The organism is Sphingomonas sp. (assembly GCF_041661825.1).
In the GTDB taxonomy this organism is placed as follows: domain Bacteria; phylum Pseudomonadota; class Alphaproteobacteria; order Sphingomonadales; family Sphingomonadaceae; genus Sphingomonas.
In genome coordinates, this window is sequence record NZ_JBAZTU010000005.1 from 508,932 (window position 1) to 563,741 (window position 54,810).

Here is a 54,810-nt window from a genome sequence, read left to right on the forward strand (position 1 = left end):
CAGGGTGATCGATCCGAAGATCAACCCGATGACGATCGCCGTCATGAACGCGCGCAGGATGATGCGGCGCTTGGCGGCGGTGAAGGTGGCGTTGACGGCGGCGGCGAAGCGGGCGGCCTCGCGGTCTTCCTGGCCGAACGCCTGGACGACCTTCATCGCGCCCAGTGTCTCGGACGCGATCGATCCGACATCGGCGACACGGTCCTGGCTGGTGCGCGAGAAATTGCGCACGCGGCGCCCCAGCAGCGCGATCGGCAGGATGATGACCGGGATGCCCAGCATCAGCATGCCGGCGAGCTTGGGCGAGAGGGCGAAGAGATAGATCATGCCGCCGACGCCGGTGAAGCTGTTGCGGAGCGCGACCGAGACGGTAGTGCCGACGACCTGCTCGATCAGCGTCGTGTCCGAGGTCAGCCGCGAGGAGATTTCCGACGGGCGATTCTCTTCGAAGAAGCGCGGCGCGAGGGTGAGCAGATGCCGCTGCACCGCGACGCGGATATCGGCGACGACTCGCTCGCCGAGCCAGGAGACGTAGTAGAAGCGCACCGCCGTCGCGAGCGCGAGCACCACCACGATCATCAGCAGATAGTGGAAGGAAGTGGCGACCGATCCGTCCGCCCCGGGGCCGAAGCCGCGATCGATCACCTTCTTGAAGCCGTAAGGGATTGCGATCGTCGCGGCCGAGGTGACGAGCAGGGCCAGCAACGCGGTGGCGATCTGGCGCGGATAACGCGAGGCGTGCTGCCACACCATCCTGAGATTGCCGAGCTGACGCCGCGACTGGGCGGGTTTCGCCTCGGAAACGACGGGTGAAGCGGGGACGGGCTCAGCCATGCCGGGGGACTAGGGCTTGTCCTGACTTCCCGCAATGCCCGTGAAATGGGAGCGTGCAACCCGGCTTGGGGCACGTCCCCGGATAGAACGTCCGTTTCGATTGCGTATGCTGCGCTGCACACCTATGTCCTGACCTACGACCGTGTTTTCCGATATTGGGTACGCAATGCTCTATAACGCTTATGAAATGCAGAAATCGATGCTGGCGGGTGCCAGCGCGATGGCCAATTTCGGTGCAGGAATGCTGTCGAATCCGGCCAATCCCTTCGCCTATTTCGGCGGCGGGTCGATCATCAGCTCGGCGCTGGAAGTGTTCGCCCATGCGGCGGCGCCGCGCGGCAAGCCGGATTTCGGGCTCGATCGTACCGAGATCGACGGCAAGGATGTCAGCGTCGTCGAGGAGATCGTGCTGCGCAAGCCGTTCGGCCAGCTCAAGCATTTCAAGCGCGAAGGCGTGAAGGGTGGCCCGAAGCTGCTGATCGTCGCGCCGATGTCGGGCCATTACGCCACGCTGCTGCGCGGTACGGTCGAGCGGATGCTCCCGGTGGCGGACGTCTACATCACTGACTGGCGCGACGCGAAGCTGGTGCCGCTGAGCGACGGCAGCTTCGATCTCGACGATTATATCGATTACCTGATCGAGTTCATGGAGCATGTCGGGCCCAATGAAAAAGAGGGGGGCTCGCACATGCTCGCGGTCTGCCAGCCTTCGGTACCCTGCTACGCCGCCGTCTGCCTGATGAGCGCGGACAAGAATCCGTCGCGGCCGAAGACGCTGACCATGATGGGCGGCCCGATCGACACGCGCGAGGCGCCGACCGCGGTCAACACGCTGGCGACCGAACGGCCGCACAGCTGGTTCGAGAACAATGTCATCGCGACCATCCCGGCGACCTATCCGGGCGCGGGACGGCGGGTCTATCCCGGCTTCCTGCAGCTCAGCGGGTTCATGACGATGAACCTCGGCAACCACATGATGTCGCATTACGAGATGTTCAAACACCTGGTGCAGGGCGACGACGACAGCGCGAACCAGACCAAGGATTTCTACGAGGAATATCGCTCGGTCTGCGACATGACCGCCGAATTCTACCTCCAGACGATCGACGTGGTGTTCCAGGACCATTCCTTGCCCAAGGGCACGATGACTCATCGTGGCCGGCTGGTCGATCCGGCGGCGATCACCGATATCGGCATCCTCGCGATCGAGGGGCAGCGCGACGACATCTCCGGCCTGGGGCAGACCAAGGCGGCGCTGAAGCTGGCGACCAAGCTTCCCGAAGCGAAGAAGAAGTACGTCGTGGCAGATGCCGGCCATTACGGCATCTTCAACGGCAGCAAATGGCGCAACCAGATCGCGCCGGAGCTCGAAGAGTGGATGAAGACCAACGCCTGATCAGGCCGCGGTCCTGAATAGGACCGTCCCGGGCCGGCTGGAACAGCCGCCCACCACCATCCGTTGACGCGCATCACTCAGGAGAGAATCGATGCGTAGCAACAAGATGGCGCTTGCCGCGGCTCTGGCACTGGCCGGGCTGACCGTCTCCGGATGCCGTTACGGCCATCCCGGCAATGCGAGCGACCGGCATCACGGCCGCCACGGTGGTGATCATGGCGGCGATGGCGACCACGACCATCATCGCTGATCGCTGCTAGTCGTTATGTAGCGCTGCAGCGGCGCCCATCAGTTCCAGGTCGGACCGGTTGACGATCGCGACCGGCACTTCGCCCAATTGCCGGCGAAAGGCGTCCTTTGCCTCGAGGCGACTGCGGAAGCGGGCATCGTTCAAATGCGCCTGCAACGCACGCGGGATCGGGCCGGTCAGGTACACGCCCTCCCAGGCGCCAAAGGTGAGGACCAGATCGCCGATGAACGAGCCCAGATAGCCGGCGACCATCCTTGCTACCGCGGTCGACACCGGATCGCGGCCGGCGGAACGAGTCACTTCCTCGGGGCTGCCGATCGTCTTGCCGTCGGCCAGTGCGGCATAGGCCGAGACCAGCCCACCGGCGCTGAGCAGGGCCTCGGCGCTGGTCGCGCCCCGCGTGCGGATATAGTCGGCGAACTTTGCCTCGTCCGGGCTGCCCGGAGAGAAGGTCATGTGACCCGCCTCGCTCGCGATTGGCTGAAGCTTGCCGTTCGATCCGGTGACCAGCGCCGCGACACCCAAGCCGGTACCGATACTGACCACGATATAATTGCCGCCGGGCTGGACCAGCCGGGTAGACTGGGCGCCGACGGGCGTGAAAGCGCTCTGGTTGAGCGTGGTCAGCGCCAGCGCGGTGGCGGCGCATTCGTTGAGCGCGCGGGGGCGCGACCGCAGCACGGCCTCGACACCCGAGAGCGAGATATACCAGCGGCTGCCGGTGAGGTTGATCAGGTCGCCGCGCGCCGCGCCTGCCACGGCGAGCACGCTGGGCAGCACCGCGTCGCGTTGGCCGACCTCGGAAAGATAGGCGAGCAAAGCGCTGGTGAAGGTGGCATGTTCGGCGGTGTGATAGCTGCGGACGTCGCGCGGCACGATGCCCGCGGCTCCGCCGGTCAGCGCAAATCTTACTGACTGGCGGCCGATATCGGCCACCAACCCAATTTCGTCGCCTGTCATCGTCCACCCTCTGAAGTCGCCCGCCTATGCAGGAGGGTCGAACATGTGAGCGGTACCATAGGGATGGGTGCTTACCTAGATGCTAATTCGCCGCCAAAATGGCGGTTTTCATTGGCCGGCGCCACGCGCGGATCCGGTCCGTAGCGGTTCTCGCCCGGGGTTTCGGGGAGGAAGTACAGGACGAATATCGCCAATATGGCGATCACCGATCCGACCAGCAGGGGCGTCGTCACAGGGGTCCAGGCGAGCCATCGATGAAAGCTGAGAAAGGATATCGATGGGCCGTGACCATCGCTGCTTTCGGGCAACAGGAGCAGGATCACGGATGAAAAGATGGGCACGCCCCATAGTAGCGCCCAGCGCCATGGGCGACCCTGATCATGCAGGCGTCGCACCAGCAACGGGATGAAGGGCCAAAACAGAAGGGTCGACCAGAGCAGATCGAGCACGCCAATCGCACTCAGCGGCGATGTCTCGCGCAATGTCGGGGCCAGCCAATTGACCACGAAATTGGCAAGCATTCCGAAGAACCAGAAGGAGACGACTTCGGATCGGGTCGAGCGCCCGTGGAACCGGAAGGAATGCGCCACCGCGCGAAACGCGAGCCGCGGCGACACCCGATTGTCGATGTACCGATCGTCCATGAAGCAGGAGGGTGCCGCCCGGCACCCTCCCGGTCAAGTCACAGGACCTCGAACAGCCCGGCCGCGCCCATGCCGCCGCCGATGCACATCGTTACGACGACATATTTGGCGCCGCGGCGCTTGCCCTCGATCAGGGCGTGGCCGGTCGCGCGCGCGCCGGTCATGCCGTACGGATGGCCGATCGAGATCGCGCCGCCCGAAACGTTGAGCAGCTCGTTGGGAATGCCGAGCTTGTCGCGGCAATAGAGCACCTGCACCGCGAAGGCCTCGTTCAACTCCCACAGGCCGATATCGTCCATCTTGAGATTGAAGCGCTGGAGCAGCTTGGGGATGGCGACGACCGGGCCGATGCCCATTTCGTCGGGCTCGGTGCCGCCGACGGCGATGCCGACATAGCGACCGAGCGGTTGGAGCCCGCGCTTCTCGGCGAGCTTCTCTTCCATCAGCACCGAGGACGACGACCCGTCCGAGAGCTGGCTGGCGTTGCCGGCGGTGATCGTCATGCCCGGACCCATCACCGGCTGGAGCGCGCGCAGGCCCTCGATCGTGGTGTCGGCGCGGTTGCCCTCGTCCTTGGCGAGCGTCACTTCCTTGTAGGTGACCTCCTTGGTCTCCTTGTTGACCACCGCCATGGTCGCGGTGACCGGCACGATCTCCTTGTCGTAATAGCCGGCGGCCTGGGCGGCGGCGGTGCGCTGCTGCGACTGGAGCGCATAGTCGTCCATCACCTCGCGGCTGATGCCGTAGCGCTTGGCGACGACCTCGGCGGTGCCGAGCATCGGCATGTAGATGTCCTTGTGCATCGCGACGAGCTCAGGATCGGGCGCGACGTTCATCTTGGGCGTCTGGACCAGGCTGATGCTCTCCACGCCGCCGCCGATGGTGATGTCCATCTGGTCGATGATGATCTGCTTCGCGGCCGTCGCGATCGCCATCAGGCCCGACGAGCATTGGCGGTCGATCGACTGACCCGCGACGCTGACCGGCAGGCCGGCGCGCAGCAGCGAGGTGCGGGCGATGTTGCCCGCCTGATGGCCTTGCTGCAGTGCGCAGCCGAACACCACGTCGTCGACCTCCGCCGGATCGATCCCGGCGCGCTCGACCGCTGCCCTGATCGAATGGCTGGCGAGAGTGGGCGAGGGGGTGTTGTTGAACGCGCCGCGATAAGCGCGGCCGATCGGGGTGCGGGCGGTCGAGATGATGACGGCGGAACGCATGGTTGGGATCCTTCTTGTCTTAAGCCCCTTCCCTTCAGGGGAGGGGTTTGGGGTGGGGGAGTCGGATGGGGCCGCCGTCGCGTCTAATCATGCAGGTCAGGCCCCACCCCAACCCCTCCCCTGAAGGGGAGGGGCTTTTGGGTTCACACGAAAATCTGGGCGATCCATTCGGCGATCATCGCGGGCTTTTCCTCGCCTTCGATCTCGACGGTGAATTCGTTGGTCTGCTGCCACTGGCCGGGGCGTTTTTCGATGAACTCGAGCAGCTTGAAACGGCCGCGCACGCGCTTGCCGGAGCGGACCGGCTGGAGGAAACGGACTTTGTTGCCGCCATAATTGACCCCCATCTTCACGCCCTCGATCTGCGGCGCATCGGGTACCTTCGAGGCAAGCAGCGGCATCAACGAGAGAGTGAGGAAGCCGTGCGCAATGGTGCCGCCGAACGGCGTCATTGCCGCCATTTGCGGGTTCACATGGATGAACTGGTGATCGCCCGTCGCCTCGGCGAACTTGTCGATCATCTCCTGGCTTACCTCGACCCAGTCGGAGACGGTCTCGGTACCGATGCGGCCCGCCATTTCCTGCGCGGTGATGGTCGCCATGATGTCCTCGGCTATCAGTTGGGTTGAAGCGTCCTCTAGGCACGCTGGCCCGGCCGGCGCAAGCCTTGCCCGACCGGAAACTTTAACCGGGCCGGTGACGTAGCGTCCAACCGGGGTAAATCGGTCGCTGCGCCAGGCGCGCGCGCCGGACCGGACATTCTAAAGTCGATTTGCAGGATGTAATGGCGGGGTCGATTCGCGGTAGCCGGTAGCGGTCTCCCTTGACGGCCTTGGCGATCAAGAGCCTGTTCCGGTTGAGCGATTCGCTCGCGCAAACCAGGGGGCTGGCAGAATGCAGGTGAGGATTTCGGCGAGCGCGATTGCGCTCGCGATGGCGTTGGCCTTGGCTTCTCCGGGCGGCAGCGCCCCGACGGCACCGAAGATCCCGCCCGAGATGGTCCAGTTCGAGAAGAGCCTGCACAAGCGGACGGGGGACATCGCCATTCCGGAGGCGCATGCGACGCTGCATCTTGGCGACCGCTATTATTTCCTGCCGGCCGACGAGGCGAAGACGGTCCTGACCAAGGTCTGGGGCAATCCGCCCCAGGCGGAGACCGGCGTGCTCGGGCTGGTCTTCGAGAAGCAGGCGTCGATCTTCGACCAGGTGTGGAGCGCCGTGGTGACCTATGAGGATACCGGCTATGTCCCCGACAAGGATGCGAAGACCGAGGATTACGACAAGGTCGTCGAGCAGATCCGCAGCGCCGAGGAAGATATCAATGCGGAACGCCAGAAGGGCGGATATCCGACGATCCATCTCAAGGGCTGGGCGCAGCAGCCTTCCTACGACCCCGTATCCCATTCGCTGATCTGGGCGCGCGACCTGAAATTCTCGGATACCAAGGTCGATGTGCTCAACTACGACGTCCGCCTGCTCGGCCGCCACGGCGTGCTGAGCCTCAACATGCTGTCCGATATGGATCATCTGGCCGATGTGCGCAGCGCGGCCGGGGATTTCGGCCGGGCGGCGTCGTTCGACACCGGCGCGCGCTATGCGGATTACGATGCCTCGGTCGACAAGACGGCCGAATATGGGCTTGCCGGGCTGGTCGCGGCGGGCGCAGGCGTCGTGGTGGCGAAGAAGCTCGGGCTGCTCGCCATCATGCTGGGGTTCGGCAAATGGATCCTGGCCGGGCTGGCGATCGTCGGGGCGACGATGCGGCGCTGGATCGGCGGGCTGTTCGGCCGGCGCGAGCGCGACGTGCTAGAAGGGGAGGAATGATCCGCCGCACGCCGGCTCGTCGCAATCTGGTCGATCCGGCGTGCCGCCGTCTCACATCGGCGGATGTGGACGCGGCGGTTCGGTAACAGGCTCCGACACGGCCCCTTCTGGCGGCCGAAGATTTTTGGAGCTTATAGATGATCTTCCACGTTTCGATCGATGCCGACAATCCGCAGCATGTCGCCAAGGTGATTGCCGAGCTGTGGGACGGCCAGGCGACGCCGTTCCCGCCGGTGATCGAAGGCAGCTGGGTCGCGATGGCGGGCGACGAGCGCAACACCATCATCGAAGTCTATCCGCGCGGTACCGAGCTGGTCCCGGCCGACGGCGACGCGGACAGCTACGGCGTGATCGGATCGCCCGACCGGCGCTCCGCGACTCATATCGCCATCGCCACCCGCATGGGCGCCACCGAAGTGTTCGCGATTGCCGAGCGCGAGGGCTGGCCGGCCAAGTACCGCAAGCGCGGCGGCGCGTTCGGCGTGATCGAGTTCTGGGTCGAGGGCACCCGCATGATCGAGGTGCTGACCCCGGTGATGCAGGGCGAATATCTCGGCGCGATGACTGTCGGGAACTGGAACGCGATGCTCGCCTCGATCGGCATGAGCCAGCGCGTGCCGGAGATGGCGTGAGTTATTCGGGCTTCTTCGGAACGAATTCCCCGCCGCGATAGCTCTCGCCGAAATACACATGGACGCCGTGGATCTGGCCGTCCGAGACGTTTAGATATTCGGTGTTGCGGAACTGGTCGCCGGTATCGGCGGTGGCGAGATAGGTCACGAACGCACCGGTCTCGTCCGGCGTGACGCGTTCGATCTGGAAATCCGAGAACCGGTCGCCGTTCGGCCAACACCGCTCGAAAAAGGCGTCGCGCGAGATCGCGTCGTCATACGGGCTGGTGAAAGTGAAATCGGGGGCGAGCAGCGCCTCGCTGTCCTCGCGTCGGCGGTCGCGGAACGCCTCATATTGAGCGCGGACGATCGCTTCGTTGTCGTCGATCATGGGTGCGAATCCTGGTCTACGGCCGAGCGATCGCCCGACGGCTTCAGCTCTGCGGTGGTGGCGGGATCATCGACTATCGGCGCGGCGTTCTCACCATGGATCGGCCCATCCGGATAGGGCGCGATCATCCCGCCGCGCGGCGCCGCGGTGAAGGCGGTCTGGGTCGGATAGGCCAGCTCGATGCCCTCTGTGTTCAGCCGCTTGATGATGCCGAGGCCAACGGCATGGCGGGCGGCGAAGAAATCCTCGAAGCTCGATGTCGGCGAATCGAACTCGACGTCGAAATCATAGCTCGCCTCGCCGAAGCCGATGAACCCGGCGCGGACGAACTTGCGGCCGCATCCCTCGATCACCTCTTCCAGCATCCCGGGCAGCTTCTCCATCTTCTCGACCGGGGTCCATTGGACCAGGCCGAGCTTGAACTGGCAGCGACGGTACTCGCGCTGGCTGGTGTTGAGGATTTCCTTGTCGAGCAAATTGCGGTTGGCGATGATCCGCTCCTCGCCGGTGGCGGCGCGGATGCGGGTCGATTTGAGGCCGATCGCTTCCACCGTGCCCGAGCTTGTATCGTACGAGATCGCGTCGCCGCGCCGGAAAGGACGATCGAAGATGATCGCCAGCGCCGCGAACAGGTCGCCGAAGATCCCCTGCGCCGCGAGACCGATAGCGATGCCGCCGACGCCGAGGCCGGCGACCAGGCCGGTCACGTTTACGCCGAGATTGTCGAGCACGACGATCAGCGCGATCGCGAACAGCGCGAAGGTGACGAGCAGGCGGATGATGCCCATCGCGCTGCCGATCGCCTCGCCCGAATAGGTTTCGGAACCGGTGCGGTGCTCGATCGCACCGAGGATGATTTCGCGTGCCCAGATCGCCGCCTGGAACACTGCCGAGACGGTGAACAGGAAGCTGATGGTCGACGCCACTTCGTGCGGCGCGTTGGCATAGCCGGCGACCAGCTTGGCCGCGACCATGACGATGAAGAAATTGCCGGTCTTGACGATGGCGCGCCCGAATACCGTGCCCCAGCCGGCGGCACCGGGCCTGAGGTTGCACAGCTTGTGGCCGAGCCGGCGCAGGAAATGCAGCACGACGACGATCACTGCCGCCGCGGCGACGGCGATGATGATCTGAAGCCAATGAGTCTGAATCCAGATCGAGCTGGCGGTGAACAGGTTCTCGGCCTGGTCCTGCACGTTGGACGCGGAAAGGGCAGGCGACTGGGCCTGAATGTTGTTCGTTACGGTCATGAAATCATGCTGCCTTGGCGGGCGCTGCAGCACCAGGGTTTTCCAGGAAATCGATCAACCCGCGCTCGGCACGCGACAGAAATTGAGTCGATCGGGGCAAGGGTGTCTCGCGCAAGGCGGCCTGCCCGTCTTTCACCGCCGCAATCAGCGCGGGGTGGACATAGGATTTGCGGGCGATGGCGGGCGTGTTGCCCAGCGCCTCGGTGACGGGTTCGAGCATTGTCTTGAGGCTGATGTCGTGACCGGCCTGGGCCAGCGTCTCGAACGCCAGCACGCTCGCGCCCCAGGTGCGGAAATGCTTGGCCGAATAATCCTCGCCCATCGCCTCGCGGATATAGGCGTTGACGTCGGACGAGGTGACCGGATGCGCCTCGCCCGCACTGTCGATCCAGCGGAACAGGTGCTGGCCGGGCAGGTCCTGGCATTTCCTGACGAAGCGGCTGAGCGAGCCGTCAGTGATGGTCAGGATCCGCAGCTTGCCCGACTTCGCCTTGTACTGGAGTTTCAGGGTCTTGCCGCGCAGGTTTGCGTGGCGCTTGCGCAGGGTGGTGGCGCCGAAGCTCTTGTTCGCCTTCACATAGTCTTCGTTGCCGATGCGGACATGGCCGAGATCGAGCAGCCGGACGATCGCGGCGACCGCGGTTTCCTTGTCGAGCCCGCGGCGCTTCAAATCCTGCTCGACCCGCGCGCGCAGCTTGGGAAGGGCGCGGCCGAACGGCACACATAGATCGTACTTGGCGGATTCCTGCGCGTCGCGGAATTCGGTGTGATAGCGATATTGCTTGCGGCCCTTCTCGTCCCAGCCGATCGCCTGGATATGGCCGTTGGCCCTGGGGCAATACCAGGCATCGCGATAGGCGGGCGGCAGGCCGACCGCGTTCAGCCGGTCGATCTCGTCGCGGTCAGTGATGCGATTGCCTTCCGGGTCGTAATAGCCCCAGCCGTGCCGGGCCTTCTTCCGGGTGATGCCGGGCTCGCTGTCGTCGCAATAGGTGATCTTGGCCATGACGCCGGAATGCGCGGAGGTGCAGGGAGGTTCCCGTTCGCGGATGCCGCCGGTCAGGGGAGGGGCCGTCTCACCTTTGCCAGAAGCTCGGACACATCCTCCCCGGGCCTCTTCCGCAAGCGGGAGGGGAGGGTCACGGTGTTGACCCATTTCTGCGCGGGTCGTTCGACCAGATGATAGAGGATGATCGAGCTGATCATTACCAGCACGAGGTACAAAGCGATCAGCAATGGCGGCACGGCATTCGCGTCGCTGACAAAGGCCAGCTTGAACACCACGAACAACAGGAAATGGCCGAGATAGGTCGCGTAGCTGATCTCGCCGAGATAATGCAGCAGCCCGATCTCCAGCGGATTGCCGCGCTTGCCCGAGGTGAGGGCGAGCAGCAGCAACATGGCGGCGAAGGCCGCGGGGACCGCGAGCGTTTCGGACAGCGTATCGACCGCCCAGCCCGCCAGCATCAGCACGGCGATGCCGGCGGAAGTCCAGGCGGGTACCGCGGGCGTATCCCGCCAGCGTACCCACAAAGCCGCGATCGCCGTGCCGGAAGCGAATTCGAGCACGCAGCGGCGGAGGCCGAAGCGGGCGATGTCATGGCCGAGATTGAGCGCGCCGCCATCCGCCATCAGCGCGTGGAGCAGGACGAGCAGCGCCCCGATCGCGGCGAGCACCGCCCAGGTCGGCACGCGCCGCCAGTCGATTGCCAGTGCGAGCAACGGGAAGAGCAGATAGGCGCCCAGCTCGGCACTGATCGACCAGCTCGGGTCGTTCCAGGCGAGATGGTCGGTGAAGCCCCAATTCTGCAGCAGGAGGACGTGCAGCGGCAGCTCGCCGAACGGATAGTCGACCGGGTTGGCGCGCCCGGTCGCGGCGAGCAGCAACGCCAGGCCGACCGCGCAGGCGAGCATGAACAGGTGCAGCGGCCAGATCCGCGCCACACGCTTCCGCAGGAACTGCGGCACCATGCGCCACCGGCCCGCGCGCAGGCGATCGCCCCAGGTGAGCCAGATGACGAAGCCGGAAAGCAGGAAGAAGAAATCCACCGCCAGATACCCCTTGGCGAACACCGCCACCCAATCGGGCGACAGCCCCGCGATCGACAGGCGGATATGGTAAAGCACGACGAACCACGCGGCGATGCCGCGGACGCTGGTCAGCGCGCGAAGCTCGCTCTGGCCGGTGGTGCTCATGAGGTCGCCGGCTCCAGCGACCGCACCTTCTGCATCGGGCGCCACGCCGCCTCCTGCCGTTTGCGCGCGAGATAGGTGTCGAGCCCGATCTGCGCGCCGATCAGCATATAGACGAAGGGCTGAAAGGCGATCGCGATGAATGCCGCGCCGAGCAGATAGACGATATGCGCCGATTGCAGCGCGCTCGCGAGCGGCGTCACCCAGGCCTGGTCGGGCGGCGCCTTGCGGTATCGTTGCCGGATCACTTCCATCCGGGCGATGCCGATCAGGTTGATCATCAGCCACAAGGCAAGGCCCGGATAGCCCTGCTCGCCGAGCATCTCGAAATAGGCGCTGTGGAAGGCGCGCGCCTTGTCGACCGTCAGCTTCTTGTCGACCTCGACATTGCCGGCCGCCCCTTCGACCTTCTCGGTATCGTAGCGAATCTGGTTCTGACGATACATTTCGAAGCCGCCGCCGAACGGGTGCTCCTTGGTATAGTCCCAGGTCCATTTCCACACGGCCAGCCGCGTCGAGGCGGATTCGTCCGCCTTGTAGGTCTTGATCGTGCTCATCCGGTCCGTGAAGGTCGATGGCAGGAACGGCACCGCGGCAAGCCCGATCACGCCGAGCACACCGAGATAGAGGAACTTGCGCTTCGTATCGCGGATCATCAGCATTGCGACCAGGCCGATGCAGAGCAGACCGGTGCGGGTCGAGGTGCCGATCGGGATCAGCAGGCAGGAGAAGATCAGGGCGGCGCAAAAGCCCTTCACCTTCCAGTCGGGCGGGAAGATCGTGCCGTGCTTGGCGAACCACAGGATCAGCGGGATGATCGCGATCGCCACGGTCGAGATGGTGCTGCCTTCGTACAGACCCGAATTGTTCGAGACCATCAGGTTGAGCGAACCGTACCCGCCGCCGCCCGACGCCAGCGTCTTGATGCCCCCGACGATGATGATTGAGCTGGCCGACAGGATCATGAACAGCAGCAGCGATTCTATGCGCAGCCTGGTACGCAACGTGAGTGGGAGAAAGGCGGCGAACGCCAGCGCCTTCCACACCCAGTCCCATTTATCGAGCGCTTCCACCGGGAAGTCCGCGCTGCGCGTGGTCAGGTAGCAATAAAGCAGCAGCGCCAGGATCAGCAGCTGGCGCGGGCCGACCCGCGAGTCCTTCTTGTCGTCGATCAGCGCCCAGGACAGCACGCACAGCGCCACGGCCAGCAACGAGATCGGCACCGAATTGAGCAGCACATAGGTCAGCCGCTGCGGCGAGACGATGTCGATATAGACATAGACCAGGATGAACAGGAACGGCCGGCGAAAACCGCCGGCGAAGAACACGCCCAGAAAAGCAACGAAGACGAGATCACGCACCCGGCTGGTCTCCGGGCTTGGGTGCCGGGTCGCGCGGCCCAGGCTCCTTGTCCAGATCGGGACGGCGCAGCAGGAACCAGGCAGCGAGCAGCATCAGCCCATGGCTGACGGCGAGCGCGAAATTGTCGATCATGCCCTTCGCCCTTTGCCTTGCCCGTTCCGGAACGCGACATGGTTACTCCGGCGCGGGTTGAGGCTCCGTTAAGCAGTGGCGTGGCAAGGGAATGCCCATGCGCATCCTCCATATCCTCGACCACGGCCTGCCCCTGCAGAGCGGCTACACCTTTCGCACGCGCGCCATCCTGAAGAGTCAGATGCGGCGCGGCTGGGAAGTCGCGGCGGTCACCGGCCCACGTCACGGCACGAGCCAGGCCGCCGAGGAGACGGTCGACGGGATCGATTTCTTCCGCACCAGGGCGCCGCGCAACTGGCCGAGCCCGCTCGGCGAACTGCGCGAGATCCGCGCCTTCGCGAAGCGGATCGACGCGGTGGTGGACGAATTCCAGCCCGATATCCTCCATGCTCATTCGCCGGTGCTCGACGCGGTCGCCGGCCTGCGCGTCGCGAAGAAGCGCAAGCTGCCCTTCGTCTACGAGATCCGCGCCTTCTGGGAGGATGCGGCGGTCGGCAACGGCACCGGGCGCGAAGGATCGCTTCGGTATCGCGCCACCCGCGCGCTCGAAACCTGGGCGGTGCGCAAGGCCGATGCGGTCGCGGTGATCTGCGAAGGATTGCGCCGCGACCTGGTGATGCGCGGCATCGATCAGTCGAAGATCTTCGTCTCGCCCAACGGCGTCGACCTGGAGATGTTCGGCGCGCCCTTGCCCTATGATCGCGCGCTCGCCCGGTCGCTTGGCCTCGAAGACGCCGAGGTGATCGGCTTCATCGGCAGCTTCTACGATTATGAGGGGCTGGACGATTTGATCGCGGCGATGCCGATGCTGGTCGCGTCGCGGCCCAAGGCGCATCTGCTGCTCGTCGGCGGCGGCCCGATGGAAGAGGCGCTCCGTGCCCAGGCGGCGGCATCGCCGGTGTCCGGCCATATCCGTTTCATTGGCCGCGTGCCGCATGGCGAGGTCGATCGCTATTACAGCCTGACCGATGTGCTCGCGTATCCGCGCAAGCGCATGCGCCTGACCGATCTGGTCACGCCGTTGAAGCCGCTCGAGGCGATGGCCCAGCGCCGACTCGTCGCCGCGTCGGATGTCGGCGGCCACCGCGAGCTGATTCGCCACGGTGAAACCGGCACGCTTTTCCCGCCCGGCGACCCTTACGCAATGGCACGTAGCCTGGACGGGTTGCTGGCCGATCGCGACGTGTGGGAAGCCCGGCGGGAGCGTGGACGGGCCTTTGTCGAGACCGAGCGGAACTGGTCCGTAAATGTGGGTCGTTATGCTCCTGTTTACCAAAAACTTACCGAAAGCGTGCCATCGGGTAACGCATGGTCGACTCCACCCGCCGTCAACGCCTGAACCTCCCGGTTGCGCCGCTCGTCGCGGCGGTGATCGGCGGTGTCATCGCTCTCGTTTTCGCGCTGATCCCGACGGGGTTGCTCGAGGACCTCGTGATCGACAGCGGCATCGCCGCGGTGATCCCGGCGGCCGAGCCGCCGCTCGGCGTCACGGCCCGCGCCGTGCTGATCCTTGCGGCCGGCGGCGGTACCGCGCTGATCGCCTGGTTCGGCCTGTTCCTGCTGCTGGGCGACCGCGCGATCGTCGTGCAGAAGTCCGCCTCGGCCGATGGCGACGAAGCGGCACCGGTGCTGCGCCGCGCCGATGCCCATCCCGATGCGCCAGCGCGGCGGCCTTTGTCGGCCAATCGCGAGCTGGGCACCCCTTTCCTCGAAGTGCGCGCGCATCGGCCGGTCCATACCAGGGCGGACGAGCCCGAGATCGACGCCGAGTTCGACGAACTGCCGGTGGAAGAGCCGGTCGAGCGCGATCTGCCGGCCGATCTCGACATGCCGCTTGCGGCCTATGACCCCAAGGCGATTCCCGAGGAGCCGATCGACTGGGCGCCGCAAACCGCCCCGTTGCTGCGCACGCCGCGCCAGCAGGTGTTCGATCCGGGCGAGCGCTTCGAAACCTTCGAGCTGACCCCGCTGATCCGTCGCGCGACGCCCGCGCCCGTGATCGAGCCTGAGCCCGAGCCTGAACCGGTCGCGGTCCGCGCGCCGATCAGGGTCGTCGCGCCCCCGCCCGTCGCCGAGCCGATCGAGGCCTATGCACCGCCGCCGGCCCCCATTTACGCACCCGAGCCGATCCAGCCATCCAGGCCGGTCTATGCGCCGGAGCCGATTCAGATAACCGAGCCGGTCTACGCACCCGCGCCGATCGCGGCGCCCGAGCCGATGCCGGCCTTTGCGCCGACCGAGGCGCGCGAGCCCGAGCCGGCCCCCGAAACCCCTTACGCGCCCGTGCCGATCGTCACGCCCGAGCCGATGCCCTCCTTTGCGCCGACCCCGTCGCGCGAGCCGGCCCAGTTCTTCCGCACCAAGAGCCCGTTCCGGCCTGAGGCAGCCAACCAGGATCGCTCCTTCGCCCCGGCGCGGCCGCGCGCTTCGGCCCAGGTGGAAATGGATCCGTCGGCCAGCATCCATGCGCTGCTCGATCGCCTCGAGCGCGGCGTCGGTCGCCGCGAGACGATCGCGCCCCCGCCGCCGCCACAGAATGAGGATTCGCTGCAGGAAGCCCTTGTCACGCTGCGCCGTCTCGCCATGCGCGGCTGAGGTTCATTCCTCCACGGTCAGGGCTTCGATCGTCATCGTCGCCACGCCGCCGGCACGGGTCACCCCGGTAACCACGATATCTGCGACCAGATGGCCGCGCAGCGGCAGGTCGGCTTCGGGCAGGGCGTCGAGCCACGCTTCGAGCGCGGGCGAGTCGGTGGCCTCGAGACTCAGTTCGTGCCGCGCGCCGTTGAACGTGGCGCTCGCCCAGCGCGTCCAGGTCGAATCGATTACGCGCACCAGACAGGCCGCCCGTTGCGAGTCGGCCTCCAGACTGCGGACGAGCAGGGTGGCGGCGTCGGGGCCGCGGCTCATCGTTCGCGGCCCAGCGCGAGGAACGCCTCGATCCGCGCGACCACGCGCGATCCGGGTTCGCGCCCGTTGCGCAGGTCGCCGACCAGCCGCGGATCGTTGACCGCCAGCCGGCCGAACCGTGTCGGCGGCATGCCCGTCTTCTTCAAATACCGATCGATCTTTGCCAGCACCGACATCGCAGCCCTTCCCGAGTCTCTTGATTGTGTTCCCTGTCTGTTCCGTAATTTCCAACTTGTCTAGGAATTTTCCTATGCTATTGGAACAGGAATGGAGGCGACCGATCCTCGCATGGCCCTGGACCGCCTCGTCGAGGCGAATGGGGAGAGCTATGCGTCGCTGTCGCGCATGCTCCACCGCAACCCGGCCTATCTCCAGCAATATGTGAAACGCGGAACCCCGCGCCTGCTGGCCGAGCGCGACCGCAAGCTGCTCGCCGGCTATTTCCGCGTCGACGAGGCGGTGCTGGGCGGGCCGGAAAGGCCTGCGATCCCGGCGGTCGCGCAGGTCCGCCGGCTCGACGTGGCGGCCTCGGCGGGGCCGGGCGGGCTGGCCGAGGATGACCGTTTACTGGGTGGCGAATTGTTCGATCCGCGTCTGCTCGCGTCGCTCGGCGTGCGGGAGGACGAGAGCGCCGTGCTGCGCGCCCAGGGCGATTCCATGTCGCCGACGATCGAGAATGGCGACCGCATGCTGATCGACGAGCGCGACCGGAAGGTCGTGACGAAGGGCGGTATCTTCGTCATCCGCATGGACGGCGCGCTGATGGTGAAGCGCGTGGCCAGGGCGGGGGAGCGGATCGCCATCACCAGCGACAATGCGGATTTCCCGCCGATCCTGCCCCGGGCGCCCGACGAGGTTGAGGTATTGGGCCGGGTCGTGTGGTTGTCCCGCGCGCTGCGCTAGCCTTCAGCCTCGGTGGTGCCGGACTTGTTCCGGCCCCAAGGTATTACCGCCGAAAATTCAGCAGCCACATCGCGATCGACACGGCGACGCCGAGTCCGATGCCAATCAGCAATCCCGGGATCGGCTCGTACAGGAATTGACCGATCACGGCGCCGCCCAGGGCGCCCAGCGCGATCAGGACGCCGCCGGCGAGCGGGGTGCGGGTAGGGGGTTTGCTGGCCATGTCCCGCCTCTGCCATGTCCCGCCACAGGACGCCAGCGTCCCGCCATGGGATCGGTGGGGCTGTGCCCAAACGGTCGTTTACCACTCATCCCCGCCGCCGCCCGCGATTCCCCGGATGTGGCACATGGCTTGAAGGTCGATGATCGGATCAATCCGGGGAGTCTCGATGTCGTACCTGCCGTATCTCGCCGATCGTGGCGAAGTTGCCGATGCCACCACCCTGATGGCGCTGTTCGGCGACGATGCCGGGCTCGAGGCGGCGGCGCGCGCGGATGAAAGCCGCGACATCGGCAATTATCTCCATTTTTGCCGCTGGCGGCAGATCGAGCGGCTGATCCTTCTCCTCTCGGCTGAAAGCGCGATCGGCACGGTTCACTGAGGCCGCGCGCCAAGCCACTGTCACTGGCGGAATTGAGCCGCTAGGACAGGCGGATGTGGTTACCCGTCGGGGCGCGTGGCACGGTGTTGTGTGCCGCCGCAGGTCTTTTTGTCTGCACCGCGCCTTGCGTTCATGCGCAGGACAGCGGGGCGGCGACCGCTCCCCAAAGCGCGCGCCCGCAATCCGTGCCGCCGCAATCCACATCACCGCAATCTTCCGGGCTCGATCCGCAATCGCCGCTCGCGCCGATGCCCGGCCTGGGCGTCGACTGGCCCGATCTCGACGCGGCCCCACCCGAGCCCGTCGATCCGGCCGATCCCGCCGCGCAGGCGGAGATGACCGGAGAATCGCGCTACAGCTACCGCATCGACGGCATGGGCGCGGTGACCAGCCCGTTGCTCCACCAGCGTTTCCTCGGCCTCTCCACCCTGAAGGCGCATGAGGGCGATCCGGCCAATGCCGCACAGCTCGACCGGCGCGCGCGCGAGGATTCGACCTTGCTGGTCGGGCTGCTCCGCGCCGAGGGCTATTATGACGCGCGCGTCTCCACCCGGATCGAGCAGGCCGCCGGGCGCCCGGTGGTGGTGCTCGATGCCGAACCGGGCGTGATCTACAAGTTCGAGGGCGTCACGCTTGCCGGGGTAGGTGCCGCGGGCGACAAGGAACCGGGGCTGCGCGAGGCCTTTGGCGTGAAGGCCGACGACGTCGTCAACGCCGACCGGATCGCCGCGGGCGAAGCGCAGCTGCGCACCACCATCGGCCAGCAGGGCTTTCCTTTTGCCGAGGTGGGCGAGCCCGAGATCGTCGTCGATCATGCGACTCACACCGCGACGCTCGCGATGACGGTCGAGCCGGGCGGCGAGAAGCGCTTCGGCACGGTCACCACGGCGGCCGACAACAAGGTGTTCGATGCGAAGCACATTCTGGAGATCGCCCGCTTCAGGCCGGGCGAGCCTTATAATGCCGCGGCGCTGGACGATTTGCGCCGGGCGCTGATCCAGACCAGCCTAGTCTCGACCGTCGACATCAAGCCGGTGCAGACCGCCGACCCCAATGTCGTGGACATCGACATCGGACTCGCGCCCGCCCCGCCGCACACCATCGCCGGCGAGATCGGCTATGGCACCGGCGAAGGGGCGCGCGCCGAGGTGAGCTGGACTCACCGCAACCTGTTCCCGCCCGAGGGTGCGCTGACCCTGCGCGGCGTGCTCGGCACCAAGGAGCAGCTCGCCAGCGTGGTGTTCCGGCGCAACAATTTCCACGCGCGCGACCGGGTGCTGACTGGCCAGATCGTCGCCTCCAACCTGACGCGCGACGCCTATCAGGCGAGGACCTTCTCGGTCTCGGGCAGCCTCGAGAAGCAGACCAACATCTTCTTCCAGAAGAAATGGACCTGGTCGCTCGGCGCCGAGCTGGCCGCGTCGGACGAGCGCGACGTGATCCTGTCGACCGGCGCGCCGCGCCGCCGTACCTTCTTCATCGGCGCATTGCCCACGACCTTGACCTATGACGGATCGGACGATTTGCTCAATCCGACCAAGGGCTTCCGGCTTGGCGGGCGGCTGTCGCCAGAGATCTCGCTGGAGGGGCAGGCCTTCGGCTATGCCCGGGTGCAGGTCGACGCGAGTGCCTATCAGTCGGTCAGCGACCGGATCGTGATGGCGGGGCGCGTGCGGCTGGGCACGATCGCCGGCGCGCCGCGTGACGCGATTGCGCCGTCGCGGCGCTTCTATGCCGGCGGCGGTGCCTCGGTGCGTGGCTATGGCTATCAGAGCATCGGCCCGCGCGATCCGAACAACGATCCGATCGGCGGGCGCAGCCTGACCGAATTCTCGATCGAGGCGCGAGTGAAGGCGTTCGGCAATTTCGGCGTGGTGCCGTTCCTCGACGGCGGCAATATCTACACGTCGCCGCTGCCCAAATTCACGCAGTTCCGCTTCGGCACCGGCATCGGCGTGCGCTATTATTCCAGCTTCGGGCCGATCCGCATCGATGTCGGCACGCCGATCAACCCGCAGCGCGGGGATTCTCGCGTCGCGGTCTATGTTTCGCTGGGACAGGCCTTTTGACCGAGGAGGCGGCGCTTCCCCCCGCTGCGGAGGCGGGTTCGCCTCCGGCTGCCGTCAAGTCGCGCCGCCGCTGGTGGCGCTGGCTGGTCGGCGGCCTGCTGGGCCTGGTCGCGCTGCTGGTGGTCGGCCTGGCGGTGCTCGATACCGCCATCGGCCATCGCTGGGTAGCAGACAGGATTGCGGCACTGAGGCCCTCCAACGGACTGCGCTACAGCGTGGGGCGGATCGAAGGTTCGCTCTTCTCGAAGGCGCGGCTGATCGACGTCCGCATCTCCGATCCCAAGGGGCTGATCTTCTACGCACCGCGCGCCGAGCTCAGCTGGGTGCCGTTCGCCTGGCTCGACAATCGCTTGCACATCCGCAGCCTGGTCATCCCGCGCGCCACATTGGCCAAGCTTCCCCAGACGATCCGCACCGGCAAGGCCGGGCCGCTGCTGCCCGCCTTCGATATCCGTATCGGCGAGTTGCGCGTCGACCGGCTCGCGGTCTCGCCGAAGATCACCGGGGTGGCGCGGACCGGGCGGCTGGCCGGGCGAGCGGAGATTCATGCTGGCCGTGCGCTGGTCGATCTGAATGCGGTGGTCGAAGGCAGCGACACGCTGACCCTGAAGCTTGATGCCGAGCCCGATCGCAACAAGTTCGACGCGGATATCCATGCCCGGGGCAGCGCCACCGGCGTGCTGGCGAAGCTCGCCGGTTTCGCGCGTCCGATCGCGCTCGACATATCGGGCGATGGCACCTGGGCGGCCTGGAAAGGCATGGCACGCGCTGATATCGGCGATGTCCGGCTGATCGATCTCGCGCTGACCAATCGTTCGGGCACGTACGCGCTGACCGGCAACGTCAACCCGGCACCGCTCTCCAAAGGCAAGCTGCAGCGGCTGACGACACCGCGCGTGATCGTCGACGGTGCGGCAACCCTCGCCGACCGGCGGCTGGAGGGCTCGCTCAACCTCCGCTCGGCGGCAATGGTGGTCGACACGGTTGGCACGGTCGATCTGGGGCAGGGCGCCTATCGCAATCTGCGGATCCATGCCCGGCTGCTCCAGCCCAAGGCGCTGTTCCCCAATATGAGCGGGCGCGGGGTCGAACTGCGCGCGATCCTCGACGGTGTCTTCGCCACCGCGCATTTCGATTACCGCCTGACCGCCGACCGCTTCGCTTTCGACCAGACCGGGTTCGAGGTCGCGCGTGCCGGTGGGGCGGGCAATTTCTCGAAACAGCCGATCAGGGTGCCGATCCGCTTCACCGCGGCGCGGGTGACCGGCGTCGGTGACGTGGCTGGCGGAATCCTGCGCAATCTCAGCCTCGAAGGCGTGCTGCGCGTCACCAGCAAGTTCGTCACCGGCGACGATCTCCGCGTGAAGTCGGACAAGCTGACCGGGCGGATCAACCTGATCCTCGACCTGGCGACCGGCAAGTTCGAGATCGGCATCAACGGCGTGCTCGGGCGCTATCTCATCCCCGGTCTCGGCATCGTCGACGTCAAATCCACCTTGCGCGTGGTGCCGGGCCCCGGCGGCCACGGCACCAGGGTGATCGGCACCGGCACGGCGCAGATGGTCCGGTTGGACAATGCGTTCTTCCGCTCGCTCACCGGCGGCCTGCCGAAGATCGTCACCGGGCTCGAGCGTACGCCCGACGGCATCCTCCACCTCAACAATCTGGTGCTGACCTCGCCCTCGCTACGGCTGGCCGGCAACGGCATTCGCCGGCGCGACGGTACCTTCCATTTCGAGGGGCGCGGGACTCAGGCGACCTATGGCCCGCTGACCCTGAAGCTCGACGGCAAGATCGAACGGCCAACGCTCGATCTGGTGTTCGAGCGACCCAATGACTCGATGGGGCTGAGTAACGTCGTCGCCCATCTCGACCCCACCGCGCGCGGCTTCGCCTTCACCGCTCGGGGTGGATCGCGGCTCGGCCCGTTCGACGGCAAGGGCGAGATCCTGTTGCCGCCGGGCGGCGGCGGCTCGATCCAGATCGACGAGTTGAATGTCAGCGGCAGCAAGGCGACCGGCACCCTGGCGATCGTCGATGGCGGGTTCGACGGGCGGCTGGCCATTGCGGGCGGGGGGCTGTCGGGCGAACTGCTGTTCCGGCCGGTCGGCACGATCCAGCGGATCGAGGCGCATATCGATATCACCGCAGCAAAATTGGCCAACAACATCACCTTGCGCCGCGGGCGGATCGACGCGGTCATGTTGCTCGATCCCGCGGGCACGTCGATCGAGGCGACGGCGACCGGTTCGGGGCTCCGCCGCGGCACGCTGTCGCTCGGGCGGTTCGCGGCCAATATCTCGCTCCGCGGCGGGCGCGGCCAGATTCGCGCCTCGATCGCCGGCTCGCGCGGGCGGGCCTTCGATATCCAGACGGTCACTGAGGTGACGCCCGACAGCTTCGCCCTGTCGGCGCAGGGCACGCTGGATCGCCGTCCGATCAAGCTGGTCACACCGGCGGTGTTCACCCGTGAGGGCGATGGCTGGCGGCTCGCCCCTGCCAAGTTGAGCTTCGCGGGCGGCGAGGCCGAGGTCGCCGGCCGCTTCACCGGCGCCTCGAGCTCGGTCGATGCGGCCCTGTCGCGCATGCCGCTGTCGATCCTCGATATCGGCTATCCCGGGCTTGGGCTGGGCGGCACTGCCTCGGGCAAGCTGTCCTTCACGCAAGGGCACGGCACCGCGCCGACCGGCCGGGTCGACATGACGGTGCGCGGTCTCACCCGGTCCGGGCTGATCCTGTCGTCGCAGCCGGTCGATGTCGGCATTGCCGGCATCCTTCAGCCGGGCAAGGCCGCCGCGCGCGCGGTGGCGAAGAGCGGCGGCAAGACGGTCGGCCGCGCTCAGGCGCAGCTCACTCTGTCGGGCTCGGGCGATCTGCCGACGCAGTTCGCCAATGCCGGGCTGTTCGCGCAGCTTCGTTATGACGGCCCGGCCGATACCCTGTGGCGGCTCACCGGCATGGAGCTGTTCGATCTGACCGGCCCGGTCGCGATCGGCGCCGATCTCGGCGGCAAGGTCAACGATCCGCAGATCCGCGGTATCGTCGAGGCGAAGAACGCCCGGATCGAAAGCGGCGTGACCGGCACCCTGCTCACCAACGTCCAGGCCACCGGGCGCTTCGGCGGATCGCGGCTGGTGATCGACAGGTTCGCGGCGGACGCGGGCAAGGGCGGGCGAGTCACCGGCACTGGCACCTTCGATCTGGCGGCGGCCAACGGTTTCGGCATCGACCTCGCGATCCGCGCCGACAATGCGGTGATGATCAACCGCGACGATATCGGCGCGACCGTCACCGGGCCGCTGACGATCAAGTCGGACGGGCAGGGCGGGGTGATCGGCGGCGACCTGCTGCTCAACAAGAGCCGCTACCGTCTCGGCCAGGCCACCGCAGCGAGCGCGGTGCCGCAACTCAACATCCGCGAGATCAACCTGCCCGGCGGCGGCGAGGAGGATGACGTGCCGCGCAAGCCGTGGCGGCTGGCGATCAAGGCACGGGCGCCCGACCAGCTGATCGTCAGCGGCCTGGGGCTGAACAGCGAATGGTCGGCAAACCTCCAGATCGGCGGCGCGCCTGACAATCCCGCGATTACCGGACGCGCCGATCTGGTCCGCGGCGATTATGAATTCGCCGGCCGCCAGTTCGAGCTGGAGCGCGGACGCATCCTGTTCGTCGGCGAGGTGCCGGCCAACCCGTCGCTCGACATCGCCGCCAATGCGGATTCGACCGGGCTGAGCGCGACGATCCGGGTGACCGGCTATGCTCAGAAACCGGAAATCAGCTTCACCAGCACGCCGGCGCTGCCCGAGGACGAGCTGCTCTCCCGGCTGCTGTTCGGCACTTCGATCACCAACTTGTCGGCCCCCGAGGCATTGCAGCTTGCGGCGGCGGTTGCGGCGCTGCGCGACGGCAGCGGCGGGCTAAACCCGATCAACGCCGTCCGCCGTGCGGCCGGCCTCGACCGGCTGCGCATCCTCCCCGCCGATCCGCAGACCGGCGCCGGCACTTCGGTCGCCGCGGGCAAATACATCACCCGCCGCCTGTTCGCCGAGATCATCACGGACGGTCAGGGCTATTCGGCGACTCAGGTCGAGTTCCAGGTCACCCGCTGGCTGTCGATCCTGTCGAGCATCTCCACCCTGGGCCGCCAGAGCGCGAACCTCAGGGTGTCGAAGGATTATTGAGGCGTAGGGTTTGGCCAGATTTCGAGGTCGAGGCCTGGAATGTCTCGGAAATCGTCGCCGTTGATGGTGATCAGCGTCAGGCCGTGAACGATGGCGGTGGCCGCGATCATGCGATCGGTTACGCGGCGTCGTGAATAGCCGCGAACGGCAAGGATGTCACGATAGACTGATGCCATGCTGGCCGTGAAATCATGGATCTGAAGCGCCGATAGCAACGCATCGGCTGTTTCTCGACGCTTCGCCGTCAACTCCGGAACGGCGTACACGCCACCTTCAAGTTCTATTTGCGTCAGGATGGAAATCGATGGCGGAGACGCCAGCATTTCGTACCGCCCGATGATAGTCGAATCGCCATCGCGCAAATGGATTGCGATGTTGGTATCGATCAGGGCAGGCAACGCTTACAGGCCGGGCCGGTCAGGGAATTCAATCGGCTCGCGAACCTGGATTTCACCGACCGGACCGAGCGCGCGGAGTTTTGCGACCAGATCCGCGACCTTGCGCTTCTCTTCGACAGGGTCGATCATCGGCTGGACCTTCACTCCAGTGCCGTCGCGTTCCACCGTAACGGACAAGCCTGCCTCAAAACCAAATTCGGCCGGCAAGCGCACCGCGACACTATTGCCGCTCTTGAAGATCTTGGTTCGGACCACGCCCATCGCCAACTCCTGTCTATACACGTATATACAAGGTTGGCGGTGCCCTCGCAACCGACTCCCAATCTACCGGCTCGACATGATGAACTGGTTCCCGTCGGGGTCGCGAAACCGCGCGAAGGTCCCCCAGGGCTGCTTCTCCGGCGGACCGTCGAACTCGACCCCGCGCTCGCTCAACTGGCGATAGCTGTAGTCGACATCGTCGCAGGCGAAGGAGCCATTGAAGAAGCTGCCGATCCTGTCCTGATGCCCGTCGGGCGTGAACAGCACCACGCTGGTCTCCGCGCCCGGAATGCCCAGCTCGATCCAGCGCTGGGTCTCGCCCATCGGCTGGTCGGTCACCACGCGGAAGCCCATCTTCGTCGTCCAGAAATCGAGCGCACGGTCCTGGTCCGAAGTGGGGATGCCCACGAACTTCACCATCTTGATCATCGCCGTCTCCTTTGTGCGCGAGCCTAACCATGGGGCTTGCAGGCGGGGAGGGGTGCAGGCATTGCTATGGCAATGAATGCCATATCGCTTGACCCTTATGTGATCGGCACCCTGATGGGTGATCTGGTCGGCCATGATCGCCGGCCATCGGCCTTCCTCGTCTATCTGCTGATCGAGGCGAGCGGGGCAGAGGCGCTGAGCTATGCGACCATCGCCGAGCGCACCGGCCTGTCGCGCCGTTCCTGCCAGGCGGCGGTCGCGCATCTCGAACGCCGCCGCCTGATCGAGGTGGTGCGCCGCGCGGAGAATGAGGCAGCGATCTACCGCCCGCTTCGCCCGTGGCGGCGTTAGAGCCGCGCTGCCACGGCGTCCGCCAGGCGGCCTGGTAATTCCGGCGCCATATGCGGATAAAGGTCAGGCTCGATCGCCTCCAGCTCCATCAACGCCAGACTGTCGTCCGCAAGCCGCAACAGGTCGACTCGGGCATAAAGCGGCGCTTCGGGCAGCGCGGCAATCACCGTCTCAGCCAGCGCCAGCTGCGACGCTTCGGGCGCGAACCGGCTGAACTGCCCGCCGAATTGTGGCTGGATGCGGAAATCGCCCTGTTTCGCCACCTTGCGCACCGCGTGACTGAAGACGCCGCCGATGAACAGGAAGGAGAGCTCGCCTTCGCCCGAAACGGCCGGCACGAACGGCTGGATGATCGCGTCGTCGAGCGGCTCGATCGCATCGCCCGGCTTGACGCGCACCGTGCGGAAGCTGCCGCCCGATACCTGCGGTTTCACCACCAGTTCCCCGGCACCGAACCGCTCGAACGCTGCCGCGACGCTGTCGTCATCGGCATGGCCGAACCAGCTCGGTACGATCGGGATGCCCGCCGCCTCGAGCTCAAGCAGATAGGTCTTCCGCGTGTTCCAGGCGAGCAGCGCCGGGCCGTTGAGCAGCAACCGTTCCGCCGGCCAGGCAACGAGCATCGCCTCCCAGCGTGCGACATCGAGATGATAGCCCCAGGAGAACAGCGCGAGCGTGGCGCCGCCGTCCCCCGGTCCCTGATCCCAGGGCCGGGTGGCGAGCGCCATTCCGCGTGCCGTAAACGCATCGCGATACTGGTCGAGAATCTCCGCCGCCACCGCGCCATAGTCGCTGGCGGCGGTCGGCATCAGCACATCGATCGAGCGCATTGCGTCAGGCAGGCTCGCCCACGACCGTCTTCACCTCCATGAAGTCGGTCAGGCCGTATTTGCCGCCCTCGCGGCCATTGCCCGACTGCTTGTAGCCGCCGAACGGGCCGCCGCCATCGGGCGCCCAGCTGTTGATCGTGACCAGCCCGGCGCGCATCCGCGGTGCGACCTTGGCTGCCGCGGCGGGATCGCCCGAGATCGTCGCGGACAGGCCGTAGGGCGTGTCGTTGGCGATACGGATCGCCTCGTCCTGCGTGTCGTACGACGTGATCGTCGCCACCGGCCCAAACGTCTCCTCCTGCGCGATGCGCATGTCGGGGGTCACACCGGTGAACAGGGTCGGCTTGATGAAATAGCCGGCATTGCGCCCGTCGGGCCGCCCGGTGCCGCCGGTGACGAGCGTCGCGCCCTCGTCGATCGCCGACTGGATCAGCCCCTGGATCTTCTCATATTGCGCCTTGTTCACCACCGGGCCGATATGCGCGCCCATCACCGACGGGTCGCCGACCTGGGTCGCCTCCATCATCGTCTTCACGATCTGGGTCGCACCCTCGACCTGCGAGGCATGGACCAGCAACCGCGTCGGCGCGATGCAGCTCTGCCCGGAATTGGCCAGCACGCCCGACACCGTCGGCGGCAGCACCGCGGCGAGATCGGCGCCCTCCAGCACCAGGTTCGGCGCCTTGCCGCCCAGCTCCTGATGGACTCGCTTGACGGTCGCGGCAGCGGCCTGCGCCACCGCAATGCCCGCCCGCGTAGATCCGGTGAAGCTCACCATGTCGACATCCTTGTGGCTCGACAGCGCCGCGCCCACGCCCGGTCCGTCGCCATTGACCAGGTTGAACACGCCCGCAGGCACGCCGGCCTTTTCCAGTACTTCGGCCAGGATCATCGCGCACGCCGGCGATTCCTCGCTCGGCTTCAGCACCATCGTGTCGCCCGCGGCGAGCGCGGGGGCGACCTTCGCGCAGATCTGGTTGAGCGGCCAGTTCCACGGCGTGATCATCGCGACGACGCCCAGCGGCTCATGCACCACGCGCGCGCGGCCGATCCGCTCCTCGAACTGGAAGGCGTTGAGCGCCTTCAGGGTCGACATGAAATGCCCGAGCCCCGCCGGCGCCTGCGCGGCGGTGGCGAAGCCGATCGGCGCGCCCATTTCCTGGCTGATCGCGGCGGCGAGATCGGGGATGCGCGCCTTGTACTCCTCAATGATCCGGCCGAGCAGCGCGGCGCGTTCCTCGACTGTCGTCTGCGAATAGCTCTCGAACGCACGCCGTGCGGCGGCGACGGCCTTGTCGACATCAGCGCTGGTGCCGAGCGTGATCTCGGTGCAGGGCTGCTCGGTCGCGGGATCGATCACCTCATGGCGCTTGCCCTCGCTCTCGACCCAGGCGCCGTCGATATACTGCTTGAGGTAGCTCTTCATCCTCGCCTCCGATTTTTGAATTCGCGGTACGGTGTTGCCGCCTAGATGGCGGGCAACGCGAAACGTTGCAACCTGAAACGCGATGACTATGTGCACGTCACCGCATCAGGAGACCGACATATGGCGCGCGTTGCACGGATCGAGCAGACCGGTGGCCCCGAGGTTATCCAATGGGGAGATGTCGACCTGCCCGATCCCGGCCCGGGCGAAGTCCGCGTCCGCACCACGGCAGTCGGGCTCAACTATATCGACGTCTATTTCCGCACCGGCCTCTATCCGTCGCCGTTGCCGAGCGGTCTGGGCAGCGAATCGGTCGGCGTGGTCGAGGCACTGGGCGAGGGCGTGACGACGCTCGCGGTGGGCGACCGGGTCGGCACCTTCGGTCCGGTGCGCGGCGCCTATGCGACCGAGCGCAACCTGCCGGCCGCGCAGATGCTGAAGATCCCCGATGCAGTGGACGATCGCACCGCGGCGGCCTTGCTGCTCAAGGGCTGCACCGCCGAGTTCCTGGTCGAGCGCTGTGCGAAGGTGCAGGCGGGCCAGACCGTGCTGGTCCATGCCGCGGCGGGCGGCGTCGGCCATATCCTGGTCGGCTGGCTCAAACATATCGGCGCGACCGTGATCGGCACCGTCGGCACCGAGGACAAGGCAGCCCAGGCCAGGGCCGCCGGCGCCGATCATGTGCTGATCCACAAACAGGTCGATGTCGCTCAGGAAGTCCGCGCGCTGACCGGGGGCAAGGGCGTGCCGGTGATCCTCGACGGCGTCGGCAAGGCGACCTGGCCGGTTTCGCTCGATTCGGCGGCACGGCGTGGGCTGATCGTCAGCTACGGCAATGCCAGCGGCGCGATCGATGGTGTGGCGCTGGGTATATTGTCCGCCAAAGGCTCCCTGTTCGTCAGCCGCCCGACCCTGTTCGATTATTATGTCACGCCCGAGGAGCGACAGGCCGGCGTCGACCGTCTGTTCGAGATGCTCGCCAAGGGCGCGATCGTGCCCGAGATCGGCCAGACCTTCGCGCTGGAAGACGCCGCCGACGCGCACCGCGCGCTCGAAGCCGGCGAGACGCTTGGAGCGACGGTGCTGCTTCCCTAACTACGAATCGGGTGGAGGAGGCCCCTCAGTCCAGCCGCCGCAGCGCCAGCCGCGCGTCGCCGGTGTCGTCGCGGATCGACATCACCATCCTGTCGGCCTTCGCGTCATAGCGCATCACGAGTCGCGAATTCACGAGATGGATATCGCGCTCGTTGATTTCGTAACCCTCGGTCTCGTCCGCTTCGGTAAAGCCCGTCTTCTTGCGATAGGTCAGCATTTCGCGGTCGCCGGTGAAGGACAGCCGGTCGCCGCGATGGAGATCCTCGAAGCCGTTGGCCTGGACGATCTCCCAATTGCCGACCACCGCGAGATGCTTGAGCGTCTTGGGCAGTTCGCCGGCATAACCGGCATAGAACGCTGCCCGGCTGCGCATGTCGCCGGCCAGCTTCTCCTCTACCGCCATGCCCGGCAGGCCGGAATCGCGCAGCCGGGTGGACAGGCCGTCGAGCAGGGCAAAGGCCCTTTTGGGATTGTTGTCGCGGTGGAAGGCGATCGTCGCTGCGCGCATCGCGAGATATTCGTCGATCAGCAGATGCGCCTGGCGCAGCGGTGCACTTGGCGTGGTGCCGGGCACGGCGATCGCGATCCGGTCGCTGCCAATCGCACCATTGGCCGCCATATGATAGCCGAGCGAGACCTCCATCAGTGGCGCGCCCTGCGCTAGCGGAGCCTCGGGCAGGTCGGCCCGGGCCTCCGATTTGGCCAGAGTCGCAAAGATGCCGCCGCCATTTGTGCTCAGGAACACCGTCGGCACGGTGATGGTGATCGCACCTTCGGGCGCCTGTTCCATCACCCCGTCGGGAACGCCGAATACGCCGGAGATGCGATATCCGGGCGCGGGCTTCATCGTCATCTGCAGGTCGTGCGCAAGCTCGCTGACCATCGTGTCGAACTGGCCTTCGAAGGTCGTCTTCACATCGGCGTCGTTGGCAATGAAGAACAGATTGCCGCCGCGCACGCTCGACACCTTGGTCGCAAGCGAGGCATCGAACTGTACGCCGACGCCGATCGTGGTCAGGCCGATCCCGCGCTTCGACGCGTCGCTTGCCATCGTCATGAAGCTCTCGGCATCGGTGCGGCCGACATTGGGCTGTTCGTCAGTGAACAGCATCATGCGCGTATTGCCGCTGAAACGCAGCGCCTCGGCAAAGGCGGCGCCGTATCCGACCTTAAGCCCGGCTTCCATGTAGGTGGAACCGGCGCTTTCGATCGAGTCGATCGCCTTGAGCAGGGCCTCGCGATTGCCGGCATAGTCGGTCGGCTGGAGATAGACGGCAGCCGTGTCGCCATAGAGCACAATGCCGAGCCGGTCGCCGTTTCGCATCTGCTCGACGATCTGGCGCAGGCTGGCGCGGACCAGGGCCAGCGGCTCGCCGCTCATCGAACCGGATTTGTCGATCACCGCGATCAGGTCGACCGGCGCCCGACGCCATTTGGCCTCGTCGATGTTCGACGCGAAACCCAGCCCGACGAACAACCGGTCGTCGCGGCCGGGCAGGGCGGCCGGCATCGCTTCGCTGACCAGGCAGAAGAGCTGGGCGCAGGCCTTCGACACCGGCAGGGTCAGGTCATGCTCACCCATCAGCCCTTCGGCGGTGAGCGATTCCGGCCGCGGCATGCCGACCTCGTCGGCGACGGACCGGAAATGCTTGATATCCTGCGCGCCGCCCTGCCGGACCTTCATGCCCGTCACCACGACGTCGGAATAATCCTCGTCGTCCTTGTTCTGCGAAGCGTCCTGAGCGCTGGCGGCCAGGGGCAGCGCGAACGCCGCCAGGGCCAGACCAAGATTGCGAACCGAAGCCAGTCTCATCGCATCTCTCCCGGATTATGTTTCGGAAGAGTATCATTGATGATCCCCGTCCGGGAGAGCGAAAAATTACCCCAGCGCCCGCGCCGCCAGCCCCGCGCAATCCGCGTCCGTTGCTCGTGGCCCCTGGGTGCCGGCGATCGACTGCCCGATCGCCTTGAAGATGTTGCCCACCGATTTTGACCCCGGGGCGAGCGCGACGTCGGGCGTCTTGATCGATCCGCCGATCGTCAGCGTGCCCGGAAGGCGCAGCACGCTCTTCTCCTTGGGCGCGCCGCTCACGCGCAGCGCGATCTGCTCGGAGGGGAAACCGATCGTGCCGGTGCCGTTCGCCTGGCTGCGGGTCGTATCGATCAGGAAGGGATCGGCCGTCCCGACGCCGCGCCTGACCGCAAGCCGCACGATCGCGCACCGCAGCGTCGCAACCTGATCGCCATCGGTGAACAGCCCGCGGCCAAGATCCAGCCCGAGAAAGGAGGCGATCTTCGCCGGCAGCACCCCGTCGCGCGCGACCAGGCCGATCGTGCCGTCCGACGCACCGACCACCTCGCGGATCGTGCTGCCGGTGCCCGTCAGCTTCACCCTGCCATCGACTCGCCCGTCGACTTCGCCGCCGCCGCCCGCCAGCGTGCCGATGCTGCTGCCGGCAAGCTTCAGGTCGATCCTCACCAGCGGCTCGTTGCGCCCGCCGCGCTGGTCGACGCGCATCGACCCCGTGATGGCGCCGCGGGTCAGGTCGAGCGTGAAGGGTGCGACGCTCATGAGCTGGTGGTCGATCGAGATCGTCCCGCGCATCGCGCGCAACGACGAGGGCGCGGTGCTGATCAGCTGGCGGACGGTGAAGGCGATCGTCCCGTCAGTGCGGGTGATGCGCCGGATGTTGATCCGGGTATCGGGCACCAGCCTCCGGCCGATCGCCTGGCGCTTGGCCGCGGCTGCCGCGGCCCCGGCGCGCGAGGCGAAATCGTCGAAGTCGAGCCGGTTGGAAAGGACGGTGCCGTCCAGCTTGGTCCGCCCATTGACCTTGCGCACCGCGACTCGTCCCGCGATGTCGGATCTTCCGATGAAACCGGTGATGCCGGTCACCTTCCACAGATTGCCGTCGCGCCGCGCATGGGCCTTGAGCTTGACCGGCCGCGTGCCGAACAGGCCAGCCTCGATGATCGAATCGACGAACTTCAGGTCGTCGGCGCGGGCGGTCACATCCATGGTCAGCCCGCCCGGGTCGAGCGGGGCGTCCATCGCGCCGATGACCGTCATGTCGAGCGCCGCCCCGTGGATCGTCGCCCGGAACGGCCAGGGCTTTCCTTCCGCACCCTCGACCGCCGGGCCGCGCGCCGCGATGGTCACCGGCTCGCCGCGCACCACGCCGGTCCCGGTCAGCGTCACGCCCTGCTGCGGATCGGCGGCGATCTTCGCGGTGAAGGCGCGCTCCTGAAAGGCGTCGCGATAGGTGATGCTGCTGTTCGCGATGCGCAGGCTGGTCAGCGCGATCGAATCCCCGCCGCCGCCGTCCTGCGCGGGGTCGTCGGGCTTGCTCCAGCTCTTGCGGCGCTGCGCGTCGCGAACCAGCACCAGATGCGCCCCGCGCACGTCGATCGTGCCGGGGCGGAAATGCCCGAACAGTAGCGGCAGCACCGGAAAGCGCAGCCGGACGCTGTCGACATTGATCAGATCGCCGGTGCCGGCCCAGCCGGCCTGGGGTACGCGAAGCCGGCGGATCGCGACGGTCGGCGACAGCGAGAAACTGTCGAGCCGCTCGACCGATCCGATCGTGACCGGCCGGCCGAAACGGTCGCTCAGCCGCGATTCGATGGTCGATTTGAACATCCCCCATGGCATCATCGCGAGCACGATCAGCGCGAGGACGATCAGCGCAACCACGCCCCCGGCTGCGAGATGGAATCGCCGGTCGGCGAGGACGGTGCGGATGGTCATTGCGGGAAGGACGAACCGATAGGCGGATTCGTTCCGGCCAATGTCATGAGCGCCGGCAACCAGCGCTCACAGGCAACCGGCCTCCGACAGGATTGCGGACGCACCGTCGATCGTCCCGTTCGCGCGCCGGACCCACTTTATGCGAGCGACTTCGTTGCAGGGCAGGCTCTCGATCGTCCTGATCGCCTGGCCATGCGGCCGGTCGACGGAAAAGCCGTTGGACTGCAGCCAGGTGACCAGATCCGCTTCCGGTGCGCCGCGCCCGAACCTGCTCCGGAATTTCTGCGCTGACATGGGGTCGTTCCAGCGTGCGTCGCGCAACAGCGCCGGGCGCCGTTCCGCCATCACGATGGCTGCCGACAGTCCGACGGTTTCCAGGTTGACGAGGACGATCAGCACGAGCGCTCCAGCCGCCAATGCTAGCCATGTCCTTCGGGTCTTGCGTGCCGGCATGTGTCTCCGCGCCCGGTTATTGCAGCTGCCGGGTCTGGGTATCGACGATATCGACGATCTCCGACACAGGAATGGTGAAGGTGCCGCCCTTCGCTTTCTTCCACTCGGCAACACCCTCCTGCAAAGCCGTCGCCGACAAGTCGGGATTCGCCGTGGACAGGCGCGTCACGCTCTTGTCGAGCGTGACGGCGGAGACCGGAATATGCGGCAATATGTCGGCCATGCCGGGCCTGCCGAAATGCACGCCCGTGATGCTGAGGTGATAGACTTTGCCGTCGCCATAGGCCTCGATCTTCTGGATTTTCAACAGCGATCCAGCGTCCTGCGGCCGGTTGTGATACTCCCAGACCTGGCCTTCGGCATAGGGCGCGGGCGGACTTTGCCCGGACAGGGCCATGGCCGTGACGATCAGCATTGCGGTGCGAAGCAGGTTCATCGGCGGCCCTCCAGCCTGGAGGCTCGCACGTTCGCCGGCTGGTTTCCAGCTACAGCCATGAAAAGAAAAGGGCGCCCGGATCGCTCCGGACGCCCTCCCTCTCGAAACGAATTCGATCAGTAGGAATAATACATGTCGTACTCGATCGGGCTCGGGGTCATTTCCCAGCGCGCCACGTCTTCCATCTTCAGCTCGATATAGGACTCGATCTGGTCGGCGGTGAACACGCCGCCCTTCAGCAGATAATCGTTGTCGGCGGCCAGATTCTCCAGTGCCTCGCGCAACGACGCGCAGACGGTCGGGACCTGGGCGAGCTCTGCCGGCGGCAGGTCGTACAGGTTCTTGTCCATCGCTTCGCCCGGGTGGATGCGGTTCTGGATGCCGTCGAGGCCCGCCATCAGCAACGCTGCGTAGCAGAGATACGGATTGGCCATCGCGTCGGGGAAGCGCACTTCGACGCGCTTCGCCTTGGCGCCCGTGCCGTACGGGATGCGGCACGATGCCGAGCGGTTGCGCGCCGAATACGCGAGCAGCACCGGCGCTTCGTAACCCGGGACCAGGCGCTTGTAGCTGTTGGTCGACGGGTTGGTGAAGGCATTCAGCGACTTGGCATGCTTGATGATGCCGCCGATGAAATACAGGCAGGTGTCGCTCAGGCCCGCATAGCCATTGCCCGCGAACAGCGGCTTGCCGCCTTCCCAGATGGAAAGATGGGTGTGCATGCCCGATCCGTTATCTTCCTTGATCGGCTTCGGCATGAAGGTGACGGTCTTGCCATAAGCCTGCGCGACCTGGTGGCAGACGTACTTGTAGATCTGCATGCGGTCGGCGGTCAGCGTCAGCGTGCCGAAGGTCAGGCCGAGCTCATGCTGGGCCGCGGCGACTTCATGGTGATGCTTGTCGCAGGGCAGGCCCATTTCGAGCATGGTCGAGACCATCTCGCCGCGGATGTCGACGGCGCTGTCGACCGGGCCGACGGGGAAATATCCGCCCTTGGCGCGGGGACGATGGCCGAGGTTGCCGCCCTCATATTCACGGCCGGTGTTGGTCGGCAACTCGATATCGTCGATCTTGTAATAGCTCGTCGCGTAGCTCGTCTCGAACTGCACATTGTCGAACATGAAGAACTCGGCTTCCGGGCCGATATAGATCGTGTCGCCAATGCCGGTGGTCTTGAGATAGGCTTCCGAACGCTTCGCGGTCGAGCGCGGGTCGCGGGCATAGAGCTCGCCGGTCGAGGGCTCGACGATGTCGCACACCAGGATCAGCATCGGCGTCGCCGAGAACGGGTCGGTCCACACCGCGTCCAGATCCGGCTTCAGGATCATGTCGGACTCGTTGATGACCTTCCAGCCCGCGATCGACGATCCGTCGAACATGAAGCCATCGGTCAGTTCGTCCTCGCCGACGACGGAGGACACCATCGTCAGATGCTGCCACTTGCCCTTCGGATCCGTGAATCGCAGATCGACCCACTCGATCTCCTGGTCCTTGATCATCTTCAGGACGTCGTTCGCCGAATTCGCCATAGTGCCCCATGCCCTTTCTAATAATGTCGTTTGCCCGATAGAATCGGGAATCATGTTGTCGCCCCGGAGGGCCCTGCTGTCACAATATGCTGCGTTGCGTCAAATAGCGTCTTCGTTGCGCTCCCCCGTACGGATACGGAGCGCGGTTTCAACCGGAATGACGAAAATCTTGCCGTCGCCGATGCGGCCGGTCTGCGCGGCGGCGGCGATCGCTTCGACCACGCGGTCGGCCAGCGCGTCCTCGACGACCACCTCGAGCTTCACCTTGGGCAGGAAATCCACGACATATTCCGCGCCGCGGTACAGTTCGGTATGGCCCTTCTGGCGGCCGAAGCCCTTGGCCTCGGTGACGGTGATGCCGGACACGCCGACCTCGTGAAGCGCCTCCTTCACCTCGTCCAGCTTGAACGGCTTGATGATAGCCTCGATCTTCTTCACGTTGGTTACGCCCCCGGGTAAATGGTTGGCCAGTGTGAGCCGCCGTACGAACAGGACGGCTCTGCCTGTCGGCAACCCTTACAACAAGCGTGCCAGCCGCGCGAGCGAGGAACGCTGCGACGCATTGCCCGATTCGCGGGTTAATGGATGCCTAACGCCCGTGCAGGCAGGCAGCTGCTGCCCTATTTTGCGGCAGTGTCCGGCGTTGTCGGGGCAACTTACCCCTCTCCCATCGGGAGAGGGAGGGGCCCATGCGAAGCATGGGAGGGTGAGGGCGACCCGTGCTTCAAGTCACCCTCATCCGGCGCTGCGCGCCACCTTCTCCCGAGGGGAGAAGGGAAGTGCCTAAAGCCCGCTCAAAAATGCCGCCGGCACATGATCCGTCAGCCACACCCCATTTCCGGTTAGAAAAAACACATGCCCCGCCGCCGCCATCGCGCCAGCCCGCACGGTAAGGATCACCGCTTCGCCCCGGCGCGCGCCGACGATCGTCGCGGTCTTCTCATCGGGCGAGAGATGGACATGGTGCCGCCGCATCGGCTTCAGCCCCTCGGCACGGATCGGCGCGAGGAACCGCTCGACCGTGCCGTGATAGAGCAGCTCGGGCGGCTCGGTCTGCGGCCAGCCCAGCTCGACCTCGACTGAATGCCCCTGCCGCGCACGGATGCGCGCGCCGTCGGCGGAGAGTTCGAAGCGCTGCTTGTCGCTGCCCTCGACCACGGAGAGCAGGCGCTCCCAGTCGCAGTCGATCCTTTCGGCGGCCAGCGCCGCGAGCACGCTGTCCGTGTCGGTCCAGCCCGCAGGCTCGAGCGTCAGCCCCGCCGCGTCCGGCCGATGCCGGAGCCAGAAGGACAGGGTCTTGGAAATGGTCTTGTCGTCCGTCATGATTTTTCCATTGTAGCATAGTCGGTAACCCCGACCGCAACGGCTGGTGCGGCGCCCGGTCCTCGCCTAGGAGCGGGCGCCGGGGGGAATGATGGCCACAACCGACAATCGGCTGCCGCTGATCGCGTTCATCGTCTTCATCGACATGGCGGGCATCGGGCTGATCATTCCGATCCTGCCGTCTTTGGTCGAGAGCCTCGGCCATACTGACGTCGCGCATGCCGCGCTGATCGGCGGCGAGTTGCTGTTCGCTTATGCCGCGATGCAGTTCCTGTTCGCGCCGCTGGTGGGTGGCCTCAGCGATCGCTTCGGGCGACGGCCGGTGCTGCTCGGCACGCTCGTCGCGCTCGGCCTGGATTATGCGTTGATGGCCTGGGCGCCGACGCTCGCCTGGCTGTTCGCCGGGCGGCTGATCTCGGGTGTGATGGGCGCGACCTGGGCCGCGGCGAACAGCTGCATCGCCGACATCTATCCGCCCGATCAACGCGGCCGGCTGTTCGGGCTGCTCGGCGGGGCAGGGGCCTCGGGTTTCGTGCTCGGCCCGGCGATCGGCGGCCTGCTCGGCACCGTCGGACTGCGCCTGCCCTTTATCGCGGCGAGCGTGCTGGCGTTGACCGGCGCGGCGATCGGCTACGTCATCTTCACCGAAACGCTTCCGCCCGATCGCCGCCGCCCCTTCACCATGGCGCGCGCCAACCCGTTCGGCACGCTGATCCGCATGACGCGCTACCCGTTCGTGCTGGGCATCCTCGCGACGATCTTCCTGATGCAGCTCGCGGCGCAATCGCAGCTCTCGACCTGGGGCTATTTCCTGATCGCCCGCCTGAACTGGTCGCCGCTCGATATCGGCCTGTCGATCGCGACCTTCGGCATCACCATCGCGATCGCGCAAGGGCTGGTCACCGGGCATGCCATCGCGCGCTTCGGCGAGCGGCGCAGTGCGTTGATCAGCCTCGCTTTCGGGCTGCCCAGCTATCTCCTGCTCGCTATCGCCGGGTCGGGCTGGATGATCTATCTCGCCATCCTCGTCGGCGCGCTGACCGGCGTCGCCTTCCCCGCGATGCAAGGCATGATGAGCTCGCGGATCGAGGAGGATGCGCAGGGCGAGCTGCAGGGCGCGGTCGCCAGCACGATCGGCCTGACCTCGATCATCGGCCCGCTGGTGATGACGGCGGTGTTCGGCCATTTCGCCGATGCGAAGGGGGTGTATTTCCCCGGCGCGCCGTTTGTGTTGGCGAGCGGGCTGCTCATCGCGGCATGGCTGTTGCTGGCTTGGACGATCCGCCGGCAGTTTTGATCGGCAGCCGATGTATCACGCTCAGGCCTCCGGCCCGAAGGGTTGGCGAACATCCTTCAACTGGTTCGAATCGAAGATCAGCGAGGATGCGTGTCAGGATTTGTCCATCCTGAATGGCTGGCCTGCTCGTAAGGGCTGGTGACGTTCCAGTTAACTATGGTCTTCACTATTTAACTAAAGTCTAATCCGGCCTTAACGGAAGTACGCATGCCGCATCGTCTATACATTTTCAAACTTATTCCATGAGTGTAAAACTATCTGGGCAATCTATTGTTCTATATTCTGTAAGACGGCTCTGAAATTGGTCTTGATGCGGTCGTATTCCGGGTTATTTTTGGTAGAAAATGCATGGATATGAATTGTAGTAGATAGCCGTTGTATGTTTCGTATTCCATAGGAATTACAACAATTGTTATTTACCGTGAGCCATTGTTGGACCCGATCTATGTGACGGACGGTTAATGGTTGAGTGGGGGGATCGCCTGGACATGGCGCTCAGGTCGCGCCGCGTGGGCAAGCTTTATGCCCTCGCGGTGGAGATCGGTGTCGACGACAGCGCGATAAGCCGCTGGCGGCGGAGTGACTCGATTTCCATCCGCAACGCAATCGCTCTTTGCAACGCCCTGGACGTCTCGCTTGACTGGCTGATGACCGGCCGCGGCGAGATGGAGTCCCACCGCGCTCCCGCCGCCGATCCGGTGCGGCGCACGCTCGCCGATCTCACGCCGGGCGAGGCGGGCGGCCTGCGCCGCCTGCTTCTCGCTCTGGCGGATACTCTTGTCGTCGAGACCTGAAGGGGAATTCGCGCCTGGCGCAACAATAACCGGCCCGGCTTGCGCTCCGCGCAACAGGGTGCACGCGCCAGGCGCGTGGCTCTCGCATATCGTTCTTCTCGCGGAGGCAAGTGGATTTGCCACCGTCCGGCCCGGTTGGGGATCGGTCGGCCATTTCCAGCCCGAACGGAGGATTTTATGTACGAGATCGACATCAGCATGTCGCCGGCGACCATCGAGACGTTGAAGAACGAAGGTTATGCGCTTTACGGCTTCAAGGTGGTGCAGACCGCCGCGAAGGGCGGCGCCCCCCTGGTATGGTTCAAGACGACCAAAATACTGACCGGCACGAAGGTGCTGTGGGAGGAGGCCTATCAAGCCTATGTCTCGACCAGCGACATCATTACGAACGGCGTGATCGACGCCAGCACTTCCTGCGACATCACTCTCGGCCAGACCGCAGAGATCGACCCGAGCGGCGTCATCACGTCGAGTTCCGATGGTACCGAAGGTGCGATCTCGATCAACAATCTCGGAACCACGCCCTACACGGCGGGCATCTCGCAGATGACGGACGGCATCGCCAAGGCCATGTGCGCCATCCCGCTGCACGGCATGGCGCTCGACGAGATCGTTCCGATCGAGAAGGTGCTGCTCATGTTCGCCTCGAACACGGTGAACACCGGCACGGTGATCTACAAATCCTTCTCCCCCGGCTTGCTGGTCGACCTGACCGCCGCGCCGACTCGCCCGGTGGCCTTCGACATCGACCTGGGCTGGAGCTGGGGCACCGGGACCTGGGCGATTCAGGTCGCGGCCGAGGCAAACCTTGTGCCGCTGCTGATCACCGACTGACCATATCCGTGGCCGCTGATCCGGAGGAGCCATGGCTCCTCCGGATTTTGCCCCGCAATCGATGGTACCATCATGACATCCCACAGCCTGACCATCACCCTGTCGAGCCAGACATTGGATGAACTCAAACAGGGCGGATTTACCCTCTACGCCTTCCTGCCGGTACAATGTTCCAATCGGACCGGGGTGCCCTTGGTCTGGCAACGCATCGACCAGTATCTGGGCCGCATTCCCGTCGATTTCCCGGCCGCGCTTTCAGCTTACGCCTCGACCAGCACGATCGCGCCTAACGCTGCGGTGGAACCCGACAGCGTATCGGCGGTGAAGCCGGGTCAATTGGTGACATTCTCCGGGTCGGCTTGGACGCTGAGCACGGCGGGCCTGGCCCCCGATGTCGTCGGCATCGTCAGCGCGGCCGCCCAAAGCTTTGGTTGCGGCCTGGCGGCTGACCAGGTTCCGTTCTGCGCGTTCACCTTGTTGGCCGGCGCCCTTGTGCCGATCACGCCGATCAAGGCGATCTGCCTGATGTTCGCCACGTCCGACTATGATGCTGGCGTCTACATGGTCAATGCCCTTGGGCCGACGATGCTGGTTACCCTTGCCGACGGGGTCGAACGGCAGGTGGCCTATGACGTTGCGACAGGCTGGTCGCCGACCGGTGTCGACTGGGCGATGGTCGCCAACGCTGGGACCAGTCTCAAGGATCTTCTCCTGCTCAGGCCCGGGACCAACGAGCCTTCGCGCCTCGTGACCAGATTTCCGTGAGGGGGCAGCAGTAAACCGGATTTTGCGCAAGGCTCGTTGCCGACCGATTCCGCCAAAATAATCCAACGTCGCGCGCCGGTTTTGCCGCTTTCCCCTTGCGCGCAAAAAGGGGTCAGAGTGATTTATTCTCGGCCCCGAACCCGCCGCCGACAGCACGCGCCCATAATTCACTCTGACCCCTTTTCTGCTCGCCTCCACCACCAGACAGGCATGACAAAATTCCCCGCCGCTGTCGGCCCATTTGCCGCTCTCTCCCCTCGTGAATCTCCCACCCTGAGCCCGCAATCCGCCCCGATTTTTGTCGCACGCGCTCATTGCGGCGTGGCGCGCAGCGCCCCTTGATTCAACCATCCCCCGCACCCCGCTAAACCGGCGCCATGTCCAGAGGTCGCCCCAGCCCCTATCGCCCCGATTTCGCCGAGCAGGCGCGCAAGCTCTGCCGCAACGGCGCCACCGATCGCGAGATCGCCGACATCCTCGGCGTCTGCGTGCGCACTTTCTATCGCTGGCGCGCCGAGCATGACGACTTCGCCGAGGCGCTCAAGGCCGGCAAGGAACTCGCCGACGACCGCGTCGAGCGCGCCCTGTACGAACGCGCCTGCGGTTACGACTATGACGATACGAAAATCTTCCACCCGAGCGGCGCGAAGGAGCCGGTGATCGTGCCGATCCGCGTTCATGTCCCGGCGGATGTCGGCGCCGCGCGGCAATGGCTCGCCAGCCGCAGGCCGAAACGATGGGGCAGCGTCAAGGGATCGCCGGAGAACTTCGACCTCTCCGAAGCGCTCGAAAAGGCCCAGGCCCGCGCGGAAAGCTACCGGCGCGAAAAGGAGGCGAAGGATGCGATCCGCTTCGCCGAACGCGTCGAAACCCGAGTCGCCGAGGAACTCGGCCGGCGCGGTCTTCAGGCGTAGGGCGGCTGGTGCAGGCCCTTGGGGCTGGTCGTGAATATCTCGCAGCCGGTTTCGGTGATGCCGATCGAATGCTCGAACTGCGCCGACAGCGACCGGTCGCGCGTCACCGCGGTCCAGCCGTCATCGAGCAGCTTCACGTCGGGACGCCCGATATTGATCATGGGCTCGATCGTGAAGATCATGCCCGGCTTCAGCTCGGGTCCGGTGCCGGGGCGGCCGACATGCACCACCTCGGGCGCGTCGTGGAACAGCTGGCCGAGGCCATGCCCGCAGAAATCGCGCACCACGCCGTAGCGATGCTTTTCGGCGTGGACCTGGATCGCATTCGCCACGTCGCCAAGATGATTGCCGGGCTTCGCCTGCTCGATGCCGAGCATCAGGCATTCATAGGTCACGTCGACCAGCCGCTTCGCTTTGATGGGCACGTCGCCGATCAGATACATCCGGCTCGAATCGCCGTGCCAGCCGTCGAGGATCGGGGTCACGTCGACATTGACGATATCGCCTGCCTTCAGCGTCTTCTCGCTCGGGATGCCGTGGCACACGACATGGTTGATCGAGATGCAGCTCGAATGGGTATAGCCGCGATAGCCGAGCGTGGCAGGCACGCCGCCGCGATCGACGATGAACTGGCGGATCATGTCGTCGATGTCCGCCGTCGCCATGCCGGGCACCATGTGCGGCACGACCATGTCGAGCGTCTCGGCGGCCAGGCGGCCGGCCTTGTGCATGCCATCGAACGCTTCGCGCCCATGGAGCTTGATCGCGCCGGTGCGGCCGGCGGGCGCATCCGGGGTGACGGTTACATAATCAGTCATGAAGCGGATATAGCGCGCAACGGCGCACTTTGCGAGGGTGGGGTTACCGGGCTATGCGCACGTCATGAGCGAGAGGATCTGGACAGCGGCATTGGTGGTGATCGGCGACGAGATCCTCTCGGGCCGCACCCAGGACAAGAATGTCGCGCAGGTCGCGGCCTGGCTCAACGTCCAGGGCATCCGCCTCGCCGAGGTGCGCGTGGTGCCGGATGTGACGGCGGCGATCGTCGAGGCAGTGAACGCCCTGCGCGCGCGCAACGATTATCTCTTCACCACCGGCGGCATCGGCCCGACTCACGACGACATCACCGTCGATGCGATTGCCGAGGCGATGGGCGTCCCGGTCGTCTTCCACCCCGACGCATTGGCGGTCATGGAACGCTATTACGAAAAGCGCGGCGGCCTGACCGAGGCCCGCAAGCGTATGGCCCGCGTGCCCGAGGGCGCCGACCTGATCGAGAACCGCATGTCGGGCGCGCCGGGCATCCGCATCGGCAACATCTTCGTGATGGCGGGCGTGCCGCACATCACCGCAGGCATGCTCGACGGCCTGACCGGTACGCTGGAGGGTGGCCTGCCGGTCATCTCGCGCACGATCGGCTGCTGGGTCGCCGAGAGCGAGGTCGCGATCCTGCTCGGCGAGGTCGAGCACGCCTATGCCGGCGTCGCGATCGGCAGCTATCCCTTTTTCCGCGACGGGAAGACCGGCGCCAATTTCGTCGTGCGCTCGACCGACCAGGCGGTGGTCGATGCGTGCGTCGCCGATCTCACCGCGCGGCTCGAGGCCGAGGGCAGGGCAGTGGTGGCGGACGGAATCTGAAGCTGAAGACGACCAAGTCCGATCCATCGTCACCCCGGACTTGTTCCGGGGCCCGCTGTGCCGCAAACCAAAGCGCCGATGAGAGTGCGGAACTGTGGATGCCGGAACAAGTCCGGCATGGCGAAACTTGGCTCAACGCGTTTCGATAACCATGATCCGGTCAGCACCTTCTTCCCCGATCGTTGCGCGCATGACATAATTCTACGGTAGAACATTGCATGGCCAACCCGGGAGGCCCTGATGATCGACGTGATTCCCCTGTTGATAGCCGCCCTGTTCGGCGCGCCCGCACCCCAGCAGCAACCCAGTTTCAGTTGCGCCAGGGCGACGCATCCGCTCGAAAAGACGATCTGCGGCAACGAGGAACTCGCCCTGCTCGATAGCATCGTCGCCGAGGCGTATCGCGAAAAGCTCGCCATCGTGTTCGACAAGGTCGCGTTCCGCACGCAACAGCGCAACTGGCAGCAGATCCTGCGCACGCACTGCGCCAAAACCTGTCGCGCCGCCGATGTGGAGCGCGACTATACGCAGCAACGCGTCTTCCTCGAAGGGTTCAAGGAGGAGGATTGGTCGGCGAGCTACAAGACCGCCGACGTCGCCTATCTCCACATCGCCCATGAAGGCCCGCTGCAATTCAGCTTCACGATCAAGCGCGACCTGGAAGGCGACAAACCCGAATCGCTCTGCGCGCTCGCCGGCGCGGAGCAGATCGCGACCTTCTCCGACAAGGCGCCGCTCGCCCAGGCGCGCTGGGTCGGCGGTGGCGCGTGCACGGTCGATTTCGGCTTCGATCGCGACAAGACCGGCCATGTCACGCGCATCGCGGTAACGAGTTCGGCCGGTTGCAAGCGTTATTGTTCGAACAAGCGCTATTCGATCGACGATAGCTACACGCCCGACAATATCTGGGCGGCCGGCAACCAATAGTTCACTCACTTTTGGCCCTGACATCGCTTCAACTTCCCGCTAAACGTCTGGAAGCAGAGGGGAAGTCGGATGAAGTATCGCCGTTTTGGAGCTATTCTTGGCCTGGTCGCGATGCTGTCCGGATGCGGCGGCGGCAGCGGCTCGCTCGCGAATGGCGGCGGCGGCGGTGGTGGCGGCACGCCCACGCCGACCCCGACCAGCGGCTGCTCGCTCCGCGAGCGCCAGGATTGGGCGGCCGCGCAGCTCAACGAATGGTATCTCTTCCCGGAAACGCTGCCGACCAACCTCAATCCGTCGGCCTATGGCACCGTCGATGCCTATATCGACGCGCTGACCGCCACCGCGCGGAGCCAGCGCCGCGATCGCTATTTCACCTATCTCACCTCGATCGCTGAAGAGAACGCCTATTATAATGCGGGCGCGAGCGCCGGCTTCGGCTTCCGCCTGGGCGCCGATACGGCCGCCCGCCGCATCTTCATCATCGAATCCTTCGAAGGCGCGCCGGCGCTCGCCGCCGGCATCGACCGCGGTACGGAGATCATCTCGATCGGCACCAGCGTCGCCAATCTCCGCACGGTCAATTCGATCATCGCCGCCGAGGGGACGGCCGGCGTCACCAGCGCGCTCGGCCCCGACACGGTCGGCACCAGCCGGGTGCTGCGCGTCAACGACGCGGCCGGCGGCACGCGCGACGTGACCGTCGCCAAGGCGGATTTCACCCTGACCCCGGTCTCCTCGCGCTACGGCGCAAAGGTGATCAACGATGGCGGGCGCAAGGTCGGCTATGTCAATCTGCGCACCTTCATCAACACCGCCGATCCGGCGCTGCGCACTGCCTTTGCCGATTTCCGCGCGCAGGGCATCACCGAGATCATCGTCGATCTCCGCTACAATGGCGGCGGGCTGATCTCGATCGCGGAGCTGATGGGCGATCTGCTGGGCGGCAACCGCTCCACGTCGGAGGTGTTCGACTATATCACCTTCCGTCCCGAAAAATCGGCCGAGAACTCGAACCACACTTTCACGCCCCAGCCGCAATCGGCCTCGCCGACCCGGCTCGCCTTTATCGGCACGGGCGGCACCGCTTCGGCCAGCGAGCTGGTGATCAACGCCTTCACGCCCTTCTTCCACAATCGCTCGGCGCTGATCGGCACCAACACCTATGGCAAGCCGGTCGGTCAGATCGCGCTCGACCGCGCCGCCTGTGACGACCGGCTGCGCGTGATCGCCTTCGCGACTCAGAACGGCGCGCGCCAGGGCACCTATTTCGACGGCCTTGCGCCCTTCATGGAGGCGAGCTGCCAGGCGAACGACGACATCACCCATCAGCTCGGCGATCCGCTCGAGGCATCGACTCGCTCGGCGCTCGACTTCCTCGCCGGACGTAGCTGCTCGGTCATCACGGCGAGCGCGCCGCAGTCCCAATCGGCCCGGTCGGCATCAAGCACCACCACGGCTTTCCCGGCTGCGCCGCGCGAACTGCTGACGCCCGATCGGCCGAGCACGCCGCAGCGCGAGGTCCCCGGGCTGTTCTGACGCGGCCCCGTTGCGGGCCGCGCCATTAAAAGAATGTCATCTCACCGCCGGGTCGTTGCGGCGCGCCGTCGTCGCGTCTAGGCGTCCCGCCGATGGAATCGGCATCCGACCACGAAGTGCCGAACCGGCGGCGCGCCTCGATCCGCAGCCGTACGACTTCCTTCCTGCTCGCGCTCGCGCTCGAGATACTGGTCGTGATCGGCCTGCTCACGCTCTCGCCGCACCTGCCGCCGCCGATCCCGAAGGAGAAGCAGAAGATCTTCAGCCTGTCGCCCGAGCCCAATCTGGAGGCGAAGAAGAACCCCAGCCCGCGCGCCGTCACGCGCAAGAAGCAGGCGGCTGGCGGCGCCTCGCCGGCACCTCCGTCGCCGACTCCCCAGGCTGCGCCCGAGGCGACCCCGGTCAATCCATGGCTGAACGAGGGCGACCTGTTCCACGCGGCCGACATCTCGAAGATCCCCACCACCCGCGGCAACGATGCGCCTGGTGCCGGCGAGACCGGCGCCGGCAAGGACAGCGGCTCGGCCTATGGCCCGGGCGAGGGGCCGGGCGGCGAGCGGCTGTACGACGTTGAATGGTATCGCGAGCCGACCGATGCGGAACTCTCCACCTATATTCCGAAAAGCGGCGCCCCGCGTGGCAGTTGGGCGGAGATCGCGTGCAGGATGGTGGAGGCCTATCATGTCGACAATTGTCGTCCGCTTGGCGAATCGCCGGTCGGCTCGGGTCTGGCTCGCGCGATGCGCCTCGCTTCCTGGCAATTCCTCCTCCGCCCGCCGCGCATTGGCGGCAAGCCGCTGATCGGCTCCTGGGTGCGCATCCGCATCACCTTCAGCAAGGAAAGGAAGGAAGACCGGTCGCCGCCGGATCAGCCCTGATTGAACCGGATCCGTCATAACCGGCCATTTGGCGGCATCTCGACTTGCCGGGCCCCCCTGGTGATCCGCTACCCTTACGGGCTCGATGCGGAGAGGATCGACCATGGACATCATCATGACCCCCGGCGAGGCGATGGGCCTCTCGATCGGATCGATCCCGCAGGACTGGCGACCCGCCGTCTATGACTGGCTGATCGAGCCGGCAGTCAATGTCAGCGGCGCGACCCAGGCTGCGGTGATCACCGCGCTGCTCGGCAATGGCGCGAGCTACGGCGCCAATCCGCCGCCCACCTCCATGTCCTTCCCGGCCGATCACGCGCTCCATCTCGACATGGGCGACGAATGGTATTGGCTCAGCGCCAACCTGACCGTCGATGGCAGCGATGGGCAGGACCAGATCGCCGTCCTCGTCGTGATCGCCCGCAACCGGACCGTCACCAACGCGGTCCAGGCCCAGGCCGGCTGGACCGACACGCAGGCGCAGGTCGTCGATTCGACTGCCACGGTGACGTTGTCCACCCGGCAGGTGTCAAAGATTGTCCGGCGCAATCCCAATGTCCAATGGGCGGCGCTCGGCGGCGACGTCGTGTTCGGCACCAACCCCTTCACGTATCGATGCGGGCCGGATTCACTGATCGGCCCGAGCGACGGGTCGCAGGACGTGCTGCCGCTCGCCGTCTACGTCGATGACGGCGACAATCTCAACATCCAGCTGACCATGACGTCCGATCTCTCGGGTGAGGCGGCCTTCTTCCTTCAGGGCGAGAATGGCATCACCCCTGCGCCCAAGGCTGGCCTCTATTACAGCTGGCCGCAACTCGCGGTCAGCGGCACGATCGTGGTGGAGGGCACCAGCTATGCCGTCAGCGGCACCGGCTGGATCGACCACCAGCTGATGATGTACCAGCCCGCCTCGCCGCCGCCGCCCTTCCCGCCGCTCCCGCCGCCGCCCTCGCCCGGCTGGGCGCCGATGCAGCAATTGAACGGCTGGTCCTGGTGCCAGTTCAACCTCGCCAATGGCGACGTCTTCACGGGCGCCGGTTTCCAGGTCGGCGCCGTACGCACGGAAGTCCCTTTCAGCTACGGCTTCTATCTGAAGCGTACGCCGGCGGGCTGGGAGAAGATCTTCATCCAGGGACGGCTCTATCTCGATCGCTTCCTCGCCGGCCTGGAGAATGTCCAGCTGCCCACTGCCTGGCGCTACGAGGCGACCGACGTCTATGGCGGCGGCCTGGTCGATGTCGTGATCGTGCCCGGGCCGACCTATCCGGATGGCAGCTTCACCACCGGCAATCTGAAGGTCGAAGGGGAAACGCCGGTGACCGTTTCCGTGCTTAACCGCGCGCCGAATACCAGCCAGACCGGCGCCTGCACCGTGACCACCGGCAGCGGCTATTGCGAGAGCGTCGATTACGAGCCGCCCGAGCAATATATCGCGCGGGCGTTCCAGTTCCTCGGGATCGAGCCGGTGCTGACCGACCCCGCCTGCGCCAAGCTGGCATCGGAACAATAGCTGCTCTCAGCAAGGCTGCGGGGCGAACATGTCCCGCATCCGCTCGAGATACGCGTCCTCGGTCGGCCACCGCAGCTCGGCAAGCATGCGGCTGTCCGCGCCGGCCGGATAGCGGATTGTGCCGCCATCCTCCGTTGCCGCCGCGAAGCAGGCTTCGGCCACCTCTGCCTCGGTGCAATAGGCGGTCGGATAATTTCCCATCTTCGCGAAACAGGCCTGGGCGAACGGCATATAGTCGGCCGGGATCAGCCCCTCCATGCGCGGGCCACCATTGGCGGTGAAGTTGGTCGTCGGCGCATAGCCCGGCTCGACCAGCCTGGCCCTGATGCCGAACCCGTCCAGCTCGTAGGCCAGCGATTCAGTGAAGCCCTCGACCGCGCATTTGCTCGCGGCATAGACGGCGACCAAAGGCATGATCCCGATCGTCGTGCTCGACGTGACGTTGACGATCGCGCCGCCACCCTGCCGGCGCATCTGGGGGATGATCGCGCGGCAGGTGGCGAACACGCCGAACGTGTTCGTCTCGAACAGCTCGCGCACCACCGCGTCGGGCGTTGCCTCGACGATCGACGCCAGGCCGATCCCGGCATTGTTCACCAGCACGTCGATCGCCCCGAAAGCTGCGACGCCCTCGGCGATCGCCCGGTCGATGCTCGCGCCATCGGTGACGTCGAGCGCCACGATCTTCAGCCGATCCGACGGGGCGAACACGCCGGGATCGGGGCGTCGCATCGTCGCGATCACGTTCCAGCCGCGTGTGAGGAAATGCTCGGCGATCGCCTTGCCATAGCCTGACGATGTGCCGGTGATGAGGACGGTCTGGGTCATGTCGATGCTCCTGTTTGTTGCGAGCATCATAGACAGGCGGCGCAGACGATCTATAATCCAACATCCAAAATTCATTATGGATCGTCCAGATGGACCCACTCAGCGACGTTATCGCCCTGCTCCGGCCGCATGCCGCCTTGTCCAAGCCGATCAGCGGGCGCGGGGAGTGGGGCGTGCGCTACGCGGCTTATGGCCAGCCCGGCTTCGCCATCGTCCTCGCCGGACAAAGCTGGCTCGCGCTCGACGGCGCGGAACCGGTATTGCTTGAACAGGGCGATTTCGTGCTGCTGCCCGCCACCCCCGCTTTCACGCTGTCCAGCCGCCCAGGCGCGGCCTGCGTCGATCGCGATCCGACCGACAGCCCGGTGCGGCACGGCGAGCAGGAGGGGAACGCCGACGTCGAGATGCTCGGCGGCGCCTTCCGGATCGATTCGGTCAACGCACCGCTGCTGCTCGCGCTGTTGCCGGAGATGATCCATATCCGCGCGGCCGATGGCGACACCGGCCGCCTCTCGCGCATCATCGAGCTGATCGTCGAGGAGACCGCTGTCGACCGCCCCGGCCGGGACATGATCCTGGAGCGGCTGCTCGAGGTCATGCTGGTCGAGTGCCTGCGCTGGCGCAGCATCGGCGATCAGGCGCTGCCGGCGGGCCTGCTCGCCGGCATGCGCGACGCGGCGCTCGCAGGAAGCCTGCGTGCGATCCACGCCGATGTCCGGACCGGCTGGACCGTGGCGGAACTCGCCAAACGCGCCGGCATGTCGCGTTCCGCCTTTGCCGCCCGCTTTGCCGGCACGCTCGGCTGCGCGCCGATCGAATATCTCGCGCGCTGGCGCATGGCCCTGGCGCGCGACGCGCTCAGCCGCGGTCGACAGTCGCTCGATCGCCTCGCGGAGGAGATCGGCTACGAATCCGCCAGCGCCTTCAGCACTGCGTTTCGCCGTCATGTCGGCTGCTCGCCGGGCGCCTTCGCGCGGGCGCAGTGACCCTCAACCTGTCGTGACCAGCTTGAGCCCGATAACGCCTGCCAGGATGAGCAGGATGCAGAAAATCCTTGGCGGCGACGCGGGGTCGCCGAGCAGCACCATCCCCAGCACTGCGGTGCCCGCCGCTCCGATACCGGTCCACACCGCATAGCCGGTGCCGACCGGCAAGCTGCGCAGCGCCATCGAGAGCAGTACGACGCTCGCCAGGCCGGCCGCGACGGTGAACAGGCCGGGCACCCACCGCGTGAAGCCGTCCGAGGCCTTCATGCAAAGTGCGAAGGCGATTTCGAGGATGCCGGCGATGCCGAGCAGGAGCCATGCCATAAGGGAAATTTCCGTGGAGGAGCGAGAGCGAGTGCCCGCGTCGAGGCGCAGCACTCGCTTTCTCTGATTGTGTCAGACCGCAGCGGCAGGCGTGGAACGGAACGCGATGCCGAACCGGTTGAAGGCGTTCATCAAACCGATCGCATAGGTCAGGTCGGCCAGTTCCTTGTCGCTGAACTCGGCGGCAGCGGCGTCATAATCGGCATCCGGCACGCCGGTTTCGGCCACCCTGGTCACCGTCTCCGCCCAGGCGAGCGCGGCGCGCTCGCGGCTGCTGAACAGCGCGCCGGCCTCGTGCCACACCGGCACCAGCACGAGCTTGTCCACCGCGAGCCCGCCCTTGAGCAGGTCCCGGCTGTGCATGTCGACGCAATAGGCGCAGCCGTTTATGTGCGACACCCGGAGATAAACGAGGTCGATCAGCTCTTTCGGCAGGCCGGATTTCTGGACGGCGGCATAAACGCCCAGAAAGGCCTTGAAGCCTTCGGGCGACGCCTTGGCATAGTCGATACGTGTGCTCATGATGAATTCCCATCGAAGTTGACGGGCTTCATGTCGGGCATCTTGGCCTATATCGGGAGAACCAAGAACAAGCTTATCGATTGGGCCATGATCCGGTCACATCAGCTCGAGGATTCGCTTGCCCAGCTTCTCCGCGGTCGCGCGGGAATCGACATTGGTGAAGTTGAGCAACAGCGCCGATGGCGCCTCCCGCTCCGTCGTCCAGTCGGTCAATGCTTCCCCGTACAGGCCGGCCTCCAGCATGCGCGCGACCAACGCTCGATCGGACCGGCCGTCCTTCAATCGCAAGACCAGATGCATGCCGCCCGGCTGCGAATCGATACGCATATGGTCGCCCAGAACGCTTGTCAGGCCCGTCGCCGTCGCGTCCCGGCGCTCGGCATAGAGTTTCCGCATGCGCTGGATATGGCGCGCGAAATGCCCTTCCCGGATGAAGGCAGTCACGATCGCCTGGGTCAGCTCGGGGCTACCCCCCGCAAAGGCCTGGACGATCTGCTCGAACCGCTCGACCTGCGCTTCGGGCACGACGAGATAAGCGAGCCGAATGGCGGGAAACAGCACCTTGCTGAACGTGCCTGCGTAAAGCACGCGCCCGTCGCGATCGAGGCTCTTCAGCGCGGGCAGGGGACGGCTGACATAGCGATACTCGCCGTCATAATCGTCCTCGATGATCCAGGCATTCTGCTCTGCCGCCCAGTCGAGCAACTCCAGCCGCCGGGGCAGCGACAGCGACACGCCGAGCGGGCTCTGATGCGCCGGCGTGACCACTGCCGCGCGGGCCCGCAGCGCCAGGTCGATCCCGCGGGTGACGACCAGACCCTCGCGATCCACCGGTACCGACACGGTCGCGATATCCATATGCCCCAGCAGCTCCCGTGTCGGTGGGAAGCCGGGATCCTCGACCCACACACGGTCCCCCGCCTCCAACAGGGCATGGCCGATCAATTCCAGCGTTTGGCGATAGCCTGAGGTGACGAAAATCTGCGACGGCGAGCAATTGATCCCACGCGACACCTGGAGATAGGCGGCGATCTCCGCGCGCAGCATCGGCGTGCCGTAGACGGGCGGATGCGCCATGCCCGACGGCTGCAGCGCCCGCACGCAACGCGCGCCCAGCCGCGCCCAGATCTTGCGCGGAAACGCATCGAGAGCGGGCAGGCCCATCTGGAACGGCAGGATCGATTCCGGCCGGAAACCGGTGGCGGGTATGTCGCTGCCGGATCGGGGTATCGGGCCCGGCACGGGCGTTCGCGGCGTCAGGCCCGGCGTCACCACGGTCCCGGCCTGGCCGCGCGCTTCGATATAGCCCTCGGCGGAGAGCAGCGAGTAGGCGGTCTCCACCGTGCCCCGTGCCAGGCCCAGCTCGACGGCCAGTGCTCGCGCCGAGGGAATGCGGTCGCCCGGTTTCAGCACCCCGCTCGCAATGGCACCGCGCACCCGGTCGTAGATCTGCCGATAGAAAGGCTCCGCCGCACTCGGATCAAGCGGGGCAAGGGTGCGCGGCGTCGACATGATCATGGCCCAGTCCGATCTAGCATTCATGGCTCTTGGGCGCGAGCCATGCGGTTTCCATACAAGGCTCGAACGACATTGGAACCGCGACATGAAGAAGATCCTGCATATCAGCGCCAGCCCCCGCGGGCGTGCCGCGGAGAGCTACCGGCTCTCCCGAAGGGTCGTCGACTGCCTGCTGCTGCAGGAACCGGCGGCGATCGTCGTGGATCGCATGCTCGGCGGCTGCGACATTCCCCATGTCGACGAGGCATATGCGATCTCCCAGCAATCGCTCGTCGATGCGCCCGGCGAGGGCGGTTCCATGGCCCGCTCCGCTGCGCTGATCGAGGAACTGGTCGGCGCCGATGTCGTGGTCATCGGAACCCCCATGCACAACTATACCGTGCCGTCCGCGCTGAAGGCATGGATCGATCATATCGCCCGCGTCCGCTGGACCTTCAACGTGACCCCGGCGGGGAAAAGACCCGCGCTGCGTGATCGCCCCGTCTTCGTCGCGGTGTCGTCGGGCGGGAGATTCTCCGGGGATCGCGCACGTCAGCCCGATTTCCTGACACCCTATCTGAAGACGATCCTCGGCATGATCGGGCTGCAGGATGTGACCTTCTTCTCCGTCCAGGGGACGGCATCGGGTCCGGACAGCCTGGCGGACAGCAGGGCCAGGGCCGATCAGGCGTTGCACGATCATTTCTCCGCGATGGCGACCCCGGACTTGCCGAGCGCCGTCGGGGAGGCCGGGTGATGGAGGTCATCGGGAGCCAGAGGATCATGACCTTCTCGCCAGGGTCGGACGGCGTGACCGCTGCGTCCTGCGACGATATCCGCAAGGGTGAAGCTTGCCGCGTGGACAGCTTCATGGAGCTGGCGACCAAGGTCGCGGAACTCCAGTTCCGCAACCGCGACTTCGTCTTCATGTTCCGCGGGCAGCACGGAGACTATCGGAACCGCTCGGGTCATAGCTCGCTCAAATCCTCGCTCCTGCGCACCGCCGATCCGGCCGGGACGGCATCGGAACGCACCATCGAGCACCGCTTCGAAACGCTCCTCCTGGCCGAACAGGCACTGGTCGCGGAATATCGCCGTCGCGACCTGCTCGGCCGCGAGCGGCTCGAGCGGCAGCGCATCCTGCGCTGGGCGATCCTGCAGCATTACGAGATCTGCCCGACGCCGCTCCTCGACGTCACCCAATCGCTGCGGATTGCCGCCTCCTTCGCTTCCCACAAGGCGGGGGAGCGTGCTTATCTTTTTGTCCTCGGCATCCCCCATGTCAGCGGCGCGGTCACCGCCAGTGCCGAGGCCGGTCTCCAGATCGTGTGCCTGGCGAGCGTTTGCCCGCCGGCCGCTGTCCGCCCGCACATCCAGCAAGGTTATCTGCTCGGGGAATATCCGGACATTGCGAGCGTCGAACAGAAGCTCCTCTATTCCCAGGGCGAGATGGATTTCGGGCGCCGCCTTGTCGCTAAATTCTGCTTCGAGCCGGCGCGGTTCTGGGACGAGGGCGGGAGCTTCCCGCGCGTGGGGGCGAGCGCCCTTTACCCCGGCCTGACGGAGGATCCGATGTGCGCCCTCGCGGAGGCGGTCAAAGCCGCCATTGGGGAGCGGTAGCACGCCTGTCGACGCAATGCCGGCGCGCACCTTCCGTCAGCGCAGCGATCGAAACGCGGCACGAATCTCCTGCGAGAAGAGCGCCGGCTGCTCCCAGGCCGCGAAATGCCCACCCTTGCCGACCCGGTTATAGTGGATGAGACCGGGATAGGCCCGCTCGGTCCAACTACGAGGCGCCTGATAAAGCTCGCGGGGAAAGACACTCACCGCGACCGGAATCGAAACGCCTTTGGCGTTGAAGAAGCCGCCTTTATACTCCCGGTAGAGGCGGGCCGCCGACACCCCGGTGTTGGTCAGCCAATACAGCGTGACGTCGTCCAGGATATCGTCGCGCGTCAGCTCGCCGGTTGCACTGGTGGCCCGGTCCAACGCCAAGGCGATCGCTGTCGGTTCGCCGTCGGCATGGTCGACGAGCCAATGGTCGAGCAGCCACGCCGCCAGGCCGACGGGGGAGTCGGCGATTCCGTACAGGGTCTGCGGACGCGCCGCCATGTAGCGGGCATAATGGATCTCCCCGAAGGCGCGTTCGAGCTGCCCATAGGCACGCTGTTCCTCGTCCGACAGGCCCGGCGGCGGCGGAGCGCCGGCCAGCAGCGCCGCATAGGCATCGGCGGGAACCGTGGAGGGCAGGTTGGTATGGATGCCGAGCAATCCCGGCGGCGACAGCAACCCCATCTGATCCATGACGAACGAGCCCCAGTCGCCCCCTTGCGCGACATAACGGGTATAGCCGAGGCGGCGCATCAGCTCTGCCCATGCTCGCGCGATGCGTTCGGGGTCCCATCCCGGGCTGGTCGGCTTTCCCGAGAATCCGTAGCCCGGCATTGAGGGGATCACCACGTCGAACGCATCCGATGCGCTGGCGCCATGCGCCTCGGGCTTGGTGAGCCGGCCGACGATCCCGAGCTGCTCGACGATCGAGCCGGGCCACCCGTGCGAGACGAGGAGCGGCAGCGCGTTCGCGTGCGGCGAGCGGACATGGATGAAATGCACGTCGAGCCCGTCGACCTCGGTGACGAACTGCGGAAGGGCATTCAGCCGCGCTTCGACCGTGCGCCAGTCATAATCGGTTGCCCAGTGCCGCGCGAGCGCCTGAAGCATGGCGAGCGGCACGCCCTGCGACGAATCCTCGACGGTTTCCCTGTCCGGCCATTGCGTGGCGCCGATCCGCCGCCGCAACGCGACGAGCTGCGCTTCGGGCACATCGATACGGAAGGGACGGATCGGCGCATCGCCGGACATCTGCGGGGAGAATTGGGGCATGGCGGCTCTCCGGCGGACAGTGGCGAGGCGCAGCGTGCGGCCCCTCATGTCGCATTTCGGAATGCTCGCGCGATGGGCGGAAACCCAGTTGGAAGCTGTGATCCGCTGTTAGACGATGCGAGCCTGAGGCGCCCGCGCTCCTGGCTGGCCGATTGCGATTCTCAGGCGAATCCCACCGCATTCTGCGGCGTGGTCGGCGGGCAGGAGGGTGTGTTGGCCGGTGTGTCGTCGAGCACGGCGATCATCGCCAGCATCTCCGGCGGGGTGTCTTCGGTCAGCGTCGATGCGGTAATCGCGCGCATGAAATTGATGACTGCCCATCGGTGAAACGAATTGTCGATGATGAGCTGGGGTCGCAAGATCGCCTCCAAGGCTTCGCCGCCAACCGTGCGGTACCGCCCAGCCAGGCGGCCCCTATAGCGCGGTCGCCATTGAATATGTCATCAATTCGACGGCTTGCTCGTACCGGTGCCGTCTTCCCCGCGTCGCCGCCACCGTGTACCGCGCTTCCTGATGAAGGCACTCGCCGATCCCGATAACGCGCTGGCCGCCGGCCTTGCCGCGATCCGCACCCAGTTCCAGGTGCCCGACTCCTTCCCCCCGGCCGTGCTCGCCGCCGCGGAGGCTGCTGCGAAACGCGCGCCGACCGAGCATGTCGATCGCACC

The 54,810-nt window shown here is 65.9% G+C and carries 59 protein-coding genes (2 of these 59 running past the window's edge); 26 read left to right on the top strand and 33 right to left on the bottom strand.

Translation table 11 applies throughout. From position 1 onward, the window contains the following. Positions 1-834 carry the 5' portion of an ABC transporter transmembrane domain-containing protein gene (locus tag WC729_RS24650; protein ID WP_372857100.1) on the bottom strand. 969 nt of this gene lie to the left of the window's left edge, so 834 of the gene's 1,803 nt are visible here — the first part of the coding sequence; the start codon lies at positions 832-834; its stop codon lies beyond the left edge, outside the window. A gap of 166 nt (positions 835-1,000) precedes the next feature. Here WC729_RS24650 and WC729_RS24655 point away from each other — a divergent pair, with 166 nt between their 5' ends. Beyond that, positions 1,001-2,230, top strand: a complete 1,230-nt coding sequence (locus WC729_RS24655) for a polyhydroxyalkanoate depolymerase (RefSeq protein WP_372857101.1) — start codon at positions 1,001-1,003, stop codon at positions 2,228-2,230. Between the two features lie 91 nt (positions 2,231-2,321). After that, complete coding sequence (locus tag WC729_RS24660; protein ID WP_372857102.1) at positions 2,322-2,480, top strand: hypothetical protein; 159 nt, start codon at positions 2,322-2,324, stop codon at positions 2,478-2,480. Positions 2,481-2,486: 6 nt separating this feature from the next. Here WC729_RS24660 and WC729_RS24665 read toward each other — a convergent pair whose 3' ends face one another. From WC729_RS24665 to WC729_RS24680, 4 genes are all read right to left on the bottom strand, one after another. Continuing rightward, the gene (locus WC729_RS24665; protein ID WP_372857103.1) at positions 2,487-3,440 is read right to left on the bottom strand and encodes a glucokinase; all 954 of its coding nucleotides are present in this window, start codon (positions 3,438-3,440) and stop codon (positions 2,487-2,489) included. Positions 3,441-3,511: 71 nt separating this feature from the next. Further along, a complete protein-coding gene (locus WC729_RS24670) occupies positions 3,512-4,084 on the bottom strand; it encodes a DUF805 domain-containing protein (protein ID WP_372857104.1) in 573 nt (190 codons plus the stop codon). Positions 4,085-4,122: 38 nt separating this feature from the next. Next, positions 4,123-5,301, bottom strand: coding sequence for an acetyl-CoA C-acyltransferase (locus WC729_RS24675; protein ID WP_372857105.1), 1,179 nt, complete (start codon positions 5,299-5,301; stop codon positions 4,123-4,125). Positions 5,302-5,444: 143 nt separating this feature from the next. Continuing rightward, on the bottom strand, positions 5,445-5,903 hold the full coding sequence (locus WC729_RS24680) for a MaoC family dehydratase (protein ID WP_372857106.1): 459 nt from the start codon (positions 5,901-5,903) through the stop codon (positions 5,445-5,447). 331 nt (positions 5,904-6,234) lie between these two features. On the opposite strand from WC729_RS24680, the gene WC729_RS24685 reads away from it, so the two are divergent. Together WC729_RS24685 and WC729_RS24690 are read left to right on the top strand one after the other, a co-directional pair. Further along, on the top strand, positions 6,235-7,125 hold the full coding sequence (locus WC729_RS24685; protein ID WP_372857107.1) for a DUF2167 domain-containing protein: 891 nt from the start codon (positions 6,235-6,237) through the stop codon (positions 7,123-7,125). A 137-nt stretch (positions 7,126-7,262) separates the two neighbouring features. Then, positions 7,263-7,757, top strand: a complete 495-nt coding sequence (locus WC729_RS24690; RefSeq protein ID WP_372857108.1) for a hypothetical protein — start codon at positions 7,263-7,265, stop codon at positions 7,755-7,757. Between the two features lies 1 nt (position 7,758). Here WC729_RS24690 and WC729_RS24695 read toward each other — a convergent pair whose 3' ends face one another. Genes WC729_RS24695 through WC729_RS24720 form a run of 6 tightly spaced genes read right to left on the bottom strand, consistent with a single transcriptional unit; the run spans position 7,759 to position 13,064 of the window. Further along, a complete protein-coding gene (locus WC729_RS24695) occupies positions 7,759-8,127 on the bottom strand; it encodes a nuclear transport factor 2 family protein (RefSeq protein WP_372857109.1) in 369 nt (122 codons plus the stop codon). Next, on the bottom strand, positions 8,124-9,377 hold the full coding sequence (locus WC729_RS24700; RefSeq protein ID WP_372857110.1) for a mechanosensitive ion channel family protein: 1,254 nt from the start codon (positions 9,375-9,377) through the stop codon (positions 8,124-8,126). The genes WC729_RS24695 and WC729_RS24700 overlap by 4 nt, the downstream gene beginning before the upstream one ends. Positions 9,378-9,381: 4 nt before the next feature. Continuing rightward, positions 9,382-10,383 (bottom strand): DNA topoisomerase IB, encoded by a 1,002-nt coding sequence (locus tag WC729_RS24705; RefSeq protein WP_372857111.1) that lies wholly within the window; start codon positions 10,381-10,383, stop codon positions 9,382-9,384. Positions 10,384-10,436: 53 nt separating this feature from the next. Then, complete coding sequence (locus WC729_RS24710) at positions 10,437-11,573, bottom strand: acyltransferase family protein (RefSeq protein ID WP_372857112.1); 1,137 nt, start codon at positions 11,571-11,573, stop codon at positions 10,437-10,439. Further along, entirely contained in the window at positions 11,570-12,931 is a 1,362-nt protein-coding gene (locus tag WC729_RS24715; RefSeq protein ID WP_372857113.1) for a putative O-glycosylation ligase, exosortase A system-associated, read from the bottom strand. Before WC729_RS24715 ends, WC729_RS24710 begins: the two co-directional genes overlap by 4 nt. Continuing rightward, the gene (locus WC729_RS24720; RefSeq protein ID WP_372857114.1) at positions 12,924-13,064 is read right to left on the bottom strand and encodes a hypothetical protein; all 141 of its coding nucleotides are present in this window, start codon (positions 13,062-13,064) and stop codon (positions 12,924-12,926) included. The genes WC729_RS24715 and WC729_RS24720 overlap by 8 nt, the downstream gene beginning before the upstream one ends. A gap of 97 nt (positions 13,065-13,161) precedes the next feature. Here WC729_RS24720 and WC729_RS24725 point away from each other — a divergent pair, with 97 nt between their 5' ends. Next, positions 13,162-14,403, top strand: coding sequence for a TIGR04063 family PEP-CTERM/XrtA system glycosyltransferase (locus WC729_RS24725; protein ID WP_372857115.1), 1,242 nt, complete (start codon positions 13,162-13,164; stop codon positions 14,401-14,403). Next, positions 14,373-15,659 (top strand): hypothetical protein, encoded by a 1,287-nt coding sequence (locus WC729_RS24730; RefSeq protein WP_372857116.1) that lies wholly within the window; start codon positions 14,373-14,375, stop codon positions 15,657-15,659. Before WC729_RS24725 ends, WC729_RS24730 begins: the two co-directional genes overlap by 31 nt. Before the next feature lie 3 nt (positions 15,660-15,662). Here WC729_RS24730 and WC729_RS24735 read toward each other — a convergent pair whose 3' ends face one another. Both WC729_RS24735 and WC729_RS24740 read right to left on the bottom strand, forming a co-directional pair. Further along, positions 15,663-15,974 (bottom strand): hypothetical protein, encoded by a 312-nt coding sequence (locus WC729_RS24735; RefSeq protein ID WP_372857117.1) that lies wholly within the window; start codon positions 15,972-15,974, stop codon positions 15,663-15,665. Further along, the gene (locus tag WC729_RS24740) at positions 15,971-16,150 is read right to left on the bottom strand and encodes a hypothetical protein (protein ID WP_372857118.1); all 180 of its coding nucleotides are present in this window, start codon (positions 16,148-16,150) and stop codon (positions 15,971-15,973) included. The genes WC729_RS24735 and WC729_RS24740 overlap by 4 nt, the downstream gene beginning before the upstream one ends. Before the next feature lie 112 nt (positions 16,151-16,262). Between WC729_RS24740 and WC729_RS24745 the strand changes: the two genes are divergently transcribed. Continuing rightward, positions 16,263-16,877, top strand: coding sequence for a helix-turn-helix transcriptional regulator (locus WC729_RS24745; protein ID WP_372857119.1), 615 nt, complete (start codon positions 16,263-16,265; stop codon positions 16,875-16,877). A 43-nt stretch (positions 16,878-16,920) separates the two neighbouring features. Here WC729_RS24745 and WC729_RS24750 read toward each other — a convergent pair whose 3' ends face one another. After that, the gene (locus tag WC729_RS24750; RefSeq protein ID WP_372857120.1) at positions 16,921-17,100 is read right to left on the bottom strand and encodes a hypothetical protein; all 180 of its coding nucleotides are present in this window, start codon (positions 17,098-17,100) and stop codon (positions 16,921-16,923) included. Between the two features lie 166 nt (positions 17,101-17,266). Between WC729_RS24750 and WC729_RS24755 the strand changes: the two genes are divergently transcribed. From WC729_RS24755 to WC729_RS24765, 3 genes are read left to right on the top strand one after another with little or no spacing between them, the layout of a single operon-like run. Then, the gene (locus WC729_RS24755) at positions 17,267-17,479 is read left to right on the top strand and encodes a hypothetical protein (RefSeq protein ID WP_372857121.1); all 213 of its coding nucleotides are present in this window, start codon (positions 17,267-17,269) and stop codon (positions 17,477-17,479) included. A gap of 53 nt (positions 17,480-17,532) precedes the next feature. After that, a complete protein-coding gene (locus WC729_RS24760; protein WP_372857122.1) occupies positions 17,533-19,548 on the top strand; it encodes a BamA/TamA family outer membrane protein in 2,016 nt (671 codons plus the stop codon). Further along, positions 19,545-23,729: a translocation/assembly module TamB domain-containing protein gene (locus WC729_RS24765; protein ID WP_372857123.1), complete on the top strand. Its 4,185-nt coding sequence runs from the start codon at positions 19,545-19,547 to the stop codon at positions 23,727-23,729. Before WC729_RS24760 ends, WC729_RS24765 begins: the two co-directional genes overlap by 4 nt. On the opposite strand, the gene WC729_RS24770 is transcribed toward WC729_RS24765, so the two are convergent. From WC729_RS24770 to WC729_RS24780, 3 genes are all read right to left on the bottom strand, one after another. After that, positions 23,723-24,127, bottom strand: coding sequence for a PIN domain-containing protein (locus WC729_RS24770; protein ID WP_372857124.1), 405 nt, complete (start codon positions 24,125-24,127; stop codon positions 23,723-23,725). The genes WC729_RS24765 and WC729_RS24770 overlap by 7 nt on opposite strands. 3 nt (positions 24,128-24,130) lie before the next feature. Then, positions 24,131-24,388: an antitoxin gene (locus WC729_RS24775; protein WP_372857125.1), complete on the bottom strand. Its 258-nt coding sequence runs from the start codon at positions 24,386-24,388 to the stop codon at positions 24,131-24,133. A 63-nt stretch (positions 24,389-24,451) separates the two neighbouring features. Next, entirely contained in the window at positions 24,452-24,817 is a 366-nt protein-coding gene (locus WC729_RS24780; protein ID WP_372857126.1) for a VOC family protein, read from the bottom strand. Positions 24,818-24,889: 72 nt separating this feature from the next. Between WC729_RS24780 and WC729_RS24785 the strand changes: the two genes are divergently transcribed. Then, entirely contained in the window at positions 24,890-25,168 is a 279-nt protein-coding gene (locus WC729_RS24785) for a helix-turn-helix domain-containing protein (protein WP_372857127.1), read from the top strand. Here the strand turns inward: WC729_RS24785 and WC729_RS24790 are convergent. Together WC729_RS24790 and WC729_RS24795 are read right to left on the bottom strand one after the other, a co-directional pair. Continuing rightward, a complete protein-coding gene (locus WC729_RS24790; protein WP_372857128.1) occupies positions 25,165-25,998 on the bottom strand; it encodes a RimK family alpha-L-glutamate ligase in 834 nt (277 codons plus the stop codon). The genes WC729_RS24785 and WC729_RS24790 overlap by 4 nt on opposite strands. 4 nt (positions 25,999-26,002) lie before the next feature. Continuing rightward, on the bottom strand, positions 26,003-27,424 hold the full coding sequence (locus WC729_RS24795) for an aldehyde dehydrogenase family protein (RefSeq protein WP_372857129.1): 1,422 nt from the start codon (positions 27,422-27,424) through the stop codon (positions 26,003-26,005). A gap of 120 nt (positions 27,425-27,544) precedes the next feature. Here WC729_RS24795 and WC729_RS24800 point away from each other — a divergent pair, with 120 nt between their 5' ends. After that, positions 27,545-28,519, top strand: coding sequence for a quinone oxidoreductase (locus tag WC729_RS24800; RefSeq protein ID WP_372857130.1), 975 nt, complete (start codon positions 27,545-27,547; stop codon positions 28,517-28,519). 25 nt (positions 28,520-28,544) lie between these two features. Here the strand turns inward: WC729_RS24800 and WC729_RS24805 are convergent, their stop codons facing one another. From WC729_RS24805 to WC729_RS24835, 7 genes are all read right to left on the bottom strand, one after another. After that, positions 28,545-30,332 carry a VWA domain-containing protein gene (locus tag WC729_RS24805; RefSeq protein WP_372857131.1) on the bottom strand — a complete coding sequence of 596 codons (1,788 nt, stop codon included), beginning with the start codon at positions 30,330-30,332 and terminating at the stop codon, positions 28,545-28,547. 66 nt (positions 30,333-30,398) lie between these two features. Beyond that, positions 30,399-32,267 (bottom strand): AsmA family protein, encoded by a 1,869-nt coding sequence (locus WC729_RS24810; RefSeq protein ID WP_372857132.1) that lies wholly within the window; start codon positions 32,265-32,267, stop codon positions 30,399-30,401. A gap of 66 nt (positions 32,268-32,333) precedes the next feature. Continuing rightward, positions 32,334-32,666: a hypothetical protein gene (locus tag WC729_RS24815; protein ID WP_372857133.1), complete on the bottom strand. Its 333-nt coding sequence runs from the start codon at positions 32,664-32,666 to the stop codon at positions 32,334-32,336. A gap of 70 nt (positions 32,667-32,736) precedes the next feature. After that, a complete protein-coding gene (locus WC729_RS24820) occupies positions 32,737-33,156 on the bottom strand; it encodes a hypothetical protein (protein ID WP_372857134.1) in 420 nt (139 codons plus the stop codon). A gap of 116 nt (positions 33,157-33,272) precedes the next feature. Then, positions 33,273-34,685 (bottom strand): type I glutamate--ammonia ligase, encoded by a 1,413-nt coding sequence (gene glnA, locus WC729_RS24825; RefSeq protein ID WP_372857135.1) that lies wholly within the window; start codon positions 34,683-34,685, stop codon positions 33,273-33,275. A 99-nt stretch (positions 34,686-34,784) separates the two neighbouring features. Beyond that, positions 34,785-35,123 (bottom strand): P-II family nitrogen regulator, encoded by a 339-nt coding sequence (locus WC729_RS24830; protein WP_332718811.1) that lies wholly within the window; start codon positions 35,121-35,123, stop codon positions 34,785-34,787. 345 nt (positions 35,124-35,468) lie between these two features. Continuing rightward, complete coding sequence (locus WC729_RS24835) at positions 35,469-36,008, bottom strand: RNA 2'-phosphotransferase (RefSeq protein ID WP_372857136.1); 540 nt, start codon at positions 36,006-36,008, stop codon at positions 35,469-35,471. 91 nt (positions 36,009-36,099) lie between these two features. Here WC729_RS24835 and WC729_RS24840 point away from each other — a divergent pair, with 91 nt between their 5' ends. From WC729_RS24840 to WC729_RS24860, 5 genes are all read left to right on the top strand, one after another. Further along, the gene (locus WC729_RS24840; RefSeq protein ID WP_372857137.1) at positions 36,100-37,305 is read left to right on the top strand and encodes a TCR/Tet family MFS transporter; all 1,206 of its coding nucleotides are present in this window, start codon (positions 36,100-36,102) and stop codon (positions 37,303-37,305) included. Positions 37,306-37,793: 488 nt separating this feature from the next. Continuing rightward, on the top strand, positions 37,794-38,099 hold the full coding sequence (locus WC729_RS24845) for a helix-turn-helix domain-containing protein (protein WP_372857138.1): 306 nt from the start codon (positions 37,794-37,796) through the stop codon (positions 38,097-38,099). A 177-nt stretch (positions 38,100-38,276) separates the two neighbouring features. Continuing rightward, on the top strand, positions 38,277-38,933 hold the full coding sequence (locus tag WC729_RS24850) for a hypothetical protein (protein ID WP_372857139.1): 657 nt from the start codon (positions 38,277-38,279) through the stop codon (positions 38,931-38,933). A 72-nt stretch (positions 38,934-39,005) separates the two neighbouring features. Next, a complete protein-coding gene (locus tag WC729_RS24855; protein WP_372857140.1) occupies positions 39,006-39,698 on the top strand; it encodes a hypothetical protein in 693 nt (230 codons plus the stop codon). A 377-nt stretch (positions 39,699-40,075) separates the two neighbouring features. Beyond that, positions 40,076-40,612: a helix-turn-helix domain-containing protein gene (locus WC729_RS24860; RefSeq protein WP_372857141.1), complete on the top strand. Its 537-nt coding sequence runs from the start codon at positions 40,076-40,078 to the stop codon at positions 40,610-40,612. Here WC729_RS24860 and map read toward each other — a convergent pair. Continuing rightward, a complete protein-coding gene (gene map, locus WC729_RS24865; protein WP_372857142.1) occupies positions 40,603-41,430 on the bottom strand; it encodes a type I methionyl aminopeptidase in 828 nt (275 codons plus the stop codon). The two genes, WC729_RS24860 and map, sit on opposite strands and share 10 nt — an antisense overlap. A 64-nt stretch (positions 41,431-41,494) precedes the next feature. Here map and WC729_RS24870 point away from each other — a divergent pair, with 64 nt between their 5' ends. The 5 genes from WC729_RS24870 to WC729_RS24890 all read left to right on the top strand — a co-directional run bounded on the left by WC729_RS24870 (position 41,495) and on the right by WC729_RS24890 (position 47,104). Next, positions 41,495-42,250: a competence/damage-inducible protein A gene (locus WC729_RS24870; RefSeq protein WP_372857143.1), complete on the top strand. Its 756-nt coding sequence runs from the start codon at positions 41,495-41,497 to the stop codon at positions 42,248-42,250. Positions 42,251-42,490: 240 nt separating this feature from the next. Then, the gene (locus WC729_RS24875; RefSeq protein ID WP_372857144.1) at positions 42,491-43,177 is read left to right on the top strand and encodes a lysozyme inhibitor LprI family protein; all 687 of its coding nucleotides are present in this window, start codon (positions 42,491-42,493) and stop codon (positions 43,175-43,177) included. 69 nt (positions 43,178-43,246) lie between these two features. Beyond that, on the top strand, positions 43,247-44,713 hold the full coding sequence (locus tag WC729_RS24880; RefSeq protein ID WP_372857145.1) for a S41 family peptidase: 1,467 nt from the start codon (positions 43,247-43,249) through the stop codon (positions 44,711-44,713). Between the two features lie 92 nt (positions 44,714-44,805). Continuing rightward, positions 44,806-45,591 (top strand): hypothetical protein, encoded by a 786-nt coding sequence (locus WC729_RS24885; protein WP_372857146.1) that lies wholly within the window; start codon positions 44,806-44,808, stop codon positions 45,589-45,591. 103 nt (positions 45,592-45,694) lie between these two features. Then, a complete protein-coding gene (locus WC729_RS24890; protein ID WP_372857147.1) occupies positions 45,695-47,104 on the top strand; it encodes a lipocalin-like domain-containing protein in 1,410 nt (469 codons plus the stop codon). Positions 47,105-47,110: 6 nt separating this feature from the next. On the opposite strand, the gene WC729_RS24895 is transcribed toward WC729_RS24890, so the two are convergent. Then, positions 47,111-47,932 (bottom strand): SDR family oxidoreductase, encoded by an 822-nt coding sequence (locus tag WC729_RS24895; protein ID WP_372857148.1) that lies wholly within the window; start codon positions 47,930-47,932, stop codon positions 47,111-47,113. Positions 47,933-48,021: 89 nt separating this feature from the next. Between WC729_RS24895 and WC729_RS24900 the strand changes: the two genes are divergently transcribed. Next, complete coding sequence (locus WC729_RS24900) at positions 48,022-48,918, top strand: AraC family transcriptional regulator (protein ID WP_372857149.1); 897 nt, start codon at positions 48,022-48,024, stop codon at positions 48,916-48,918. A 3-nt stretch (positions 48,919-48,921) separates the two neighbouring features. On the opposite strand, the gene WC729_RS24905 is transcribed toward WC729_RS24900, so the two are convergent. The 3 genes from WC729_RS24905 to WC729_RS24915 all read right to left on the bottom strand — a co-directional run bounded on the left by WC729_RS24905 (position 48,922) and on the right by WC729_RS24915 (position 51,282). Continuing rightward, positions 48,922-49,242, bottom strand: a complete 321-nt coding sequence (locus tag WC729_RS24905; protein ID WP_372857150.1) for a multidrug efflux SMR transporter — start codon at positions 49,240-49,242, stop codon at positions 48,922-48,924. A gap of 72 nt (positions 49,243-49,314) precedes the next feature. Next, positions 49,315-49,764, bottom strand: a complete 450-nt coding sequence (locus WC729_RS24910; protein WP_372857151.1) for a carboxymuconolactone decarboxylase family protein — start codon at positions 49,762-49,764, stop codon at positions 49,315-49,317. A 96-nt stretch (positions 49,765-49,860) separates the two neighbouring features. Next, positions 49,861-51,282: a PLP-dependent aminotransferase family protein gene (locus WC729_RS24915; RefSeq protein ID WP_372857152.1), complete on the bottom strand. Its 1,422-nt coding sequence runs from the start codon at positions 51,280-51,282 to the stop codon at positions 49,861-49,863. Positions 51,283-51,367: 85 nt separating this feature from the next. On the opposite strand from WC729_RS24915, the gene WC729_RS24920 reads away from it, so the two are divergent. Together WC729_RS24920 and WC729_RS24925 are read left to right on the top strand one after the other, a co-directional pair. Then, positions 51,368-52,018 (top strand): FMN-dependent NADH-azoreductase, encoded by a 651-nt coding sequence (locus WC729_RS24920; protein WP_372857153.1) that lies wholly within the window; start codon positions 51,368-51,370, stop codon positions 52,016-52,018. A gap of 26 nt (positions 52,019-52,044) precedes the next feature. Then, the gene (locus tag WC729_RS24925; protein ID WP_372857154.1) at positions 52,045-52,881 is read left to right on the top strand and encodes an FRG domain-containing protein; all 837 of its coding nucleotides are present in this window, start codon (positions 52,045-52,047) and stop codon (positions 52,879-52,881) included. 36 nt (positions 52,882-52,917) lie between these two features. On the opposite strand, the gene WC729_RS24930 is transcribed toward WC729_RS24925, so the two are convergent. Further along, the gene (locus WC729_RS24930) at positions 52,918-54,144 is read right to left on the bottom strand and encodes an epoxide hydrolase family protein (protein WP_372857155.1); all 1,227 of its coding nucleotides are present in this window, start codon (positions 54,142-54,144) and stop codon (positions 52,918-52,920) included. Positions 54,145-54,305: 161 nt separating this feature from the next. Continuing rightward, the gene (locus WC729_RS24935) at positions 54,306-54,503 is read right to left on the bottom strand and encodes a hypothetical protein (RefSeq protein WP_372857156.1); all 198 of its coding nucleotides are present in this window, start codon (positions 54,501-54,503) and stop codon (positions 54,306-54,308) included. A 154-nt stretch (positions 54,504-54,657) separates the two neighbouring features. On the opposite strand from WC729_RS24935, the gene WC729_RS24940 reads away from it, so the two are divergent. Then, a protein-coding gene (locus WC729_RS24940) for an RNB domain-containing ribonuclease (RefSeq protein WP_372857157.1) crosses the window boundary here: on the top strand, positions 54,658-54,810 show its start. It continues 1,233 nt past the right edge of the window; the window shows 153 of its 1,386 coding nt (coding positions 1-153); it begins with the start codon at positions 54,658-54,660; its stop codon lies off the right edge, out of view.

What these genes read in the sequence shown, in the direction of transcription:
- WC729_RS24870 (WP_372857143.1), top strand. Translation starts at nt 41,495, where the DNA reads ATGAGCGAGAGGATCTGGACAGCGGCATTGGTGGTGATCGGCGACGAG.
- WC729_RS24740 (WP_372857118.1), bottom strand. Translation starts at nt 16,150, where the DNA reads ATGTCGGTGCTGGCAAAGATCGATCGGTATTTGAAGAAGACGGGCATG.
- WC729_RS24750 (WP_372857120.1), bottom strand. Translation starts at nt 17,100, where the DNA reads ATGGCCAGCAAACCCCCTACCCGCACCCCGCTCGCCGGCGGCGTCCTG.
- WC729_RS24755 (WP_372857121.1), top strand. Translation starts at nt 17,267, where the DNA reads ATGTCGTACCTGCCGTATCTCGCCGATCGTGGCGAAGTTGCCGATGCC.
- WC729_RS24805 (WP_372857131.1), bottom strand. Translation starts at nt 30,332, where the DNA reads ATGAGACTGGCTTCGGTTCGCAATCTTGGTCTGGCCCTGGCGGCGTTC.
- WC729_RS24760 (WP_372857122.1), top strand. Translation starts at nt 17,533, where the DNA reads ATGTGGTTACCCGTCGGGGCGCGTGGCACGGTGTTGTGTGCCGCCGCA.
- WC729_RS24915 (WP_372857152.1), bottom strand. Translation starts at nt 51,282, where the DNA reads ATGATCATGTCGACGCCGCGCACCCTTGCCCCGCTTGATCCGAGTGCG.
- glnA (WP_372857135.1), bottom strand. Translation starts at nt 34,685, where the DNA reads ATGGCGAATTCGGCGAACGACGTCCTGAAGATGATCAAGGACCAGGAG.
- WC729_RS24710 (WP_372857112.1), bottom strand. Translation starts at nt 11,573, where the DNA reads ATGAGCACCACCGGCCAGAGCGAGCTTCGCGCGCTGACCAGCGTCCGC.
- WC729_RS24925 (WP_372857154.1), top strand. Translation starts at nt 52,045, where the DNA reads ATGACCTTCTCGCCAGGGTCGGACGGCGTGACCGCTGCGTCCTGCGAC.
- WC729_RS24695 (WP_372857109.1), bottom strand. Translation starts at nt 8,127, where the DNA reads ATGATCGACGACAACGAAGCGATCGTCCGCGCTCAATATGAGGCGTTC.
- WC729_RS24665 (WP_372857103.1), bottom strand. Translation starts at nt 3,440, where the DNA reads ATGACAGGCGACGAAATTGGGTTGGTGGCCGATATCGGCCGCCAGTCA.
- WC729_RS24930 (WP_372857155.1), bottom strand. Translation starts at nt 54,144, where the DNA reads ATGCCCCAATTCTCCCCGCAGATGTCCGGCGATGCGCCGATCCGTCCC.
- WC729_RS24745 (WP_372857119.1), top strand. Translation starts at nt 16,263, where the DNA reads ATGGCCCTGGACCGCCTCGTCGAGGCGAATGGGGAGAGCTATGCGTCG.
- WC729_RS24690 (WP_372857108.1), top strand. Translation starts at nt 7,263, where the DNA reads ATGATCTTCCACGTTTCGATCGATGCCGACAATCCGCAGCATGTCGCC.
- WC729_RS24835 (WP_372857136.1), bottom strand. Translation starts at nt 36,008, where the DNA reads ATGACGGACGACAAGACCATTTCCAAGACCCTGTCCTTCTGGCTCCGG.
- map (WP_372857142.1), bottom strand. Translation starts at nt 41,430, where the DNA reads ATGACTGATTATGTAACCGTCACCCCGGATGCGCCCGCCGGCCGCACC.
- WC729_RS24795 (WP_372857129.1), bottom strand. Translation starts at nt 27,424, where the DNA reads ATGAAGAGCTACCTCAAGCAGTATATCGACGGCGCCTGGGTCGAGAGC.
- WC729_RS24885 (WP_372857146.1), top strand. Translation starts at nt 44,806, where the DNA reads ATGGAATCGGCATCCGACCACGAAGTGCCGAACCGGCGGCGCGCCTCG.
- WC729_RS24775 (WP_372857125.1), bottom strand. Translation starts at nt 24,388, where the DNA reads ATGGGCGTGGTCCGAACCAAGATCTTCAAGAGCGGCAATAGTGTCGCG.
- WC729_RS24855 (WP_372857140.1), top strand. Translation starts at nt 39,006, where the DNA reads ATGACATCCCACAGCCTGACCATCACCCTGTCGAGCCAGACATTGGAT.
- WC729_RS24910 (WP_372857151.1), bottom strand. Translation starts at nt 49,764, where the DNA reads ATGAGCACACGTATCGACTATGCCAAGGCGTCGCCCGAAGGCTTCAAG.
- WC729_RS24660 (WP_372857102.1), top strand. Translation starts at nt 2,322, where the DNA reads ATGCGTAGCAACAAGATGGCGCTTGCCGCGGCTCTGGCACTGGCCGGG.
- WC729_RS24685 (WP_372857107.1), top strand. Translation starts at nt 6,235, where the DNA reads ATGGCGTTGGCCTTGGCTTCTCCGGGCGGCAGCGCCCCGACGGCACCG.
- WC729_RS24700 (WP_372857110.1), bottom strand. Translation starts at nt 9,377, where the DNA reads ATGACCGTAACGAACAACATTCAGGCCCAGTCGCCTGCCCTTTCCGCG.
- WC729_RS24860 (WP_372857141.1), top strand. Translation starts at nt 40,076, where the DNA reads ATGTCCAGAGGTCGCCCCAGCCCCTATCGCCCCGATTTCGCCGAGCAG.
- WC729_RS24655 (WP_372857101.1), top strand. Translation starts at nt 1,001, where the DNA reads ATGCTCTATAACGCTTATGAAATGCAGAAATCGATGCTGGCGGGTGCC.
- WC729_RS24780 (WP_372857126.1), bottom strand. Translation starts at nt 24,817, where the DNA reads ATGATCAAGATGGTGAAGTTCGTGGGCATCCCCACTTCGGACCAGGAC.
- WC729_RS24730 (WP_372857116.1), top strand. Translation starts at nt 14,373, where the DNA reads ATGGTCGACTCCACCCGCCGTCAACGCCTGAACCTCCCGGTTGCGCCG.
- WC729_RS24785 (WP_372857127.1), top strand. Translation starts at nt 24,890, where the DNA reads ATGAATGCCATATCGCTTGACCCTTATGTGATCGGCACCCTGATGGGT.
- WC729_RS24905 (WP_372857150.1), bottom strand. Translation starts at nt 49,242, where the DNA reads ATGGCATGGCTCCTGCTCGGCATCGCCGGCATCCTCGAAATCGCCTTC.
- WC729_RS24895 (WP_372857148.1), bottom strand. Translation starts at nt 47,932, where the DNA reads ATGACCCAGACCGTCCTCATCACCGGCACATCGTCAGGCTATGGCAAG.
- WC729_RS24850 (WP_372857139.1), top strand. Translation starts at nt 38,277, where the DNA reads ATGTACGAGATCGACATCAGCATGTCGCCGGCGACCATCGAGACGTTG.
- WC729_RS24820 (WP_372857134.1), bottom strand. Translation starts at nt 33,156, where the DNA reads ATGAACCTGCTTCGCACCGCAATGCTGATCGTCACGGCCATGGCCCTG.
- WC729_RS24705 (WP_372857111.1), bottom strand. Translation starts at nt 10,383, where the DNA reads ATGGCCAAGATCACCTATTGCGACGACAGCGAGCCCGGCATCACCCGG.
- WC729_RS24875 (WP_372857144.1), top strand. Translation starts at nt 42,491, where the DNA reads ATGATCGACGTGATTCCCCTGTTGATAGCCGCCCTGTTCGGCGCGCCC.
- WC729_RS24670 (WP_372857104.1), bottom strand. Translation starts at nt 4,084, where the DNA reads ATGGACGATCGGTACATCGACAATCGGGTGTCGCCGCGGCTCGCGTTT.
- WC729_RS24735 (WP_372857117.1), bottom strand. Translation starts at nt 15,974, where the DNA reads ATGAGCCGCGGCCCCGACGCCGCCACCCTGCTCGTCCGCAGTCTGGAG.
- WC729_RS24880 (WP_372857145.1), top strand. Translation starts at nt 43,247, where the DNA reads ATGAAGTATCGCCGTTTTGGAGCTATTCTTGGCCTGGTCGCGATGCTG.
- WC729_RS24920 (WP_372857153.1), top strand. Translation starts at nt 51,368, where the DNA reads ATGAAGAAGATCCTGCATATCAGCGCCAGCCCCCGCGGGCGTGCCGCG.
- WC729_RS24890 (WP_372857147.1), top strand. Translation starts at nt 45,695, where the DNA reads ATGGACATCATCATGACCCCCGGCGAGGCGATGGGCCTCTCGATCGGA.
- WC729_RS24900 (WP_372857149.1), top strand. Translation starts at nt 48,022, where the DNA reads ATGGACCCACTCAGCGACGTTATCGCCCTGCTCCGGCCGCATGCCGCC.
- WC729_RS24675 (WP_372857105.1), bottom strand. Translation starts at nt 5,301, where the DNA reads ATGCGTTCCGCCGTCATCATCTCGACCGCCCGCACCCCGATCGGCCGC.
- WC729_RS24840 (WP_372857137.1), top strand. Translation starts at nt 36,100, where the DNA reads ATGGCCACAACCGACAATCGGCTGCCGCTGATCGCGTTCATCGTCTTC.
- WC729_RS24790 (WP_372857128.1), bottom strand. Translation starts at nt 25,998, where the DNA reads ATGCGCTCGATCGATGTGCTGATGCCGACCGCCGCCAGCGACTATGGC.
- WC729_RS24845 (WP_372857138.1), top strand. Translation starts at nt 37,794, where the DNA reads ATGGCGCTCAGGTCGCGCCGCGTGGGCAAGCTTTATGCCCTCGCGGTG.
- WC729_RS24720 (WP_372857114.1), bottom strand. Translation starts at nt 13,064, where the DNA reads ATGATCGACAATTTCGCGCTCGCCGTCAGCCATGGGCTGATGCTGCTC.
- WC729_RS24800 (WP_372857130.1), top strand. Translation starts at nt 27,545, where the DNA reads ATGGCGCGCGTTGCACGGATCGAGCAGACCGGTGGCCCCGAGGTTATC.
- WC729_RS24810 (WP_372857132.1), bottom strand. Translation starts at nt 32,267, where the DNA reads ATGACCATCCGCACCGTCCTCGCCGACCGGCGATTCCATCTCGCAGCC.
- WC729_RS24680 (WP_372857106.1), bottom strand. Translation starts at nt 5,903, where the DNA reads ATGGCGACCATCACCGCGCAGGAAATGGCGGGCCGCATCGGTACCGAG.
- WC729_RS24725 (WP_372857115.1), top strand. Translation starts at nt 13,162, where the DNA reads ATGCGCATCCTCCATATCCTCGACCACGGCCTGCCCCTGCAGAGCGGC.